The following is a 43,582-nucleotide window of genomic DNA, read 5'->3' on the forward strand; positions in this document are numbered from 1 at the left end:
TCTTGGGTTTGAAGCGCGAAGTTTGCTAGGGCGTGTACATGTGTCTGGTACACCAACAGGTCGTAGTCATCAAATCACGTTAGTGACGTTAGAGGAACAAACATGGATTGTCGATGTGGGTTTTGGCTCCAATACCCCTCGAGCGCCATTGCCATTTATCCTTGACCAAGTGATTCAGACGGATTTACAAACCTTCCGTTTTGTCAAAGATGCTCAGTTTGGTTATTTCCTCCAAGTGCTTTCAACCGATGGAACGGACACGTGGAACAATCTATACAGCTTTGACCTAGAGTTTGTGTTTGCTGGTGACATTGCATGTAGCAACTTCTTTACCTCGACTTCGCCTAATTCGCGTTTTACTAGCGCAAGAGTCGCTGCTAGAGCGACAGAAAGTGGGTTGGTGACGCTGCTTAACTACACACTCAGATGCGCCAATCATGAAGCGCTAACAGAAATAGAGCTAGAGCCAGGTCAAACCTACCTGGATGCGTTGAAAGAATATTTTGGCATTGAGCTTGATGCGCAATACGACGAACTTCGTCCGTTACCTGACGCGTAAAGTTTTCCCGTTTTCAAAGCGTAGCGCGACGAGAACAATGTAATCACTATTTGTCTAGAAGAGGTCGACAGGAATACAGCATGGCGAATTGGGAAGGAGTCAGCGAGTTTGTTGCCGTAGCGGAAACTAACAGCTTTACAGCTGCCGCGGCTAAACTGAAAACGTCAGTGGCACAAATCAGTCGCCGCGTATCGGCACTTGAAGAGCGCCTTGCGGTTAAGTTACTGCATCGCACGACGCGAAAAGTTTCTCTGTCTGAAGCTGGACAGCTTTATTATCAGCAGTGCAAACACTTGGTCGAAGGGCTAGAACTGGCTGAGCTTGCTGTAACGCAAATGCAAACCGAACCGCGAGGTTTGCTGCGTGTGACAGCGCCTGTGACCTATGGGGAAATGAACCTCGCACCGCTCTTGCATCAGTTTTTGGAGAAGTACCCGCGTGTGGATCTCGATTTAGTTCTGACCAATCAAAAACTGGATTTGATAGAGCAAGGGGTAGACGTGGCGATTCGTCTTGGCCGCCTGCAAGATTCCAGCATGATCGCAAAGCGTCTTTCGTCGCGTCAAAATTACGTGTGTGCTAGCCCTATGTATTTGGAGCGATTTGGCGAGCCTCACACATTATCCGAACTGGCTCGACATCAGTGCTTGGTTGGTTCGGTCGATTATTGGCATTTTAAGGAAAATAAACGCGATAAGTCTTTGCGCGTGTCGGGGAGGATTAAATGCAATAGTGGTTTTGCGCTAATGGGCGCCGCCAAACGTGGTTTGGGTTTAGTGCAGTTGCCGGACTATTACGTTCAAGAAGCCCTAGATAACGGTGAGCTAGTCGAGGTGCTGACCGATTACCGAGACGACCGTGAAGGCATTTGGGCACTGTATCCACAAAGCCGAAATTTATCGCCCAAAGTGAGGTTGTTGATCGACTTTTTAGCGCAGGAACTAGCGGATTAGAGTTTTCATGAACTTTAATACAACTGAAGTTGCTAAAACGCCCGGTGATGCCGGGCGTTTTTATTAGGATGAGAGCTGGAATCGAAAAGACATGAATCACTATTGGTTGGATTCCGCGTCTTCACGTTTAATCACTTTGTGCCCATCTTCAGATACGCCTTGCTTCCAATAGCTGCTGATGTAGATATTCTCGCGATCGACTTCTTTTTCGTTGCGGAAATATTGGCGCAGCGCACGCATTGAATCGAACTCACACGCACACCATACCGAAGCGTTACCATCTAACCATTCCAGTTCGCGAACGCTATCAGCCAAGGTTTGCTGTTCAGTTAGCCAAATCAACTCCATGCCTGCTGGCGCGTGTAGGGGTTGGATGTCGTCTGGAGACATCACGCTGATCACAGCGTAGCCTTTGGCCTCTTCTGGCAGCGTACGAATTTTCGCAGAAAGCGCTGGAAGTGCCGTCATATCGGCAGCCATGAAGAACCAATCCGCCTCCGTATTTAAGTTGGAGATGCTACCTGGCCCAACAATGCTGATCGTGTCGCCTTTTTGTGCGGCCATTGCCCAACGCGCTGCAAATCCGCATTGCAGATCTTGCGTTACGTGTCGGACGAAATCCACTTCGATTGAACTGGTTTCTGGATGAAAGCGTCGAATAGTGTAGGTGCGCATGATTGGTCGGTCGTCTTCTGACAGGATGCTCAGATCCGCGCCGCCCATATCGTTAAACAGTAATTTGATGTAACTGCCTTCGCAGTCACGAGGAAAGTGGCTCAGCGCCTCACCTTGCAAGGTAATGCGCTGCATGTTTGGAGTGATGGTTTCTGTGTCTGTGACAACAAGCGTTTTAGGTTGAGGCTTCTTTTTCATTGTTACTTTACTCGATAATTATTCTCTTTCTCATTTAAAGATTATCAAGTTCCCTAACAAGAGGGTAGCGTCTTTAAACAAATTTACACTGTGAATTAACGCCAAAGCCTCAAGAAAAATATTACCTCTATCCTTTCTCTAACCACGTAAAGTGAGTCGTTTTTTAACCATAAATGGACTTATATCATTGGAATCGTAGACAAAAGCAACAGCGCAGCCATACTGTAGTTGAACCCCTTAACGCGTTTATCGGTGGTCAACCAACGCTGCAATTGCATACCTGCCGCCGTCCAAAATGTCACCGATGGCAAGTTAGCTAAACAGAAGATACCGGCGATAAAAGTCAGTTCGAGCCAAGAACCGCCACTGGTGTATACCGTAATGGCCGTCAACGCCATCGACCAACCTTTTGGGTTCACCCATTGGAATGCGACAGCCCCTAAAAAAGACATCGGGCGAAAATCGTGTTTTGCTTCTGTTTTGTCGCTGGTGGCGATTTTGTACGTCAAGTACAGCAAATAACTCAAGCTCAATACTTTTAAAATCGAGTGGGTTAGCGGGTAGGCATGGAACAGGCTCATCAAGCCAATACCCACCAAAATTAGCATGGCACCAAAGCCGAAGGTAATGCCCAACATGTGTGGGATAGTGCGTTTAAAGCCGACATTGGCCCCTGAGGTCATCAACATAATGTTATTGGGACCCGGCGTAAAAGTGGAGACAAAAGCGAACAACGCCAAAGCGCCCAGTTGATGATATTCCATAGATTGTTCCTTGAATCAGTTCTCGATAAGTTGAGAACAACTATAAGTAGAACTGAGGTCAATATTGTGCTTTTATTTGATGATTAGAAACTAAATAAGCAATGAAACATCATCATGGATAGATTTGACGAAAGAATATTGCAAGTGCTCAAACGAGACGGAAGAATCTCCAATGTGGAGCTGTCGGAACGCGTTGGTTTATCTCCGTCTGCAACCTTACGCCGAGTGCAAGATTTAGAGCGTAAAGGCGTGATCAAAGGCTACCGAGCGGTACTGGATAATCAGCAACTTGGTGTGGGTTTTGTCGCTTATGTGTCGATTGGTTTGGCCTCGCACTCTAAGCAGGCACAGTTGGGTTTCGAAGAGCATGTGCGTTTTGTAAACGAGGTGGTGGAATGTCACAACATCACTGGTGCGAACGAGTATTTGCTGCGTGTGGAAACGCAAGATCTCGCCGCTTATAAAGCGTTTCACGCTGATGTGTTGGGTGAGTGCGAACACGTCAAGTCGATCACAACCATGGTGGTGATGGACACACCAAAAGACGAGCGCTAGCCAAACGAGAGTGACAGTTTTTGTGGCACACGAATTTGAAGTGACTCGAAAGAGTCAGTCGAGTATGAGAATGGTTCACAACAAATGCTGGAAAGCAGATGGCACTCTTACAATTTCCATATTTATTCTCACCTTCTAAATAATCCCATCCTGCTAGTTTTGCTTAAACCGCTTGTGTTTCAGAGCGGCGAGTCAGCAAAATTAAGGATGAACGATGAAATCACATGTAACACTTCCTCTTTTGAGCTTAAGCGCTGTTGCCGCATTGAGCTCATTTAACGTCAACGCCCATGGCTGGGTAGAGTTTCCAAGTGCTCGTCAAAATACGTGTTATTTAGACGGTGGCTTTTGGACCAACGAGATCCCTAACCAAGCGTGTAAAGCGGCTTTTGAAGAATCTGGCGCGTATCCGTTTGTGCAACGCAGCGAAATCGCGGCGAACGTACCAAATTACCGAGATATGGAGCATGTGAAAGCCGTGGTTCGCGACGGTGAACTGTGTTCTGCCGGCGATGCGGCTAAGAAAGGCTTGAACATTCCTTCTCCAAACTGGCAGCGCACCAATGTTACGCCAGATGCAAACAACCAGATTGAATTGGTGTTTTACGGCAAAGCGCCGCACAACCCATCGTACTGGGAATTCTATCTCACCAAGCCAACTTATGATGATTCAAAGCCTCTTACTTGGAGTGATTTAGAGCTGATCGACACCGCAGGTGATGTGTATGTTGATGCGGAAAAACGCTACCGTATTCAGGTGACTTTCCCTGCTGATCGTTCGGGCGATGCGGTACTTTACACTCGTTGGCAGCGTATTGATGTCGCTGGGGAAGGTTTCTACAACTGTAGTGACATTACGTTAAACGGAACAGGCACGACGCCACCGACTGACCCTGTTGATCCAACCGAACCGGGCAATAATCTGACATCTCTAGGCTACTTTGTTCAGCAAGGTTTCGGACCAGTAGAAGCGGGTGACACCATCCGTTTCCGTACGTTTAATGCGACAGGCAATGAAATTGTCGATATTTCACTGCCAATCAGCGCAAACAATACGACGACTTGGGCGGCAGAAATTGCGGATCAATTTAACGCGCAGCAAACGGGCGATTGGTACGTGGGCATTTGGCATCAAGAGATGAACCACTACATGTTCGATAGTAACAACGTGAATGCGAACCAAGTATTAGCGCCAAGCGCAGACTTCAGTTATGCGTTGTCACTGATCAAAGCGGATGTAACGCCACCAGTTGAACCAACCAACTTGTGGGACAAGACGGCCGTATACAACCAAGGTGATGTGGTGACGCACAACGGCAAAGAATGGACTGCCCAGTGGTGGACGTCTGGTGAGGAACCAGGCACAACGGGTCAATGGGGGGTATGGCGTTAAGCCAGTTATTCGGGCCCTGATCAATAAAACCCTTCTCATGTGAGAAGGGTTTGTTTTTTTAGCCTAAAACGATCACTTTGGTCGAGTGGTTGTCTTGAAAATCAGAGCACATATCGTTATTCGCTTGCTCTCCACTCGCTCCAGTTGAGCATCGCGTAGTCTGCCAGTTTGAGCATCGGAATGTCTTCGTGTGTATCACCGTAGGCATAAACAGACGCAAACTCGTCGAGCGAAAACGCCGCCTTCACGCGCGAGACTTTTCTTTCTAAACTGCAATCACCTTGCTGGTAAAAGCCACTCAGTTTTGGCTGCTCTGAGATCAGTTCACTGCACAGCAAGTGGTAACCGTTCGCTTCACACCAAGGCTTGAGATACGCATTGAGTGATGCCGACACCACCACAATGGTATCGCCTCTGTGTTGATGCCACGCCAACCTTTCCATCGCTTCTGGCCGTAAGTACAGCGGGATCACTTCATGGGCAAACTGAGCGCCAATCGCTTCAATTTTCTGCGTTTCTTTCCCTGAAAATGCAATAAAACTGCTGAGAGGGCGCATAACACGAGCGGGTAACACTCCGAGTTTGTACAGCGCATAAAATGGCATGATAGCGACCTTTCCTATTCGTTTGCGCAGGCCATAAGCAGAATAGTGGAGGAAAAGGCTAAACATATCCTCTCGGGTGATGGTGCCATCAAAATCAAACAGTGCCAGTGACGGCTTAGTAGTATCGAGCAAATTCAGCGCCTATTTTTTGGTTTAAGATCGTTTTGTGTTTATTGATAAAACACCGCCAACCAGATGGTTTCTTGCGTTGGGTCAGTCCAGCTCACTTTGTGTTTGGTATGAGCTGGAATCGTAACGTGATCGCCTGCCTCAAGTCGTTGCACTACATCTGATTCAAAAGTCAGCTCTCCAGCTCCTTTAAGAACCAAGACCCATTCATGTTCTTCTTGATCGTACCAGTCACTTTCGGGCGAGGTTTGCCCCGTTGAGACAATGCGTTCTATACGCAGGTTTTTGTGGGTCAGCAGGTCTTCGAACACTTCCTCGTCGAGGTTATTCGGTAAGTCTTTAAACAGGTTCATGGCCTTTCCTTAGAGAATGATCAGTCCAAAAGGCGCAAGCAATTGCTCTTGTTGCCAATCACAAATTTTAACACCAAACAGAGAAACGCGGCGAACATCCAGCCCGTCTAGTTCGACATGAGTCAGATCACATTGCTCAACGTTAAAGGTTCCCCATTGTTCTGGCGAGAATTCGCAGCGAGATAAATCCGAGCCTTTGAGAGTTGCCCCTGCGAGGTTCGCACCGTTCCAACGGTTTTCAAAGAGGTCACATTTTTCTAGTAACACTCGCTCGAAGTTACAGTAGGTGAGGTTGCAGCCAGTAATAAAAGCAGAACAGAAAAACATGGTGTTACTGACGCGATTAGCAAAGTTCGCACCTTGGAAGTTTGCCCCTTTGAGATCGCACTTACGTAGCTCCAAGCCCATACAATTTGCGCCGTTAAACAGGCTCATCGCCAACATGCAGTTCGTAAAGCTAGCGTCTTTTAAGTTCGCGAAGCGAAAACTACACCCTTCTAGCGCTTTGGATTCGATAAAGCGACAGTCGATGAACTTAGCATCGCGCAGATCGGCATGGTCGAAACAGCACATATAAAAGTGGCAGTTTTTAAAGGTAGCATTCTGAAAATCGTGATGAGAAAAGTTTTCTCGTTCAAAAATGAGATCGGTTTTTAACATGTCTTCTCCTTAGCTGCGAGCAGACTAGCACTCCAAGTGACTGATTTTCCAGAAAAATAACTTCTTGTATTTCAGTGCTTTACAAACCCCTCAAATCGCGATTTTAAGGGGGCAAACGAGCGTTTTAAGTGGGTTGTTTTTTGAAAATAGAAGACGTAGAGGACGAAAAAAGTTTTTGCTGGCTACGAGCCTTAACGAGAGGATTCGCATTTATGGGTATGCATGGCAACTCACACGCACAGTTTGCATTACAGAATTGTATCCTATTTGCATAATTTGTTGATCAATATGGCGTTTCTCCATACAAAAAACCTATATTTTTCACAAATTGATTTCCATCAAAATAGTAGGGTTTCTATGTGCTAGATTGCGCACAGCTCAAAAAGATATAGATACCCGTGTGCTTCAAGGCGCTGAGTTTACTTGAAATCTCAGATCAGTTAGCAGGCACCCCTTTGGGTACGACATAACGAAGCCCTACGAAAGGAAATAAAAATGAAAAAAACAATCTGCAGTCTAGCAGTGGTTGCTGCACTCGTGTCACCAAGTGTTTTCGCTCATAAACAAGGTGACTTCGTTCTTCGTGTTGGTGCGGCGTCTGTCGTTCCAAACGACAGCAGCGATAAGATTCTTGGTTCTCAAGAAGAATTGAAAGTGGATTCAAATACGCAGCTTGGTTTGACGTTTGGCTACATGTTTACAGACAACATCAGTTTAGAGCTTCTAGCAGCAACACCATTCAGCCACGATATTTCAACAGACTTGTTAGGTCTTGGTGATATCGCGGACACCAAACACCTTCCACCAACGCTTATGGTGCAGTACTACTTTGGCGAGCCACAAAGTAAGTTCCGTCCATACGTGGGTGCAGGTCTCAACTACACCATGTTCTTTGATGAGGGCTTCAATAGCACGGGTAAAGGCGCTGGTCTTTCAGATCTTAAGTTGGATGACTCATTCGGTCTAGCAGCGAATATTGGTGTGGACTACATGATCAACGATCAATGGTTCCTCAACGCTGCTGCGTGGTACGCAAACATTGAAACAGAAGCAACTTACAAAGCAGGTGGAGAGAAGCAAAAAACCGACGTCAAAATTAACCCTTGGGTATTTATGATCAGCGGCGGTTACAAGTTCTAAGAAAAACCAGTAGTTACACGCACATTACTATTATTGGCATGACTTTGGGGGCGGTTACGGGGACTGCCCCTCTTTTTTATCCTCGTTTTGATTGCACATCATTTACTCCACTTAGCAACATGCAAAATTGGATCTTTACCTTGCAGATCATTTTATTGTCGGAAGATCGAAAAGTCCTACACTGATCACATAATTGAACAAGTGGACAATATAAATGAGCGACGACATCGCAAAGCATTCCTCCTCCAGATCTAAGCTGGTAAAAACTCTTTTCTTTACTCTCTGTGTTATCGCATTTGGTGCGATGTATTGGTCTTGGCAGTATTCAGACAGTCACCCAAGCACGGAAGATGCCTACGTTAGGGCAAAAATTTTGTCGGTAGCGCCTCAGGTAAAAGGCCAAGTGGTTTCCGCGGATGTCAAAGACTTCCAATCTGTTAACAAAGGTGACCTACTGCTGAAGATAGATTCACGCCCATATTTGTTGGCAGTGAAGCAAGCAAAAGCGGCATACCAATTGGCGGTCCAGCAACATGATGTTGCCGATAAGCAGGTAACTGAAGCTGTTGCGGGCTTAGATGCGGCGCGCTCTAACCTGATAGAAGCGCAAGTGGAGTACAAACGTACGGATTCCTTGGTGAAACGCAAACTGGCGTCGAACCAAGATTTAGATACGGCAAAAAACAAACTAGCCAATGCCCAAGCGAGCCTGGAGCAAGCGCGCGCGACGGTAGAAAAAGCCATTGCGAACCGTGGTGAAGAAGGCGCAGAGGCTGCGGTTGTTCAACAAGCGGGAGCACAGTTAGCGCAAGCAGAGCTGAACTTGAGCTACACCGACATTACGTCACCAGTGGATGGCATTGCCGGTGAGATCAATACGCACGTAGGCTCGGTCGTTAGCGTGGGTCAAACGTTGTTCCCTGTGATTTTAAAAGACAGCTATTGGGTACGCGCGAACTTTAAAGAAACCGATCTTACTCATATTAAACCTGGCATGCATGCGGATGTGGTGATTGATATGTACCCAGACGTGGTGTGGAAAGCAACGGTAGAACAACTATCGCCTGCGAGTGGTACATCGTTCTCCTTGATGCCACCAGAAAACGCAACGGGTAACTGGGTTAAAATCAAACAGCGTTTCCCTGTACGTTTGGCATTAGAAGTACCGGCCGATGCGCCGCAACTTCGCGTGGGTGCGAGCTCAGAAGTCACCATTGATTTGCAAAGTAGCGTGCAATGAGCCATCAAATTACGGCAGACAAACGGGGGATTGCCACCGTCGCCGTGATGCTTTCTGCCATCATGGTGTTAATCGATATGACCGTTGCGAACGTGTCGCTATCGCACATGATGGGCGCGTTGGGCGCAACGGCAGACCAAATTACGTGGGTGTTGACGGGTTACAGCATGGCGGAAGCGATCTTCATTCCGATGACCAGTTTCTGGGTGTCGCGTTTTGGTGAACGCAAAGTCATGTTGGTTGCTGTGATCGGTTTTGTGATTGCCAGTGCGCTTTGTGGGCAAGCACAGTCTCTTGAAGAGATGGTGCTATTTCGCATTATCCAAGGCGCTTTCGGCGCGTCGGTGATTCCATTGGCGCAGTCGACGTTAGTGCAGATTTATCCGTATGAGCAAAAAGGCAAAGCGATGGCGATTTTCTCCATCGGCATTTTGCTTGGTCCTATTTTGGGCCCAGTTGTGGGTGGTGTGATCACCGACAACATTAACTGGCGCTGGATTTTTTACATCAACTTGCCATTCGGTTTGATCTGTACCTCTTTGATTTATCGCTATATCCATATCGACAACAAATCCAAACCTAACTTTGACTGGTGGATCATCGGTTACATGGCGTTAGGTGTGGGCGCGTTGCAGTTTGTGTTGGATAAAGGGAATGAAGACGACTGGCTCGACTCACGTATGATTCAGACGGCGATATTGCTCGCAGTCATGGGATTGGTGATGTGGATCTATCGCAGTTGGAAAACCAAAAGTCCAATAGCGCCATTGTGGCTGCTGAAAGACCGAAACCTTATGGTCTCGTCATTGATGATTGCCGTGGTGTCGATGGCGATGTTTGGCCTGACGACTCAACAACCAATGCTGTTGGAAAGCTTGCTGGATTATCCGGTCTCAACCACTGGTTTATTAATGGCACCGCGTGGGTTGGCGTCAGCGGCGATGTTGATTTTGGTGATTAAGCTCAATCCGCAATTCGATCCCAGAATCAAAATAGTCTTTGGTTTAAGCTGCATCGGGATTGGTAGCTATTTGATGACGCAGTACTCACTGCAGATCGATACATTTTGGATTGTGATGCCGAGTATGATTCAGGGGATGGGGCTTGGTTTAACCTTCTCGACGCTATCCACCTTGGCGTATTTAACGATTCCGAAAGAGCAATCTGTTGCGGCGGCGAGTATTTACAATCTGTTCCGTACCATTGGTAGCTCGTTTGGTATTTCTATCGCCACCACGTTCCAATATCGTGATAGTCAGCAGCAATGGCATGCGCTGGGAGAGGGTATTAATCCTTATAATCCTAACTTGCATGACTGGGCGGCCAATCAGGGGCTTTCTATTACCGACCCGGTTGCGTTAGACCAATACCAACAGATGTTGCAGCAGCAATCGCAAATGGTCGCGTTTGTGCACACCTTCCAGCTTGTGGGAGTGATGTTCGTGATCATGATGCCGATGCTGGTTTTCATTCGGTCGCGTGAATAACATGAAGTTCCGGTGAATAGTGTAAGAGAACGCCTCTCAAGTTGTGTCAGCTTGAGAGGCGTTTTTTATTGGACAGTGCCAGTGAAAGAAGGACGTTTACTCAAATGTCACTTCGTCAAAATGCGGATTGGTTTTGAGCGCGCGCATTGCGACTAATTGTTCAGTCGGGAAGGCGGTGTGCTCACCATCCATATCTAAAAACAAGCACTCTTGTCGCTGCATGTCGTAGCCTGTGTCGAACGCGTTGCCCTGATGAGTTTCACCATTTTTTAGTGTGATCTCGATAGGGAGCTTAAACATACAGGCGATTTCAATAAAATCGTATTGGCTGCAAGTCACCATAGCTTTCTCCTTTCAAACCGACGCAGTATTCAGAAGGTTTGAGAACCGCTTCCTTAATATAGAAAACGTTTGATTGAAACTGAATCTTCATCTTACACCTCATTTTGGTCACGAAATAGACATACACGCACGTTTTAATAAACCTACTGTTGAGCGTTCGCAAGCGAGACAAAACTACGATATGTCTGAAACGATACTTAAGCGCACATACCTAACGAGTGAACAAAAGACACAAAAGACACAAAAGCCAAGTTCACTGATTTCCCCTCAAACCTACCATGCGCAGTTGGCGCACCGTGTTCACCACTCGCCTCAATTTGAAAACGGCCGCGTTAAAAACGAGATGCCAAATATCCCTAGCCCGCAATCATTCTGGCAGGTGTGTTGGAGCTATCTTGGTGGTAGAACGCCATTGAGTCCTAACGAACATCTGCCACATTTCCCAATTCAACCTACGCAGTTTGCGCAGAGAAGTGAATCGATGCGCGTTACTTGGCTGGGCCATTCCACCATGCTGGTGGAGGTCGATGGCATTCGAATTCTGACTGATCCGGTATTTGATTACGCTTCTCCGTTCATCGCAAAAGCGTGGTTTGAACGCAATATTCCCAATACCCATGCCAGAGATTGTTTGCCGATTCCTGAAATTATCGTGATTTCGCACGATCATTACGACCATTTAGAAGCATCGACCATACGTTTCTACGCCGATAAACCCGTGACGTTTTATGTACCCTTAGGGGTTGGCAAGCATCTGATAAAGTGGGGCGTTTGCGCAGACAACATCGTGGAATTAGATTGGTGGGATAGCGTGCACTATGCCGGAATCGAACTGATTTGTACGCCTGCTAACCATAATTCGGGTCGTACTTATTTCGATAAAAACTCGACCCTGTGGGCTTCTTGGGTCATCAAAGGCAAAGAAGAGACGCTCTATTTTAGTGGCGATTCAGCTTACGATTCGCACTTTTCCGAGATCGCACTGCGATGTGGACCAATCGACATTGCCTGTTTGGAAGTGGCTGCTGATGTGAAAGGCCAAGGTTATCCGGTCGAAAACTGGGGGCACATGCAGGCTCATCATACCGTGCAAGCGTTTCACGATTTAAATGCGAAAAAACTGTTGCCAGTACATTGGGCTACATACGAGCTATTTACTCACCGCTGGGACGAACCGATTTTAGATTTGCTTGCCCATTGTCAAAAAGAACACATAACGCTGCTGACGCCAATGCCGGGGGAGAGTTTTTACGTTCATCAAGAACATATAAATAAACAGTGGTGGCGAGAAAAAGAAATATGTGAGCCAGCTAGAATTTTGACTTAATAATATGATCTTACTTCAATAATTATTTTAGAAATTAACCTTGTTATTTTCAGAATATAACAAGGTTTTTTACTCGCTTACTCATCAATCACTTGAGGTTTTAACTCGACGACATTTCCTTCCGGATCATGTATATAGAGTGATCTACCGAACCCTTGTGCGCCATACCGCTTCGCAAACTCTTCGGTTTCAATGCCGCGCGCACGCAGATATTCCAGTAATTCATCCTCGGAAAAAGGCGCCAATTGCAGGCAAAAATGGTCAATATTACGACCATTTTGAACTGGTGGCTTACCGCCGAGTTGGCCCAATTCGCTGTCTACCGTCACTACATCAATCAATGCGTTACCTGCCCTAAGTTGAGTTAAACCAAGTTCCGTTACTTCGCGTTCGACAGGGCAGCCCAAAATGTCTCGATAGAAATGCAACATAGCATCGAGGTTACAGGTCCTTAAAACAACATGATCAAGCGCTTTGATGGCGATTGGATTTTTGGTGGGCATGCTTCACTCCTTTTTGCATTGTGTTGAGGTAAGTATAAAGTGACCTTAAAAGTGGTGAGAGAAATGATCAAATTCCAGATGTTTTTTTGCTAGAGCGAGTGCAGAAACACTGCAACTCAAAGCAAACAAAAAAGGCTAGCGTATTGCTAGCCTTTTGGAATATGGATGGGGCTATTACTCGTAATCAGAAGCGTAAGTTTCTTCGTAAGTGTGTGAGTAAAGCTCGAATAGGTTGCCGAATGGGTCTTCTAGGTAAACCATTTTCGCAGGCTTATTATCGTCTTCTGGGTGGTAACGCATGATGTCCATGCGAACTTTGCCACCTAGTGCTTCGGTGCGTTTGATAGCACCTTCAAAATCGTCTGTCTGCAAACAGAAATGGAAGATACCGATGCGAGAAAAATCCACTTCATGGCGCTCTTGACGCTCTTTCATTTCGAATAATTCAAGGCCGATGCCATCACTTGTCACAAGGTGCGCAATGTTGAAGCCTTTAAAGCCTTCCCCAAAGACCGCAATACACATTCTGCCAATTGCCGTTTCGCGTTCTTCAATCACTTTCGTGTTGCCCATAACGACTTTTAGACCTAGCGCTTGCGTGTAAAACTCAACCGCTTTGTCCATATCTCCGACCATAATACCGACATGATTCATTTTCATTTGTTTGCTCCCAACATGTGTGTTTGAACGTTGTCTTGTTTCGATGTGGGAGAGTATATGGCGTGACATTGATTACATTAAATTATCATAAATTATAAAAATGATAATTTTATTTAATGACGTGCGTATTGGGATTGATTTAGTGAGCTAAGGCCTCAACAGCTTGCCTCACCGAGGTGAAATGAATCTTGATAATGCACCGTTGCGCGAGGCTGAATTCATGCGATTGGATTAATGACGTAACTTCTTCTACGGACAGCGTTCGTTCTTTTGGATGTAAAAGAGTGGTGTTCGAACCATTGTTTTTCAATTCAAACGTGTTGCCATTTGAGTCGATAACGTAATCATCTTGCCCAAAAATGAGGGCTTCGCATTCAGAGTCTAAGTCGGACTGGGAATGCGTGTAGATCAGCTCATCGTCGCCGTCTAGTTTTAGCAAGCATGGCCAGCATACTGCGTGGTCTCTCATGGTTAACTCATTATTCATTGTTATTTAGAAACTTGACCCAGGTTGTTGCAAAAACGCTAACTCTTCGGGAGTGCTCTCTCTTCCCAGTATTGCATTGCGATGAGGATAGCGCCCAAACTGGTCGATGATGGCTTTGTGTTTTAGCTCAAAATCGTAGTTATTTTCAAGCCCTGATGTGCGGAACAATTTTTCAGCTTCGACATGAATGAGGCGAGATTCGCTGTGCATAAACGGCATGTACAAAAAACTTAGCTGCTCAGGCGCTAATTCTTTGTCGTGACCTAACCGAATTGCCTCTTGAGCCAATGCTAATGCGAGTGGGTCTTGTGCAAACGCTTTTGGGGTGTTGCGATACACATTACGTGAAAACTGGTCGAGGACGATGATTTCGGCCAATCGTCCTTGTGTGCTGTCACGCCAATTAAACAGTTCACAACGAGCCGCTTGTTCTAATACCGAGGCAAATCGCGATGTAATACGCTTGTCCAGTTCTGGGTTGTTTTCAAACCAATTTTGGGGCGATAGCTCCTCGAACCAAAATTTGATGACTTCTTGGTACATGGATCTTCCTTCCTATTGCATTAGCTAAAGAATAAAAAGCCAGAAGGCGAGCTCCTGGCTTTCTGCGTGTTATCGACCGTAAGTCTCTACGATGTAATGTTCAAAATCGTCACACATTTGTTCGTCAGAGATGGAGTTGCTTGCCAGCTCTTTACTGCCGTCGACGACTTTAATCGCGGCGTTCAGTGAAGCGACTGATGCTCGCTCTCGCGTCGCAAGTGAGTCGATTTTCTTCTGCTGCACTTCCCATGCCTGTTCTGGCGACAGGTTACACACGTCTGCAAGGTATTTGGCATTGAAGCCTTCGCCAGTCAGGCTGACAATGGTTTCGTTGTGCGACAAGTGATTGCCTGCGTGCCAGTAGTGTTTTGCCAGCAGTGGGCCAATTTCTGGGTTATCCGTCAGGTAACCAAACTTCTCAAGGAAGTATGCACGGGTCTGATACACCGCCATGTGCGCGAGTAGATAACCTTGATACGCACAAGCTGCTTCGTCGGATAGCAAATGTGGAATCGCCATCAGTGGGCGAGGGCTGCATTCCAAACCAAGGATCTGTTTTTCACAATCGCGAGCCAGCTTAGTGATGCGCTCTGGCGTTAACTCGTCATCGCTCAGTTGATACAACGCGCGCTCAAAATATGGCACAACCAAGATGCTACGTTCTTCATAAGCTTTGAATGGCTGACGACTGTTGATCATCGCTTGAATGATTTCATCAGGAACCGGATTCCCTTCATCATCCAGTGCGTATTGTTTTAGCCAATCGGCATCGGTTAACAGGCTGTCACAGAACATCGACTGAGTTTCTGCATAAGCCATTGACGTCGGCGCAAACTCCTGCGAGAAACAAGGCGCGTTCATTTTTACGTTCGCAAAGTGTGCTGCGTGGCCGCCTTCGTGGAACAGCGTGTTAATGCCATCGTAGCCGCTGCCCACTTGGTCTGGTTTGGCATTACTGGTGAAGTTCACCTGCGCTGCGACCCATTCGCCTTGATTATAGAAAGAAGGGATAGGGCCGTGGCAGAACCCATTCGGGTACTTACCTTTGCGATCTAGTAAATCCAGCGTTAGCGTCGCGCCAGAGTAATCAATATTTAGGCGACCAAATGATTCTACCCAGCGTCTCAGAGATTTTGAGAACGGCACGTATGGGTCAAGGTCACGCATAACGTTACCCGCGAATGAGTAAACAAAGTTGTAGCCTGCTAGTGCGCTTGCGCCTTTCTCTTTCGCCAAGTTTTCTAAGCTGTTTAGGTGCGCATCTCGCGTGCGTTGTTCGAAATCTTCCAAAATCTCGAATAGCTGCTCAGTGCTCATCTTTTCCGTTTTTTGCACGGAGTAATCAAAGAAAGTCGCATAACCCAGTGAGCGAGCGAACTGGTTGCGCAGTTTGATCAGTTCAATAAAGCCGTTTTGCAGTAGCCATTGTTCAAGGTTCAGCAACGCTTGATGAGCCGATTGGCGAACTTCTTCATGATTGCTGGTGCGAATGGTTGAGTTTAATACTGGAAGTGAACCTTCTACTTGCTCGCCGTTCTCATCGGTAAATGTTTGTACGTGGTTCTGTTTTTTCTCGAAGAGCTCAGCTTCAAAGGCAATGAGCTGATTTTTCAACGCTTGTGCTTTTTCGCCCTCGATAGCGTGAGATTCAAACATCGCCAGCCAACCAGATAGACCCGTAATGGTTTGTTGTTTCTCTTGTGGGTCGGTAATTGAGTCCGCGGCTTCAAGCTGTTGTTTGATGGCAGTAATTTGCTCGGCGTTGCTTAAAAAGCTTGTCCATGCCGTTTGTGCTTGCGTCGAGCCATCATGGTCATCGCTGATCCCCATGTAAGTTTCCCAAAAGAAATCTTCTTTGGTGCGGTGAATCGCAAGGTAACGTTGATTGAGGTCGTTGAGATAATCCGTTGCGGTCATTTTGATCCTTCAAATGGTTTCGTTATGTAGACAGTTGATTATTGCACGCTTGGTCGCGAGAAAGGAACGCTAATCTCATTTGTCGATTTTGCATCGCGTAAAGGTGATTTTACTATTTGTTTACATTTGGGTGAGTTAATAGGAGTTATGAGCTTGCAGTGTTAAGACTGGTATGGAGTTTACAGTTTATTAAGTAATTAATCTGCGGTGCGCTATCGATGATCCTTATCAGGTGTAATAAGATTTCCATATCGTGGCGATACAGTTGGAAACGATATGATAAATAAGACAAAAGTTACGTTATTGGCGGTAGGTACGATTTTAGTTGGATGTTCCACAGTCGCGCCACCAAGAAATGATGCGGTTGAAAGCATTCAACAAAAGTGTTCTGTGATTTTAAGCAATGATGTTGCGGGCGATCAGCGCTGGCAGACGTACAACGGCTTGCTTGTAGAATATGCCGTGCATGGCGTTAAGAGTCAGGCGCAACTGGAACGTTTTGAAGCGTTTGTGCAGAGCGTGCAAGATGATGAGTCTGGACAGTTAGTTACAGAGTTGATTGAGGTCACCGACTGGGGATGCTCAAACGGCAACTATCTTGAAGAGATGAGCTTGTTTATTCAAGAAGTTCAGAAGTAAAAAACCGAGCGTTAAGTCGCTCGGCTTTTCTGTTTGTGGAACGCTTTTGTACGCTGGTTAGTCAGGACGTTTACTCCTCTGGATACTCGCCCATACCTTGCGTTTTACCTTCCGCTTTCCAATGCTCTCCAGGGGCAAATGCTTCATCGCATAAATCTACGGTGTAGCCCATTTCTGTGATTTCCTTCAAAGTGAGGTTATCAGCAATATTTGCAACTTCCCCCGATTTATTCCGTAACTCCATGTTGATCTCTCCTCTGTAGGTAGACGAGTGGCATCAATGCACAGTGAAGAATGCATTGGTAACCTTTGTTCTAAGTATATAACCCGCTGCTAAAAATGAAGGTTTAATCCACTTTTTAAATATGGGTAATTGGATAATGCTTTGAGCTGCTTCCGTTATTTAGAACCGCAGCATCGCGATAGTTTGCCATTTGTGATTTATTGAGTGATTAAACGGTCAATTTGGAAACTCGAAATGGTGATTCTCGACCACGCTTTAGCACAACAAATTGTTGATCGAACCATGTCCATCATTGGTCACAATGTGAATGTGATGAACTCGGCAGGCATCATCATTGGCAGTGGCGACCCTAAACGTGTTGGGCAAGTGCATGATGGCGCGGTACTGGCGCTGAATCATGGCGATTCGCTAGAGCTTAATGAGCAGCAATGTTTGACGTTGCAGGGTGTCAAACCCGGTATCAATATGTTGTTGAAATTACATGGTGACGTGGTCGGTATTGTTGGTGTCACAGGCGAGCCGGAGAAAATCCGAGATTTTGCCAAACTGGTTAAAATGACCGCTGAATTGACAATCGAGCAAGCCGCGCTGGTGGAAAAATTTCAGTGGGACAGACGTCATCGCGAAGAGTTTATTCTGGCTTGGATCAATGGGAAATTGACCGATGAAGAGCTGAAAGATTGGGCGATGCGTCTTTCTATCGATGTTACTCAACCACGGGTGGCAACGGTGATTGAAGTCTCGACGCCGTCGGCCTCAAAAAGCATGAAGAGTGTGCGCAATATTGTTGAACTGCTTGAATACCCAGAGCGTAACAACCTAGTTGCGATTGTCTCGGTGAATGAAATTGTGGTGTTGAAACCGTGTCATTCCGCCAAGCAGTGGGATAGCCAAGTTGAAAGTGAGCGCATTGATAAGTTGATGTCGCGTTTAAGCGATCACGATTCGCATACGTTTCACATTGCGCTAGGGCAGCTGTTTAATGAGCCTAAAGATGTCGCGTTGTCATACCAAAGCGCGAAGCAGGTATTAGCCATTGGCAAGCAGTTCTACCCAGAGAAACGTAAGTACCTGTTCGATGAACTTCGTTTGCCTGTTTTGTTAGCGCCGTTGGCGGATATTTGGCAAGGTGAACAAATTATTGATGGTGTGAAACGGTTGAAAGAGAAAGACAAATCTGGGCAATTATTGAAAACCCTAGATGCACTGTTTGAATGCAATGGCAATGTAACAGAATGCTCTAAAATGCTGTTTATTCACCGGAACACTCTGCGCTATCGGTTAGAGAAAATCACCGAGATAACAGGGCTACCAACAACCAATTTTGTGGGGTTAGCGGAGCTTTATATTGCGACTCGGCTCTCAAAAATGTCGTGATGTTGTGCATTTGCACAATACGCGTTATTTTTTGACCACATCATTTGTCACTCCGCCTAAAGGAATTCGAAAGCAAACGATTAATAATTCATGCGTCCCTACATGTTGAGTGAGCCAACACGGACTCGCTCAGCAAAATAAGAATAAATGGAGTTATCATGAACCTTATATTAATCCTGCTTGGGGTGATCGCATTTATTGTGCTCACGACCACCAAATTCAAATTACATCCCTTTTTAGCGCTGATCATCGCGGCGTTCCTTGCGGCATTTGCTTACGGCTTACCGGCAGATAGCATTGCCAAAACCATTGCTTCTGGCTTTGGCGGTATCCTTGGTTACATTGGTTTGGTTATCGTTTTAGGTACCATCATTGGTGTTATTTTGGAAAAAAGTGGTGCGGCGATCACCATGGCCGATACGGTCATCAAAGTGTTGGGTGAGCGTTTCCCAACATTGACCATGAGTATCATCGGTTACATCGTTTCTGTTCCAGTATTTTGTGATTCAGGCTTTGTCATTCTGAACTCGCTCAAAGAATCACTCGCGAAGCGTTTAAAAACCTCAAGCGTTGCGATGAGTGTGGCGTTGGCAACTGGCCTATACGCAACGCACACGTTTGTGCCGCCAACTCCTGGACCGATTGCCGCTGCGGGTAACTTAGGCCTGGAATCTAACCTTGGTTTAGTGATTGGTGTGGGTGTGTTTGTTGCAGCGGTTGCGGCGCTAGCGGGGATGTTGTGGGCGAACCGATTCCAACATGTTGAACCAGATGGCATTGAAGCCGCAGAAGAAATTCAGCAAGACTGGCAAGCACTCAAAGCGTCTTACGGCAAATTGCCAACGGCGAGCCAAGCATTCGCTCCTATTTTTGTTCCTATCTTATTGATCTGTTTTGGCTCTATCGCGAAATTCCCAAGCCTACCGCTGGGCGAAGGTTTTGTGTTTGATGTTCTGACTTTCTTAGGGCAGCCACTAACGGCATTGGTGATTGGCCTGTTCCTTTCTGTTCGCCTACTCAAATCAGACAACAAGATTGAAGAATTTGGCGAGCGAATCAGCCAAGGTATTACGGCTGCTGCGCCTATTCTTTTGATTACTGGTGCTGGTGGCGCATTTGGCGCCGTATTAAAAGCCACGCCGCTAGGTGAATACTTAGGTACGACGCTATCGGCGCTGGGCGTGGGTATTTTCATGCCATTTATCGTTGCGGCTGCGCTAAAGTCGGCGCAAGGTTCATCAACGGTTGCATTGGTGACCACATCGGCTTTGGTTGCGCCTATGCTTACGCAATTGGGGCTCGATTCAGAAATGGGCCGCGTATTAACGGTGATGGCGATCGGCGCTGGTGCGATGACGGTTTCTCATGCAAACGACAGTTTCTTCTGGGTAGTTTCGCAGTTTAGCCGCATGTCGGTGGGCTTAGCGTACCGCGCGCAAACCATGGCTACGCTCGTTCAAGGTGTCACGGCAATGGCATTGGTGTACATTTTGAGCCTCGTTCTCTTATAAGTCTCTGGAAATACGTATGAAAGTGGTAATTGCACCTGATTCATTTAAAGAAAGCTTAACCGCCAAACAAGTGAGCGAGGCGATCAAAACGGGTCTTGTTCGCGTATGGCATGATGCTGAGTTTGTTACGGTTCCGGTCGCAGACGGTGGCGAAGGCACGGTTCAATCTTTGATAGATGCAACTCAAGGCGAACAAGTCTTCACAACGGTGACCGCGCCATTAGGGAATGATGTTGAAGCGTTTTATGGCATCCTCGGCGACGGCGAAACCGCGGTTATTGAAATGGCGGAGGCCAGTGGGCTACACCTTGTGCCGAGTGACGCTCGCGACCCAAAACTGACCAGTAGCATTGGTACCGGACAGCTGATCAAACACGCGCTAGACAGAGGCATTCAACGTTTAATCATTGGTTTGGGCGGCAGCGCTACCAATGATGGTGGCGTGGGCATGTTGACCGCGTTGGGGGTGGCGTTTCTTGATGAATCTGGTCATGCAATTACCCCAAATGGAGGCGGGTTAGCGGCGCTTGCGTCCATCGATATTTCTGGTCTTGACCCTCGTTTAGCAACTTGCGAAGTGTTGGTAGCGTGCGATGTTGATAACCCACTCTGTGGTGACAAAGGCGCGTCGGCTATCTTTGGCCCGCAAAAGGGAGCGACCGTATCAGACGTTACTCTGCTCGATAACGCATTGCGCAAGTTTGGCGAGTTGACGGAACAAGCGACGGGTAAGCATGTACTGACTCGTGAAGGGGCGGGTGCTGCTGGTGGTATGGGCGCGGCCTTGCTCGGGTACACGCCAGCACGTTTGCAACCGGGAATTGAGATTGTGCTTGAAACGGTCAAACTTGCTCAGCATGTTGCGGATGCGGATATCGTATTTACAGGCGAGGGTCGAATCGATCATCAAACCGCACATGGCAAAACGCCGATGGGCGTTGCTCAGGTCGCCAAGCAGTGTAATTTACCAGTCATTGCATTAGCAGGCTGTGTGGGCGACAACTATCAGGCGGTTTATGAGTGCGGCATTGATGCGGTGTTTGCTTGTGTACCAAGGGCGATGAGCTTACCTGAGGCCATGAAAGAGGCCGACGTCAACGTTGCTAACTTAGCCGAAAACGTCGCGAGAATGTGGCAAATTAAGTCGCACTGAAGGCGATGACGATATGAAAAACTCCACCTTTGCGTGGAGTTTTTTGTTGTTACGTGTTTGCGTGTGTAGGCATAAGTTCATTTAGCAAGAGCGAGTTAACAGGCATGCTTTGCTATCAATTTTGCCAGTGTTTGCATCGCTTGACTCCAATCGGTTTCATGACCAAAGTTTGCCACGCTGAGGCGTACGCAATGCCGATATTGCCCTTGAGTGCCAAATACGGTGCCGGGAAGTAGGCTGATTCTGTGCTTATTGCATGCTTGATACAACGCATAGCTGTCCGTGTCTTCGGGCAGTCGCAACCAAAGTAAGAACGAGCCTTGTACGGCGTTGATCTGGTATCGATTTTTTAGAGGTTCGTATTCATCCAAGTATTGATGAAGCATCTGGATAAATCGTCGCATGTTGTTTTGATAAACCCGACCCATTCGCGCAGTATGTGTTCGATACTTGCCTGACGTTAGAAACGTTGCCACGGCGGATTGCATCAGGTTCAAACTGCCCATGTTCTCACACAGTAGATATTGTTCAATTTGGTCTCGATATCGCCCCGCCAACATCCAACCAATTCTCAAACGCGAATCGAGCGTTTTGGATAACGAATTCACGTAAATTACGCGTTGCTTGTCATCGAGCAATCTCAAGCTTGGCAACGGCTTATAATAACTTAACCCGCCAAACACATCGTCTTCGATAATAGGAATATTGCCGGACGCCAATAGTAATTGTTGACGCTTTTCTAGCGGCATCATGGCACCAGTTGGATTGGTGAAGTTTGGCGTTACGATGATCGCTTTTATGTCCCATGTCGCCATTGCTTTTGCTAAGGCTTCGGGGCACATACCGTCGCGTGGGCAACTCGGAATTTCCACCACTTTGAGGCCGAGTGATTCTAGCATCAATAAGTTGCCAAAATAGCAAGGGGACTCCACCGCGACGATATCGCCTTTTTGTGTCGTTGCGCGCAGCGCTAGGCTAATGGCTTGTTGCGCGCCGTGCGTCACCATGATCTCATCCAACTTGGCTGGCGTGCCCAAATCTTGTGTGATTTTCGCCAGTTGTTTGATTAAGAGGTGATCACCGGGTGGTAATTGGTAATGGCTCGGTACATGCGTTTGCTGGCGGCTGTGGCGGCCGATCTCGGCGTACAAGCTTTTGATCGCGGGGGAGTCAATGTTTGGGTGGGCAGAACCGGTAGGCAAACGCTCTTGGTATTCAGGATAAGTAAGGATTTCTTTGCAGATCGAGAGCAAATCCACGCGAGTCGGATCCGGAATCGAGCGAGAGGTCGGCAAAGCGACTTTAACTCGATAACCCGATTTGGGAACCGAGTACACCAAGTTTTGTGCTTCCAGCTCTTGATACGCACGAATCACGGTATTTTTACTGACGTTTAATTCTTGGCTCAACGAGCGAATGGAGGGCAGTCGATCATCCGCCTGATAAACGCCACCACTGATGGCTTGTTTGAGGTGTTTTTCCACCACGAGGTACTTATTCCCTTCACCGCTTCCCAATAAATCTGTACCCATAAAAACACTTCCATCTGTCACTTTTTGAAAACACTGTACCTAATTACATTAGCAGTATCTTAAAACATAAAACAAGCGTGAGTGAGGCGATCATGTTAATCCGAGCCATCCCTTTTGTATTTGTCATCCTTTGGGCTTCTGGATTCGTTGGTGCGCGTTTTGGTTTGCAATATGCCGAGCCAGCGACACTACTTTCTATCCGTATGGCATTCAATGTCTTATTGTTTTTGGTTCTTGTGGCGGTATTGCGTAGAAGGTTGCCGACAGGAAAAGATTTTTGGCACAGCTGTGTGGTTGGTGCGTTGATCCACGGTTTCTATCTGGGCGGTACTTATTTCGCTATCGCCTTGGGTATGCCTGCGGGGTTGAGTTCGTTGCTGGTGGGTATTCAACCGATTTTAACCGCGGCTTTGCTGGTGGCGTTTGTTCGTGAGGAGTTTAAGCCCTCGCAATGGCTGGGTTTGGCTCTTGGTTTTGTCGGTATCGCTATGGTGTTGATGGGCAAAATGGAGTGGCAATCCGAGCAGCATAAAGTGTTGGCCATTGGTTTGTGTTTGTTGGCTTTGGTTGGTATCACGCTAGGGACACTTTATCAGAAAAAACATTGCCAAAAAGTGGATATGGTGGGTGGTGCGACGGTGCAATATTTGGCCGCGCTCGTCATGTTTCTGCCCGTTGCGATGCAGTTTGAAACCATGCAAGTGCAGTGGGAACTGGAGTTTATTTTGACCGTGTTGTGGTTGGTCGTCGTGCTCTCTTGTGTAGCTATTCTACTGCTGCTGTACATGGTTAAGAACGGTGCTGCATCGAGCGTAGCTTCTGTATTCTACCTGGTGCCGCCAACGACGGCGATTCAGGCTTGGCTCGCGTTTGGAGAGTCATTTGATTGGATGGGGATTTCTGGTTTCGTACTGGCAGCTACGGCGGTGTATTTGGTGGTTAAAAAGCCGGATCTGACGATAAAGAAATCGATTCAAACAGAATATACCTAAATTGGGTAGGGACATTTGCGTATCAGTGGGTACAATCTGCTTCATCTTAATCCGTGGAGCAGAATGATGAAGGTAAAGCCAGATCGAATGACCGCCATGCGTAGCATCATCGAGCAAGTAAAAGCGGAACTACCAATTTATGAACCAGAAACGTTTGTATGTGGACCAGAAGGGCAGTGCATTGGCTGTCCGAAGAAATTGTTGGAAATGGTCGATTCAGAAGTCACTTATTGGGAGTCAGCCATGGAGCGCGGCATTGTTCCGCAGTTCGATGAGATTCGTCGTTTTGGCAAAATGTGCACGAATGTTCGTCGTGGTCTGGTGCGAAATAATGTGCCTTTACTCAGTAACTAGAGAGTAAAAACCGTCTAATATCTGACACATAGCGTCGTTTTGTTACACTGCTCTTTGGCTGCTGTTCTCAAGTTTGAGTGGTGTTTGTCTCTTCTTACCCCTTAAGCCTTTAATCGTAAGAAATTGGCGATATATTGGCTCGGTCTCACATGGATGTGGGGCTATTGTCTTGGGCTAGTTGAGATAAGAAACGTGAAATCAAAGGGATTTACGCTGATGGAAATCACCATAGTGCTTACCACTTTGGCTTTCATCGCATTAGCTGCTTTACCAGTATTACTCGATATTCATCGCCAAGCATACGCTGCGATGCTGCACAGTTCTCAGTCTTCTTTGGGTACGGCTCTCAAATTCTTTCATGCTCAATCAGTGATTGATAACGCTTACGGCCAAGAGCACGTTCACTACATTGACCGACATGTCAAAACACGCAAAGGCATGCCAGAAGCGAGTGCCGATAGTATTCGAGCTTTGTTAGAAATCGATCTACCAGCCAGAGGTTATTCGAAAATTGACGTGCCGTGCAAAGGCAGTGATTTTTGCATCATCGGTCAGCAGCACCCAAACAGTGCTCATTTTGTCGCTATTCCTGATTATCAGTTCTTAGATAAATCGGGTGTTGATCGCGTGGTGTACATTTGGCCGCAAGGTTACACACTGGCAGAAGAGGCATGCTATTTCTACTACGTGAATCAAGCCTCTAACGATTCAATTGTTCGAGGGCATGTGACGCAAGGGTGTTAACCCCGAATAAGTGTTGCGAACAACGGTTATCGTGAGTCTACAAATCTGGGCTTTTCGAACGGCTTTGCGCTTTATACAATATCATTTTTTGACTCATCAAGACTTTACCATTTGGCAAGGTCACTTCCCCAAGTTCCCCCTGATGTTCAAATCCAAACCGTTCATACAAAGCAATCGCTGGTGTGTTGGTTGTGTATACGTAGAGTGCGATTTGGTCGTAACCAAATTCCCAACCACGTGCGATCGCGACAGCCAACAGTTTTCGCCCCAATCCTTTGCCTCGGTAGTTTTTGTCGATGTGAATACCAAGAATACCGACGCGAAGGCGTTGCTCTCTTTCGTAACCGCACATCTCAGCTGGGTAGATTTCAACACTACCGATAAGTTTTTGGCGGTCAAACGCGACAAACTGAGGGATGGACTCGTTTTCCACACGTTGCAGGATTCTGCGAAGCGTTGCGTTATCGGGTGCTGGAGAAATCAAAAATTCCCCTTCGGAGTACACTCGATTCCACAGCGCGGTGAAGCGCGCGATATCGCTCACCTTGATGGATCTGATTTGCATTCATCTTCCTTGATTAGTGCAGGTTAGTAACGGTTAGGGGATAAGCTCAGATAAACAACGAATTTGGTTAGGAATGGCTTCGGCTGGTGCATCAGCGCCCGTTGGGTTAAACCAAATTGTGTTTACGCCCGCTTTCATCGCAGGGTAAATATCTTTGTGAGGTAAATCGCCAACCATGGTTATTCCACTTACGTTAACCCCTAACTGTTTTGCGATGGCGAGATAAAACTCAGGTTGGTTTTTAGCGATACCGAGGTTGGCAAAACAAAAATAGCCATTTAAGTATTGGTCTAAGTCGACGCGAACAAATGCACGCTGAATCTCTTCCATGTTGGAATCAGATGCACTGGTCGCAATGTAGATGGGATGATTTTGGGAAAGTATTGCCAGTGTTTCTCTGGCTTGAGGAACTGCTTCTACGTGTTCCCAATCGCACATTTTTCCTTGTGCGTGAGGGAAATCTACCATCAAGGTGTTCCCCCAATCGAAAAGATAAATCATGTTCGAATCTCCTTATCCGCACATCATATCGTCTTTTTCTAAAATCAGGGGGTAAATTGCATCGATAAATGCGATTTAGGTGGGTTTAGTCGTGAAAAGCGCTTAATTGTCGTTATCGTTACAAATGTTTCAGCATAATGCGTGAGTTAGTTTTAAAACCTTGATTATCGTAAAAGCGCTGTGCTGGCTGATTGAATTCCATCACTTCCAATCGAACTTGTGTGGCATTGGCATCGCGCGCCCATTGCTCACAGGCTTGGAGCAGTTGGCGGCCGATTCCTTGCTGCTTTTGCGCTTCATCGACAACAATTGTTCCCACGCGACAAATTGGGTCTTTGATCAGAAAACTGATGGTGTCGTTTTGGGTGATCATCGCGGTTAAGAAGCCGAGAATTTGCTGTTCGCGTTCGGCAATCAAAAAGAGTCGCTCTTTGTTCTCTAGTGCTTGTGCAAGAAATTCACGGTCAGCTTCTGAAGGCGCAACAAAGGCTTCTGGCGCATTCGCAAAATGCAGTGAATTAATTTGAAAATTAAGCTGAAAAATTCCGTCTAAATCATCGGGAATCGCTTGTCGGATATGGACTTGCATTCTATCTGCCCCCTGCAATATCGATAAATGATCCTGTGACATAAGAGGCTTCGTCACTTAATAGCCAAGCGATCGCATTTGCCACTTCTTCTACCGTGCCACCGCGTTTAAGAGGAATTTGAGGGCTGAGTCTATCTACTCGGTTTGGTTCTCCGCCGTCGGCATGCATATCAGTGTAAATGAAACCAGGTCGAACGCCATTGACGCGAATATTGCGCTCTGCCAACTCTAGCGAGAGCCCTTTAGTTAAGGTATCCATCGCGCCTTTTGATGTGGCGTAATCGACATACTCAAATGGCGCGCCTGAGCGCGACGCTCCAGAGGAGACATTCACAATTGCACCGCCTGCACTGAATCGCTTCGCCGCTTCTCGACAGCAGAGAAAACAGCTATTCACATTGGTGTTCATTACTTTCTGAAAGCGTTCCAAGCTGATTTCTGACAAAGGCGATTGAGTAAATAGGATGCCAACGTTGTTGACCAAGTGCGTCACTGCACCAAATTCACGTTCTGTTTCATCAAACAAGGAGAGCACTTGCTTCTCATCGGCTACGTCTGCGGCGATGGCAATCGCTTTGCCACCGTTTGCTTGTATTTCTGCCACAACTTGGTCGGCGGCCTCTTGCTGAGTGCGGTAATTAACGCAAACGCGATAGCCTTGCTCGGCCAGCTTTTTCGCCGCTGCGGCTCCAATGCCTCGGCTTGCGCCGGTAATGATGACTACTTTATTCAAAATACGTCCTTATTTTTGTAGTGAGTAGATTTTATCGGCGTAGGGTTTGCCACCAATTTGGTATGCGTCTGGAATGACCTCAATGAGTTCGAAACCACATTTTATCAGGACACGCTCTGACGCAATATTGCCTTCAGTGACCGTCGCGGAAAAGTGGTTGATGTTATGTGTCGAGGTTGCCCAGTATAGAAGCGCTTGAAGAGTTTCTGTTCCAAACTGTTGGCCATGAAATTCCGGCAAAAGTAAGTAACCTACCTCTGCCTTACCGTTTTCAATAGCAAAGCCAGTGATGCCGATGGGTTGTTCTGATTGCTTATTGAGTATTACAAGGCAAAGCCAATGCTGGCTATTTGGGGTCCATGGTAATAATCGCGAAGCAAATTTTTCTCTTATTTCTGTTTCGCTGGGACGATCGAAACAGAGCGCAATAACCTCTTGTTCGGAAAGTAATCGTTGAAAGAGTTCCCAGTCACTGGCTTTGATGGGTCTTAATTGGCTTCTGTGCGTCTCGATATAAACTGACATGCGTGTCCTTACTGCATCAATGTGGAGATTCAGTCTCTCATCCTCTTATCTGTTTAATCAAATAGTTGCATTCATAAAAGTGATTTATGTGGTGAATAGTTGGCTAGGCAATGGATTATTGCCATATATTCATCTTTGATATGTAAATAACAAAATTTCATACTTGAGGAATACAGAGCAACACGGAAATGATGTGGATCAAGAGAGGACTACCCATAAAGTAGTAATTTGCGACCTATAATTACATTTTATTTGGAAGTGTTGCTAATTATGTCAATAAAAAAACGATATGTTGCACTGCTGGTTGCTGCCGGCATTGGTGTGGGCTGGTTAACTTTGGGGGGGAGTGCGGCAGTAATGCATTACACCTCAGATACTGAATTTTGTCTCTCGTGCCACTCTATGGAAACCCCTTACAAAGAGTACCAAGGCTCAGTGCACTTCAGTAATGCGAAAGGCATTCGCGCGGAATGTTCTGACTGTCATATTCCTCAAGAACCAATGGATTACCTGATCACCAAAATTCGCGCGTCGAAAGACATCTACCATGAATTTGTGACAGGTAAGATCGACACGCCAGAGAAATATGAAGCACATCGTAAAGATATGGCTGAAACGGTATGGGCTCAGTTCCGTGAAAATGATTCAGCGACGTGTCGTTCGTGTCATGATTTCGATGCAATGGAAGAGTTTGAGCAATCACGTGATGCGGCGAAGATGCACGAGTACGCAAAAGCGAACGATCAAACGTGTATCGATTGTCACAAAGGTGTGGCGCACTTTGCACCAGAAGCAGAGCTAGACAGCAAGGCATTTGAAACGTTGATGAGCTTCACCACAAAAACATCACCTAATGCCAAGGTTGTTTACCCTGTGACTGAAATCGCAATGGGTGAGATGGGTAAAATTAACCCAACGACGAAGTTGGAAGTAATCAGCTCTGAAGGCGACAACCGCACTGTTAAGTTGAACGCATTCCAAATGAAAGGCGCAGAGCAAGTGCTTTACATGGGAGAAGGTCAACGTGCCATCGTAGCAACGCTAACCGAGCAAGGCCAACAAGCGCTTGAAACTGGTGAATTTGAGGCAGATGTTTACGGCAACGAATGGCGCGCGGTTTCTCTAACAGGTGCTATTGATTCTCCAGTTGTTGACACGCTTGAACCAGTATGGTCATACGCAGAAGAGTTGGACAACGTTTACTGTGCAACTTGTCACGCGAAAATTCCTTCAAATCACTTCACAGTGAATGCATGGGGACCGGTAGCGAAAAGTATGGGTGATCGAACTGATATTTCAGTCGAGAACCTAGAAATTCTAACCAAGTTCTTCCAGCACCACGCGAAAGATGTGGTTGGTCACTAACGATAAATAGAAGGATAAGATTATGACTAATATGACCCGTCGCGGATTTCTAAAAGGCACTGGTATGGCGGCTGGTGCAATGGCATTCACTTCATTTGCACCTATGTCTGTTGCGTCTTCTAATGCTCGCGGCAAAGGCATTCTAACGGCGGGCCGCATGGGCCCAATGTTGTGTGAAGTACAAGATGGTAAGTTGGTTTCGACCACCAATGCTCTGCCTCAAACTGTACCAAATAGCCTACAAAGCACCGGTCCTGACCAAGTGCACACTAAAGCGCGTGTTAAGTACCCAATGGTTCGTAAAGGTTACTTGGCAAACCCATCAGCTCCCGAAGGTGTTCGCGGCAGCGATGAATTTGTACGCGTGTCTTGGGATGAAGCTTACAAGCTGATCCACGAACAGCACATGCGCATTCGTAAAGAATATGGCCCGGCTTCTGTGTTTGCTGGTTCTTACGGCTGGCGTTCAAGTGGCGTGCTGCACAAAGCACAAACCTTGCTGCAACGTTACATGAGCATGGCAGGCGGCTACTCAGGCCACTTGGGTGACTACTCAACGGGTGCTGCGCAGATCATCATGCCGCACGTTGTGGGCTCTATCGAAGTGTACGAGCAACAAACCACGTACCCAGTGGTGCTAGAGCACAGTGATGTGGTTGTGCTTTGGGGCTTAAACCCAATCAACACCTTAAAAATCGCGTGGAGCTCAACAGACTGTGCTGGTCTTGAATTCTTCCATCAATTGAAAAAATCAGGCAAGACGATCATTGCGATTGACCCAATTCGTTCTGAAACCATCGAGTTCTTTGGCGAGAATGCGGAGTGGATTGCTCCTCACCCAATGACCGACGTGGCAATGATGATGGGTATCGCACACACCTTAGTGAAACAAGGTAAGCACGATAAAGCCTTCCTCGATAAATACACCGCAGGTTACGACAAGTTTGAAGCGTACCTGATGGGCGAAGAAGACGGCGTAGAAAAATCAGCAGAATGGGCATCACAAATCTGTGGCGTACCTGCGAAGCAACTTGAGCTACTGGCTGATATCTTCAGTAAAAACCGCACCATGCTGATGGCTGGTTGGGGCATGCAGCGCCAACAATACGGTGAGCAGCGTCACTGGATGCTGGTTACACTGGCAACAATGTTGGGTCAAATCGGTTTACCGGGCGGTGGTTTTGGTTTCTCTTACCACTACTCAAACGGTGGTAACCCTGCTCGTGATGCTGGCGTACTTCCTGCGATTTCGGCATCGCTGGGTGGCGGCTCTTCTGCGGGGAACGACTGGGCGGTGTCTGGCGCGGTGCAAAGCTTCCCTGTGGCGCGTATTGTCGAGGCGTTGGAAAACCCAGGTCAATCCTACCATCATAACGGTCATGAACTGACGTTCCCGGACATCAAGATGATTTGGTGGGCAGGTGGTGCGAACTTTACTCACCACCAAGACACCAACCGTCTGATCAAAGCGTGGCAAAAGCCTGAGCTGATCGTGATTTCAGAGCCTTACTGGACGGCGGCTGCGAAGCACGCGGACATTGTTCTGCCAATTACCACATCGTTCGAGCGTAACGACTTAACGATGACGGGTGACTACAGTAACCAACACTTGGTGCCAATGAAGCAAGTGGTTGAGCCGCAAGGTGAAGCGCGTAATGACTTCGATGTATTCGCGGACATGGCCGAGATGCTAGCTCCGGGTGGCCGTGACGTATACACCGAAGGCAAAACTGAAATGGAATGGCTGTACGGCTTCTACAAGGCGGCGCAACACGGTGGCCGTGGCTCTCGCGTAGCAATGCCGAACTTCAGCAAGTTCTGGGAAGATAACCAACTGATCGAGATGAAGTGGAACGAGAAGAACGCACAGTTTGTTCGTTACGCAGATTTCCGTGAAGACCCGATCATGAATCCACTCGGTACACCAAGTGGTAAGATCGAAATCTTCTCGAAAACCATTGAAGGTTATCAGTTGGAAGACTGTCCTCCACACCCAACGTGGATGGCACCAACCGAGTACACTGGCAATGCAAAAGACGGCGAGTTGCAGCTAATGACCGCGCACGCAGCGCATCGTCTACACAGCCAGTTTAACTACGCGAAGATTCGCGAAGAGTACGCAATTGCAAACCGTGAACCTATTTGGATTCACCCTGAAGATGCGAAAGCGCGTGGTATTAAAACGGGCGATTTAGTTCGTGCGTTTAACAACCGTGGCCAAGTATTGGTTGGTGCAGAAGTGACTGACCGAATCAAGCAAGGTTCAGTGTGTATTCATGAAGGCGGCTGGCCGGATCTGGATCCGAAAACCGGCATTTGTAAGAACGGCGGTTGTAACGTGTTAACGTTGGATATTCCGACCTCTCGACTTGCAAACGGCTGTGCGGCGAACTCGGCACTGGCTCGTATTGAAAAATACACTGGCCCAGAATTAGAACTAACAGCGTTTGAACCACCAAGAAATGGTTAGAAAAAAGTAGCGTTTTAAAGCAAGAAGCCAGCGAATCGCTGGCTTCTTTTTTATCTAGTAATCGTTCACATTAGCGCGAAGCGAGAGAAACAAATGGCATCTGTTTCTTAATTTGAAATGTCGGGAGTAAAGTAAATACAATCGCGACAAACAAGACTGAGCCTATTAAATCTTCAGGGCGATGCATCCCCAGCCATAAGCGGCTATATGCGACGCTCATTCCCCACATCCATAATGACAGTGCAGAGATATAGCACTTGTTCTGTAAGAACAACCCGCCAAAGAAAGCCAAACAAATCGAAACGAAAATCGTATGGCCGGATGGGAAAGAATAGTCTTTCTCGCCTTGCCAATGGCGCGTTCGCCAATCACTGACGTGTTCAGAAATCTGGTTAATTACGTTGGCTTGCTGCTTTGTATCCAACTGATAAAACGCGTCTGGGTGCTCAATCAATTGTTCTGCTGCGAGCAATTCCGTGTAGGGACGCGGGCTTTCTGTCATTAGTTTTAGCCCCGTTTTGCTGGCAAAGCCAATCACAAGTAACAGCCCTAACATTGAGAGTTTTTGCATCCACTCAGTGCGATTTGGTTTGAAGTGAAATAAAGAAAGCAGTAGCAGTGTTAACGTAATTAAAAAGCCTTTGCTGCCAGCAGAATCTGTGAGCAAAGTAAAAGTAATACCCAGACTTTCAGGCACCTGTGAAGTGAGATTGTGATAAGAGCCAAACAGCGACATTGAGATGATGCCAAGAACAGACAAGGCGAGCATCATCAATCCATATTTTTTGGTTTTCATTGAGAGCGTTTTGTTTTTATTGAGGGTTATTCAACCACGTGAAAATAAGGGGCTTATCTTACGTTATCTGGCGTGAAAAACTTATCAACGCTTTGTCAATTTGACGAGAGAATGAAGGTTGAGTGATGAATTGATGATATTTATCCGGAAGGTAAAGGCGCTCATCCTTAAGCGCTGGGGTCTTAATCCATCAGAGAAAGTAAGTATTCTGCTGCTTTGGTTGGGTTTTCTGCATGACAAATGGCAGAAACCAAAGCCAAACCATGTACACCTGTCGCACTCAGGGCAGGAATGTTGGTTTCGTTAATGCCGCCAATGGCAACAATCGGCAGTGAAGTCGTCTCTAACGCCATCTTCAAACCATCAATACCCCAGTGTTTTTTGGTGTTGGTTTTGGTCGGCGTAGCGAAGATGGCACTCAAGCCGATGTAATCAATGGGCAGAGAATCCGCCTCTGCCAGCTGATCTTCAGTCTCAATCGATAAGCCGAGGATCTTGTTTGGGCCAATCAATTGACGAGCGATCTCTGCTGGCATGTCTGACTGCCCGAGGTGAACACCATCGGCATCGACGGCAAGGGCAACATCAACACGATCATTGATGATTAGCGGGACGCCAGTACCTTCAAGGATAGTCTTTACGGCTTGAGCTCGTTCGATAAACGCACGCACATCGCCGTGTTTTTCGCGGACTTGTACCATGGTCACGCCACCTTCCACGGCTTTTTTCACAACACGCTTTAGTGTGGCTAAATCTTGTTGGTCATCGGTGACCAAATATAAACGATAGGCGTTCATTGGGTTTCCTTTAAGCCTCTCATTGAAAGAGGATTGAGAGGCTAGTGTTAAAAGAGATAAAAGCTTATTGCACGTGCAGTTTGAGGCGCTTCGCCAATGTTTCTTCATCCAACTGGTAAAGCTCATCCAACAGGTTCATTTGCAGGCTACCTGGACCACGAGCTTGTTCCGCTGCAATCTCGCCAACAACACCCAGTACCGCTGCTGCTGCGAGACCAGTGTCATCACCAACGGCAGCAAAAGCGCCCGTTAGTGCCGTGAGCGTACAGCCCATTCCGGTTACGTATGGCATCATCTCGTGACCATTGTTCAGTTGCACGGTTTGCCCTTTCGTGACGATGTAATCGGTCTCGCCAGAAATCACCACGCTTGCATCATACTCTGTGACTAAGAAGTTGGCTGCACCAAGTGCTGCGTCGCTGCTGTCTAACGCATCGACGCCTTTGCTTTGTGCTTGTTCGCCAGCGAGAGCGATGATTTCTGAGGCGTTACCACGAATGATCAACTTGTCGGCAAGGCGTGCGATCTCACGTGATGTCTCGGTACGTAGTGAGCTTGCTCCGCAACCGACAGGGTCGAGTACAACGATTTTACCGTTGGCATTGGCTTGCTCTACGGCATAGCTCATACGTGGTGTCCAAACGCTGTCTAGGGTACCGATGTTGATAACCAATGCGCCAGCGAACGACATTATCTCTGTCATCTCTTGTTTGGAGTGCGCCATGATTGGCGAAGCTCCGATAGCCAACAAAGCGTTCGCCGTGTTGTTCATCACCACGTAGTTGGTAATGTTCACGACTAAAGGCTTTTGCTGGCGTACTGCGGTTAATGCTTGGGTGATTTGTTCAATTAACATGAGACTCTCCGATTAATCTTGCTGAGCGTTCAGACCTTGTTGCCAGAATGCCACTTCCATACGCGTTGCAGTTTTGAATACCTGAATCAGGTTTTGACCGCGTTGGCTATTGATGTCGATTTCCGCCAATAACTGATTAAAGTGTTCTGCACCTTTTGCGACACCAGATTGGAATTCCTCACCACCGTAGAGGTTGATCCAACTTGCGTATGGGTTGCCTTCGATTACCGTGTTCTCATCTTCAATCAGCATTTTACCGATTACGGCATAACCGATAGAGCATGGTGCTAGTGCCGCGTATAGATCAACAAGATCGCCCGTCATGCCAGCATCCAATACGTAGCGCGTGTAAGCCACAGTGCCGAAATCTTCTGGCTCGTTTTCTAAGTCGGATTCTGTCAGTCCCCATTGCTCACAGTAAGTCACGTGGTGGGCGATTTCAGAATCGAGCAATGCATGTACGCTTGGGAGAGCGCGGCGCATGTCATCCAAAGTACGCGCTTTGTAGATCGCTAATGCGTAAGCTCGTGCGTACTGCTTTAGGAAAAGAAAATCCTGCTTTAGGTAATGCAGAAAACAAGGCTGAGTCAGAGTGCCTTTTGCCAATTGCTGTACGAAAGCATGCTCAGTGTATTCTTGCCAATCTTGGCGGCAAGCGTCGATCAAATCTTGGTATTTCATTATGGGTATCTCGTTATCAAAAGACCCTAGGCTGAGATCCTAAGGTCAGTAGAATTAGTCAAAGCTCGGTACGTAATCTTTCGCTTTTGGCAGTGTTTCGATGATTTTTTGTGAATACATGAATTGCGCATAATCATCGTAGCGTTTCAGATCTACTGCGGATGGACGAAGAGCAAAACGAGTTAGCGTGTCGTTCCAAGCGCGTTGGTTAAGCTCGTTGTTGAGCGTGTCTGGTGAATAAGCCACGAACTCTTTCCACGACTCTTTTGGATGGTTAACGATGTAAGTGGTTGCTTGCTCTAGCGCTTTGTTGAATGCCTTGATGGCTTCTTTGTCGTAGGTTTTTGCATTGGCTACGAAGACTAACTCGTCATACGCTGGTACGCCGTGTTCTTCAGGGAAGAAGGCCTTAGCTTTATAACCTTCTAGTGCAAGTTGGTTGGTTTCGAAGTTACGTAGACCGCCCCAAATCGCATCCACTTTGCCAGACGCAAGAGACGAAGACAGTGCCCAACCTACGTTGATGATTTGTACGTCAGAAAACTTCACGTTCTCTTCAGCTAGCATGGTGCCGATTGTCGCTTCTTCGTTGCCTGCGATCGCAATACCGATCTTCTTGCCTTTCAAGTCACCAAGGTTTTCATTCTTACCGTTATCCAACACCATCAGCGTGTTGAGTGGCGTAGCAATCAGAGTCGCAGAGCGGATTAGTGGCAAACCAGCTGCGACATCGATAGTTAGGCTTGGTTGGTATGAAATCGCCATGTCGACTTTGCCAGCAGCGACCAACTTAGGAGGTGTACTTGGATCTGCTGGCTCTTGAATGTTGACCTTCAAACCTTGCTCTTTGAAGTAACCACGCTCTTTGGCAATAACGATAGGACCATGGTTTGGATTGACGAACCAATCCAACATCAGTGTCATCTCTTTTTCAGCGGCAAGCACGTTGGTTGATACCACTGAAGCGAGTAGAGCAGCAGCGCTCATAAGTTTGTTTTTATTCACGGGGTTCTTCCTTTTCTTTCCCAATTTTCTTTGGTTATTTTCTGTAATTATTTGCTTTCCCAAGGGATGGCTTTTTTCAATAACTTATCGGTGATGAAGTAGAGTGAGATAGATAGTACGGCGAGGATAAACAGCGCCGCAAACATCTCGTCAATGATCATGCGAGCATTAGCTTGGAGCATCAGATAACCCAAGCCTTCACTTGAACCTACCCACTCACCGACCACTGCTCCAATCGGCGCAATAACGACGGCAACACGAATGCCTGAGGCTAAAGTTGGTAGGGCGGCTGGCAATTGAATATGACGAAGTAACTGCCATTTAGACGCGCCCATGGTCTTGGCAAGGTCGAGGTAACCTGTTGGCGTATTGCGCAAGCCGTCATAGCAACATGTCGTGACGGGGAAAAAGATGATGATCGCCGCCATGACTACTTTTGATGCAATGCCGTAACCCAGCCAAAGCATGAGCACTGGCGCGATGGCGAACACAGGGATCGCTTGGCTAGCAATCAGAATAGGCAATAACCAACGCTTCAGCGGCTCGAACATCAGCATTTGCAATGCGAACAGCAAACCCATCGATAATCCAAGCGCCAAGCCAAATAAGATCTCTTGCGCGGTAACCCAAGTATGTTTGAGCAGGACATCGTAACGAGTGACCAATCTATCCAGCACTTCAATTGGTGAAGGTAAGATGAAGTTTGGCATGTCGAATATCACCACTACCAACTGCCACAATCCCAAGATCACCGCTGTGCTGATAACTAAGTGCAGAGCCGGATGGGTCACGCGTTCTTTTTTACGAATACGTGCCGAAACGGAGTTGTACTGAGTCATATCACTCATAGTCTTTCTCCAATTGATCCAAAATCGCTTGTTGAAGCGCGGCGCACTCTCCATCGAGAACTCGTGGCGGCTTGGAGTCTGAAACGACCAAGTGCTGAGCTTGCGCAGGCGTACCTTGCAACACATAGAGTTGGTGAGCTAATCGCACCGCTTCTTGTGGGTCGTGGGTAATCAGAACAACCGTCTTATCTTTCAGCAATTCGGCAGACAAGGTTTGCAACTTATGACGAGTAACCGCGTCCAGTGCAGAGAAAGGCTCATCCATCAGAACTAGAGGCTTGTCTTGCATCAGAGTGCGAGCAAGGGCAACACGTTGTCTCATGCCGCCAGAGAGCTGAGCTGGCTTAGCATCCGCGTAATCGGCGAGTCCCACTTGGCTTAGTAAAGTCAGTGCACGTTGTCTATTTTGCTCTGGTGCTTGCACTTGAGAAAATCGAGAACTGAGGCAGACGTTGTCTAACACATTCAACCACGGTAGCAATAAATCCTGCTGAGCCATGTAAGCGATACGGTCATGCAGTGCAGCGCCATCCGTTGTGATGAGTTCGCCATGCCAGTCAACTTGGTCATCCAGTAGGCCAGCTAAGTAACGCAATATTGTGGTTTTCCCGCAGCCACTGCGACCAAGTAACACTGTCCATTGATTAGCAGGAATAGTCATACTCAACCCTGCTAGCGTTGGTGTTTGGCTGTCTTTGTATCGCAGACTAGCATCGGAAAGCTGAATGCCAATCGCGTTAGCGAACATAAGTATGACCCGCAAAAAAGTGGTTCACAGGGCCATGGCCTTTACCTACATCCAATTCATCAGCGTGTGCGATAGCTTGGCTGATGTACTGCTTACCCAGGTGCACCGCTTTGTGTAGGTTGTTGCCTTGGCCAAGATAAGACGCAATGGCGGAAGAAAGTGTACAGCCTGTGCCATGAGTGTTTTTGGTTGGAAATCGCTTGGCGCTAATTAACTCGGCACTGTCTTGCATGATAAGCAGATCGTTGCTGTTTTCATTTTCTTCAAGGTGACCGCCTTTGAGCAGAATAGCTTTGGCGCCAAGCGCACGAAGGTCGGTAATCATATCGTTCATTTCAGATTCTGATTGAGGCATTGGCTTACCCGTCAATGCTGCGCCTTCGGGTAGGTTAGGGGTAATGATGTCTGCGAGCGGAATCAATTCTTCTTTTAAAGTGCTGATTGCCGACTGTTCCAGTAATAGATCGCCGCTGGTGGCCACCATCACAGGGTCAATCACGAGGTGTTTTGGCTGGTATTGTTTAATTTTGTCTGCAACGACTTTGATGATGTTGGAATCTGCCAGCATGCCCACTTTGACTGCAACGATGTTGAGGTCGGTAAATACTGCATCAAGTTGGCTCTCTACATGGTCGAGAGGAATGGGGAAAATCGCAGAAACGCCTTGGGTATTTTGCGAAGTAATCGCCGTGATTACCGAGCAAGCAAAACTGCCGGTTGCGGACATCGCTTTGATGTCGGCTTGAATACCTGCACCGCCACCACTGTCTGAGCCCGCGATGGTCAATACGATAGGGGTAGGCAAGGCTGGCGTGTGATGTGAATGAGGTTGTGATTGCTGCGTCATGGTCGCTCCTACTACAAGACGTATAGGAACTGACTTTGACCGTTGCAGATAGATCGATTTTTCGATCGCTATCGCTTACCTAAGAGGGGCGACGAAAGGCAAAGTGTGCATAGTTCCCTACGCCAGTGCTAACTGAATCAGGTTCAACGGGTCTCGAATTTCGATCTCAGCCAACACTTGTCGTGTGGCCCCCCGACTATTTCGTTCGGATGATAGCAGGACCATTGCGGAAGGGATACGTTTTTTGAGCGTAATTATAATGAGTATTCAATTATGCGAGGTGAGTGATAAAGTAAGCACCTAAATGGTTTGCTGGGTGGAATTTACTAGTGCAACGCTCTGGTGAATGAGCAGAACCTGGAATATTTAATAAATAATCGTGGTCTCGTTAAGCAAGGATTAGCACAAAACAAGGTTAAAAAACTGTTAAAATTTAACGTGTTGCCAATTTAACTTTGTTGAACTTTTTCACAGTTAATTAGGAAGGCTAAGACGATCATCGAGCAAGGAGACTTCATGCTTAATTCTGTAACAGCGAAGTCAGTGATCGATCATGCGCTCTTTTTGGGGGCTGATTTCGCTGAACTATTCGTTGAACATCACCAAACCAACACTGTCCAGATCGCATCTGGTGAAGTGGATAAGGTTAACTCGGGTATCGATTTTGGTATCGGTATTCGTCTTTTTTTCGGTCATAAGGTGCTTTACGGTTACACCAACAGCACAGATGAAGCCGAACTAAAGCGCGTAACCTCGCTGCTTGCTGCAAAAGACAAGCGTGAGCAAATCGCGTCAGCGGGTTCTTTGAATTTGAACCGCTACCCAATCCAACATGGTTGCCGCATGCCGCTAGGTAAGGATGCTAACCTAGATTCAAAAATCGCGTTTCTATTGAAAGTTGACCAAGCCGCACGTGCTGAGAGTGAACATATCAGCCAGTTTATTGGCAGCGTTCTTCAGCGCGAGCAACAAGTGTCTATCTTCAACTCAGAAGGTCTACACGTTGACGATACTCGCCACTACATTCGTGTTGCTGGTAACACTGTCGCGCAAAAAGGTAATGAGCAGTCTTCTGGTATGGAAGGTCCTGGCGCTCTTGCTGGTTGGGAATTCAGTGAACAGCTTGATGCCAAAGAGCTAGGTCAAACTATCGCGCAGCAAGCGTTAGTAAAACTTGGCGCGGATGCTTGTCCATCGGGTGAAATGCCAGTGGTAATTGGTAACGGCTTTGGCGGCGTTATCTTCCATGAAGCGTGTGGTCACTTGCTAGAAACCACTTCGGTTGCGAAGAAAGCTTCAGTATTCCACGACAAGATGGGCGAAATGGTTGCTCACACCGCGGTGAATGCAGTCGATGATGGCACCATGACCAACGAATGGGGCTCGATTCATGTTGATGACGAAGGCATGAAGACTCAGCGCACCCAATTGATCAAAGACGGTAAGCTAACCAGCTTTATGGTCGATAAAATGGGTGGCATGAAGACAGGTTACGAACCTACGGGTTCTGGTCGTCGTCAAAACTACAAGTTCGCACCAACCTCGCGTATGCGTAATACCTTTATCGAAGAAGGCGAGCATTCACTTGATGACATGCTGGCAGGCATCGAGCGTGGTATCTATGCGAAGAAGATGGGCGGTGGCTCGGTTCAACCGGGTACGGGTGAGTTTAACTTTGCTGTTCGTGAAGCTTATCTCATTGAAAATGGCAAAATCACCAAGCCTCTGAAAACAGCAACGCTGATCAGCACGGGTCCAAAAGTGTTGAAAGAAATCAGCATGGTCGGCAAAGACATGGCACTTGCGCCGGGCATGTGTGGTTCCGTAAGTGGTTCAGTACCAACAACAGTCGGTCAGCCAACACTGAAAGTCGATAACATTCTGGTAGGAGGCGGTAACTAATGAGCCAAGAACAACAACTTCTTAATGCGGTTGATTACGTCCTATCAGAAGCAAAACGCCAAGGTGCAGAAGCGGACGTCATTGTAAACCGCAACAGCAGCTTTTCTCTGAAAGCGAACCAAGGAAAGCTGGATGAGTACAAAGTAAGCTCAAGCCAAGTGCTGGGTGTTCGTGTTGTGAAAGATGCGCGTGTTGCAACGAGCTATTCTGAGTCGTTAGAACAACCAAGCTTAGATTTGATGCTGACTAATGCACTGCAAAGCGCTCGTTTTTCCAAGCAAGATGAACATCAGACCATTAGTTGTGTGAACAGCCAAATCACGACTGACGTGGCTGAGATTGCTCAAGAAGACACAACTTCGATTGATGAAAAAATTGAACTGTCTCTCGCACTTGAGCAAGGCGTAGTGGCTCTGCCTCACGCTTCTAGCGCACCATACAATGGTTACAGTGATGGTGAAACTCAGCTCATCATCGCGAATACTCAAGGTACGTTATGTCAACATTTCGAGCGATCGTTCACTTGTTACGCGTATACCTTGTTTGAAAAAGACGGCAAACAGTCGATGGCGGGAAGAATGTCGCTAGGTCGCCGTTTTGATGAGTTGGCTCCAGCTTATTGTATAGAAGGCGGTTACAAGCTTGCTCGTGATCTTCTTGAAGGTGTACCGGTTGCGACGGGTAACTACCCCGCTATTTTCCACATCAATGCGCTGGCAAGTTTATTCGGTGCTTTCGGCAGTGCTTTCTCTGGCGTAAGCGCGATGAAAGGCATTACGCCACTGGGTGATAAGCTTGGTCAACGTGTTGCGAGTGATTTAATTACCTTTACTGATACGGCTTACATGCCAAATGGTATGGCAATCGCAAGTTTTGATAGTGAAGGCTTTGCTACTCAAGACAATGTGATGATTGCTAATGGCCAACTGAATACGCTATTGCACAATAGCCAAACAGCGAATTATTTGGGTGCAGTGTCGACGGCAAGTGCCGCTCGCGGTGCAAAATCGAGCTTAGACGTATCAGCGAATCACAAAGTGATTGCGACAGGCAACAGCAGTGCATCAGAAGTAAAAGCGGGAGAGTACCTAGAGTTAGTCGAGCTTCAAGGTGTCCATTCTGGTGCGGATGCAGTGAGTGGTGATTTCTCATTTGGTGCGAGTGGCTTCTTGTGCCGTGATGGAGAGCGCGTTCAGCCAGTTCGTGGGATCACGGTAGCGGGTAACTTCTACAAGATGCTGCAAGAAGTTGAGGCAGTGGGTGATACTCAGTTAATTAACGATAGCCGAACTTTCTTCTCGCCAGACATTCGTTTTGCTCGTTTGAGAATTGGTGGTAAGTAAACTTAGCATCCCTATAGAAACAAAAAAGAGGACTCAATGGAGTCCTCTTTCATTGTCTAGCAACGTGTGCGTGAATAACTAGAATTCGCGTATGTCCAACTCATTGTGGATCAATACCACACACTGAGAAGCGAAAAGCATCTTAGGACCTAAGCTGATCTTCTCTGTGCCAAGGCGCTTTAAGCTGTTAAAAGACTTTTTCGGCATCGGTATATGGTCAGTTAGCAAGAAACATGGGTTTTCACCAATTTCTGCATCACGAACAAATTCGCCTTTCTTATCCAGCATATATAGTTGGTGATCTTCTGCCAGCTCTTGTACTAGGCGTTCAAAGCTCACTGTACGAACGGTAATACCAGGTTCGACTTCACGAAGTTGCTCTTTACCCATACCAACCGAAGCATCCAAAGCGCGAGCCACTGCTGCAATCAAGGTTGACTCATGGAAGCCGCCAATGTTGGTGATGTCGTTGGAGCGAATAGTAATGGTGCGTGAGAAGTCTTTTGTGCTTTCCAAAACCAAGTGAACAACCACATCTTCACGGTGTGATTGAGCAACGAACATAGTGTTCATCATGGTATGAGCAAGAATCTCTGTATGCGCTTCATTACCAACACCTTCTAACAGTGCTTTGCTGGTGGTTGGCGCCGCGCGAGCTCGTAAAACAAAAGAGCGCATGAATTTAGCCTCTATATAGGAAGAGTGAATGCGCGGAAGTATATACCCAAGCAGGGAAGGGATGCGAGTTTAATAGCAAATGTGAACTTACTTACAAAGCTTCGATTGTCGTGCGGAGTGCGCTGGTTAAAATAGAGGTAACCTGTTAGGAGCGGTATATGGAAATCAAACAGATAAATAAAGACATTTATAAAAAGAAAGTAAGCCTTGTGATTGGCGGTTTTGTTGCGTTGCTCGCCATCTCTTCTCTTGCCTTTAGTACCTTGCTGATTGTTTTGTTTGGCAACACTGAAGTCGTACCAGAACAATCAACGGGCAATTTCCATTGGAATTTGATTGGTGTCGTTCTCGCAGTTGCAACTTCCCTCTCTTTATTGAATCAAATTAAAACTCGACCATACATGGAAGAAGTGCTGTACGTTTGGAAAGTCAAGCAACTGCACAACAAAATCTTTCGTAAACTAAAAAACATTAAAGCAGCCGCGAGCAATGACAATGTAAAAGCGCTCACTACGCTTAAGTTCTATTACACCACGCAACGCCAAGTGTTTGAGTTAGACAACAACACACTGACGATGAGCAGTGTAAATAAAGAATTGGAGGCTATCGAGCAAATCGAAGCGGCGCAATCACTGGATCTTGATATCACCAGCTTTAAAGAGAGCTGGGTAGACACATACTGATTGCCTATTTGCTACTTGAAGTTAACAACTGAGTGCTAAAATTAAGCGTTTGAGTGAGTTTTAATCACTCGATGCTTTTTTTTAAGTTTTTTTCTAAAAAGGGGTTGCCAAGAAAAATCATCTCCCTATAATGCGCCTCCGTTGTCAGGGCAAAGCGGAAACGCAAAAGCAATTGGCAATAAGGCGAAAGAAAGCTTCTAAAAATTAATTTTAAAAAGTGTTTGACACTGAAAGTTAATTCCTTAGAATACGCCTCCGCTTCGATAGCAAAGCTTACGAAGCAAGCTCTTTAACAATATAGACCTATCAATCTGTGTGGGCACTCGTTGATGATAATCCAATTAGATATTTCTTTCTTAACGGAAAGCGGTATCAAATTAGGTTTCAATGAAACGAAGTGACCAATCAAGTCTTCGGACTTGGCACAGTCAATTCATTATCGTTCTGTTGGAACGATAATAGCTTTAAAATTACATTAGTAGTTTTGAAGTCAGTATTCATTGAGCCTCGCCCTATTTATTTAGGGAATCAAAAACTTTAAATTGAAGAGTTTGATCATGGCTCAGATTGAACGCTGGCGGCAGGCCTAACACATGCAAGTCGAGCGGAAACGA

Annotated in this window: 47 protein-coding genes, 1 rRNA gene and 1 riboswitch (1 of these 49 cut by a window edge); of the genes, 21 read left to right on the forward strand and 27 right to left on the reverse strand. The window is 46.8% G+C overall.

Annotation, left to right across the window (positions count from 1 at the left end):
• A protein-coding gene (locus R7M92_RS01760; RefSeq protein ID WP_213870800.1) for an arylamine N-acetyltransferase family protein crosses the window boundary here: on the forward strand, positions 1-559 show its 3' portion. It extends 248 nt beyond the left edge of the window; only the last 559 of its 807 coding nucleotides appear in the window; the start codon falls outside the window, past its left edge; it ends in the stop codon at positions 557-559.
• 80 nt (positions 560-639) lie between these two features.
• On the forward strand, positions 640-1,512 hold the full coding sequence (locus R7M92_RS01765) for a LysR family transcriptional regulator (RefSeq protein WP_017633836.1): 873 nt from the start codon (positions 640-642) through the stop codon (positions 1,510-1,512).
• 99 nt (positions 1,513-1,611) lie between these two features.
• Here the strand turns inward: R7M92_RS01765 and R7M92_RS01770 are convergent, their stop codons facing one another.
• Positions 1,612-2,385: a siderophore-interacting protein gene (locus R7M92_RS01770; RefSeq protein ID WP_213969204.1), complete on the reverse strand. Its 774-nt coding sequence runs from the start codon at positions 2,383-2,385 to the stop codon at positions 1,612-1,614.
• A 179-nt stretch (positions 2,386-2,564) separates the two neighbouring features.
• The gene (locus R7M92_RS01775) at positions 2,565-3,149 is read right to left on the reverse strand and encodes a LysE family translocator (RefSeq protein ID WP_005482872.1); all 585 of its coding nucleotides are present in this window, start codon (positions 3,147-3,149) and stop codon (positions 2,565-2,567) included.
• Between the two features lie 114 nt (positions 3,150-3,263).
• Here R7M92_RS01775 and R7M92_RS01780 point away from each other — a divergent pair, with 114 nt between their 5' ends.
• Both R7M92_RS01780 and R7M92_RS01785 read left to right on the forward strand, forming a co-directional pair.
• Entirely contained in the window at positions 3,264-3,704 is a 441-nt protein-coding gene (locus R7M92_RS01780) for an Lrp/AsnC family transcriptional regulator (protein WP_005482841.1), read from the forward strand.
• Positions 3,705-3,918: 214 nt separating this feature from the next.
• Entirely contained in the window at positions 3,919-5,097 is a 1,179-nt protein-coding gene (locus R7M92_RS01785; protein ID WP_130545289.1) for a lytic polysaccharide monooxygenase, read from the forward strand.
• Positions 5,098-5,213: 116 nt separating this feature from the next.
• On the opposite strand, the gene R7M92_RS01790 is transcribed toward R7M92_RS01785, so the two are convergent.
• Genes R7M92_RS01790 through R7M92_RS01800 form a run of 3 tightly spaced genes read right to left on the reverse strand, consistent with a single transcriptional unit; the run spans position 5,214 to position 6,844 of the window.
• On the reverse strand, positions 5,214-5,834 hold the full coding sequence (locus R7M92_RS01790) for an HAD-IB family hydrolase (protein WP_206949207.1): 621 nt from the start codon (positions 5,832-5,834) through the stop codon (positions 5,214-5,216).
• Between the two features lie 38 nt (positions 5,835-5,872).
• Entirely contained in the window at positions 5,873-6,184 is a 312-nt protein-coding gene (locus R7M92_RS01795) for a cupin domain-containing protein (RefSeq protein WP_213886357.1), read from the reverse strand.
• Positions 6,185-6,193: 9 nt separating this feature from the next.
• Positions 6,194-6,844: a Qnr family pentapeptide repeat protein gene (locus R7M92_RS01800; RefSeq protein ID WP_005374358.1), complete on the reverse strand. Its 651-nt coding sequence runs from the start codon at positions 6,842-6,844 to the stop codon at positions 6,194-6,196.
• 495 nt (positions 6,845-7,339) lie between these two features.
• Between R7M92_RS01800 and ompW the strand changes: the two genes are divergently transcribed.
• The 3 genes from ompW to R7M92_RS01815 all read left to right on the forward strand — a co-directional run bounded on the left by ompW (position 7,340) and on the right by R7M92_RS01815 (position 10,711).
• Positions 7,340-7,984 carry an outer membrane protein OmpW gene (gene ompW / locus R7M92_RS01805; protein ID WP_064354457.1) on the forward strand — a complete coding sequence of 215 codons (645 nt, stop codon included), beginning with the start codon at positions 7,340-7,342 and terminating at the stop codon, positions 7,982-7,984.
• Positions 7,985-8,198: 214 nt separating this feature from the next.
• Entirely contained in the window at positions 8,199-9,224 is a 1,026-nt protein-coding gene (locus R7M92_RS01810) for an HlyD family secretion protein (RefSeq protein ID WP_064354458.1), read from the forward strand.
• Positions 9,221-10,711, forward strand: a complete 1,491-nt coding sequence (locus R7M92_RS01815) for an MDR family MFS transporter (RefSeq protein ID WP_005383288.1) — start codon at positions 9,221-9,223, stop codon at positions 10,709-10,711. The genes R7M92_RS01810 and R7M92_RS01815 overlap by 4 nt, the downstream gene beginning before the upstream one ends.
• 96 nt (positions 10,712-10,807) lie before the next feature.
• On the opposite strand, the gene R7M92_RS01820 is transcribed toward R7M92_RS01815, so the two are convergent.
• A complete protein-coding gene (locus R7M92_RS01820) occupies positions 10,808-11,053 on the reverse strand; it encodes a Rho-binding antiterminator (protein ID WP_005374351.1) in 246 nt (81 codons plus the stop codon).
• Positions 11,054-11,234: 181 nt separating this feature from the next.
• On the opposite strand from R7M92_RS01820, the gene R7M92_RS01825 reads away from it, so the two are divergent.
• Positions 11,235-12,380: an MBL fold metallo-hydrolase gene (locus R7M92_RS01825; protein ID WP_318132573.1), complete on the forward strand. Its 1,146-nt coding sequence runs from the start codon at positions 11,235-11,237 to the stop codon at positions 12,378-12,380.
• 77 nt (positions 12,381-12,457) lie between these two features.
• On the opposite strand, the gene R7M92_RS01830 is transcribed toward R7M92_RS01825, so the two are convergent.
• The 5 genes from R7M92_RS01830 to R7M92_RS01850 all read right to left on the reverse strand — a co-directional run bounded on the left by R7M92_RS01830 (position 12,458) and on the right by R7M92_RS01850 (position 16,490).
• Positions 12,458-12,883, reverse strand: coding sequence for a VOC family protein (locus R7M92_RS01830; protein WP_017634369.1), 426 nt, complete (start codon positions 12,881-12,883; stop codon positions 12,458-12,460).
• Between the two features lie 174 nt (positions 12,884-13,057).
• Positions 13,058-13,543, reverse strand: a complete 486-nt coding sequence (locus R7M92_RS01835) for a VOC family protein (protein ID WP_005374344.1) — start codon at positions 13,541-13,543, stop codon at positions 13,058-13,060.
• Positions 13,544-13,682: 139 nt separating this feature from the next.
• Positions 13,683-14,012 (reverse strand): DUF4144 domain-containing protein, encoded by a 330-nt coding sequence (locus tag R7M92_RS01840; RefSeq protein WP_033907198.1) that lies wholly within the window; start codon positions 14,010-14,012, stop codon positions 13,683-13,685.
• 24 nt (positions 14,013-14,036) lie between these two features.
• A complete protein-coding gene (locus R7M92_RS01845; RefSeq protein WP_318132555.1) occupies positions 14,037-14,573 on the reverse strand; it encodes a DUF924 family protein in 537 nt (178 codons plus the stop codon).
• 69 nt (positions 14,574-14,642) lie between these two features.
• Positions 14,643-16,490, reverse strand: coding sequence for a M3 family metallopeptidase (locus R7M92_RS01850; protein WP_318132556.1), 1,848 nt, complete (start codon positions 16,488-16,490; stop codon positions 14,643-14,645).
• 276 nt (positions 16,491-16,766) lie between these two features.
• Here R7M92_RS01850 and R7M92_RS01855 point away from each other — a divergent pair, with 276 nt between their 5' ends.
• Positions 16,767-17,129 carry a hypothetical protein gene (locus R7M92_RS01855; RefSeq protein ID WP_318132557.1) on the forward strand — a complete coding sequence of 121 codons (363 nt, stop codon included), beginning with the start codon at positions 16,767-16,769 and terminating at the stop codon, positions 17,127-17,129.
• Between the two features lie 70 nt (positions 17,130-17,199).
• On the opposite strand, the gene R7M92_RS01860 is transcribed toward R7M92_RS01855, so the two are convergent.
• Positions 17,200-17,373: a hypothetical protein gene (locus tag R7M92_RS01860; protein ID WP_005374332.1), complete on the reverse strand. Its 174-nt coding sequence runs from the start codon at positions 17,371-17,373 to the stop codon at positions 17,200-17,202.
• A gap of 234 nt (positions 17,374-17,607) precedes the next feature.
• Here R7M92_RS01860 and R7M92_RS01865 point away from each other — a divergent pair, with 234 nt between their 5' ends.
• From R7M92_RS01865 to R7M92_RS01875, 3 genes are all read left to right on the forward strand, one after another.
• Complete coding sequence (locus tag R7M92_RS01865) at positions 17,608-18,750, forward strand: sugar diacid recognition domain-containing protein (protein WP_005374330.1); 1,143 nt, start codon at positions 17,608-17,610, stop codon at positions 18,748-18,750.
• 158 nt (positions 18,751-18,908) lie between these two features.
• Positions 18,909-20,261, forward strand: coding sequence for a GntP family permease (locus R7M92_RS01870; RefSeq protein ID WP_017634362.1), 1,353 nt, complete (start codon positions 18,909-18,911; stop codon positions 20,259-20,261).
• A 16-nt stretch (positions 20,262-20,277) separates the two neighbouring features.
• The gene (locus tag R7M92_RS01875) at positions 20,278-21,414 is read left to right on the forward strand and encodes a glycerate kinase (protein WP_258473835.1); all 1,137 of its coding nucleotides are present in this window, start codon (positions 20,278-20,280) and stop codon (positions 21,412-21,414) included.
• A gap of 95 nt (positions 21,415-21,509) precedes the next feature.
• Here R7M92_RS01875 and R7M92_RS01880 read toward each other — a convergent pair whose 3' ends face one another.
• Entirely contained in the window at positions 21,510-22,946 is a 1,437-nt protein-coding gene (locus R7M92_RS01880; RefSeq protein ID WP_318132558.1) for a PLP-dependent aminotransferase family protein, read from the reverse strand.
• Between the two features lie 92 nt (positions 22,947-23,038).
• Here R7M92_RS01880 and R7M92_RS01885 point away from each other — a divergent pair, with 92 nt between their 5' ends.
• The 3 genes from R7M92_RS01885 to R7M92_RS01895 all read left to right on the forward strand — a co-directional run bounded on the left by R7M92_RS01885 (position 23,039) and on the right by R7M92_RS01895 (position 25,036).
• Complete coding sequence (locus tag R7M92_RS01885) at positions 23,039-23,938, forward strand: DMT family transporter (RefSeq protein ID WP_138939344.1); 900 nt, start codon at positions 23,039-23,041, stop codon at positions 23,936-23,938.
• Between the two features lie 66 nt (positions 23,939-24,004).
• Positions 24,005-24,292: a hypothetical protein gene (locus tag R7M92_RS01890; protein ID WP_005374318.1), complete on the forward strand. Its 288-nt coding sequence runs from the start codon at positions 24,005-24,007 to the stop codon at positions 24,290-24,292.
• Positions 24,293-24,445: 153 nt separating this feature from the next.
• On the forward strand, positions 24,446-25,036 hold the full coding sequence (locus R7M92_RS01895) for a type II secretion system protein (RefSeq protein WP_225455765.1): 591 nt from the start codon (positions 24,446-24,448) through the stop codon (positions 25,034-25,036).
• Positions 25,037-25,073: 37 nt separating this feature from the next.
• On the opposite strand, the gene R7M92_RS01900 is transcribed toward R7M92_RS01895, so the two are convergent.
• The 5 genes from R7M92_RS01900 to R7M92_RS01920 all read right to left on the reverse strand — a co-directional run bounded on the left by R7M92_RS01900 (position 25,074) and on the right by R7M92_RS01920 (position 27,949).
• The gene (locus R7M92_RS01900) at positions 25,074-25,601 is read right to left on the reverse strand and encodes a GNAT family N-acetyltransferase (RefSeq protein ID WP_064369517.1); all 528 of its coding nucleotides are present in this window, start codon (positions 25,599-25,601) and stop codon (positions 25,074-25,076) included.
• Between the two features lie 33 nt (positions 25,602-25,634).
• Entirely contained in the window at positions 25,635-26,102 is a 468-nt protein-coding gene (locus R7M92_RS01905; RefSeq protein WP_047102511.1) for an HAD family hydrolase, read from the reverse strand.
• Positions 26,103-26,220: 118 nt separating this feature from the next.
• On the reverse strand, positions 26,221-26,691 hold the full coding sequence (locus R7M92_RS01910) for a GNAT family N-acetyltransferase (protein ID WP_047102512.1): 471 nt from the start codon (positions 26,689-26,691) through the stop codon (positions 26,221-26,223).
• A gap of 1 nt (position 26,692) precedes the next feature.
• Positions 26,693-27,424, reverse strand: a complete 732-nt coding sequence (locus tag R7M92_RS01915) for a glucose 1-dehydrogenase (protein WP_005383319.1) — start codon at positions 27,422-27,424, stop codon at positions 26,693-26,695.
• 9 nt (positions 27,425-27,433) lie between these two features.
• Entirely contained in the window at positions 27,434-27,949 is a 516-nt protein-coding gene (locus R7M92_RS01920; RefSeq protein WP_047102513.1) for a GNAT family N-acetyltransferase, read from the reverse strand.
• Between the two features lie 270 nt (positions 27,950-28,219).
• On the opposite strand from R7M92_RS01920, the gene R7M92_RS01925 reads away from it, so the two are divergent.
• Entirely contained in the window at positions 28,220-29,314 is a 1,095-nt protein-coding gene (locus R7M92_RS01925; protein ID WP_318132559.1) for a NapC/NirT family cytochrome c, read from the forward strand.
• 22 nt (positions 29,315-29,336) lie between these two features.
• Entirely contained in the window at positions 29,337-31,784 is a 2,448-nt protein-coding gene (locus R7M92_RS01930) for a molybdopterin guanine dinucleotide-containing S/N-oxide reductase (protein WP_318132561.1), read from the forward strand.
• 70 nt (positions 31,785-31,854) lie between these two features.
• Here the strand turns inward: R7M92_RS01930 and R7M92_RS01935 are convergent, their stop codons facing one another.
• The 8 genes from R7M92_RS01935 to thiD all read right to left on the reverse strand — a co-directional run bounded on the left by R7M92_RS01935 (position 31,855) and on the right by thiD (position 38,362).
• The gene (locus tag R7M92_RS01935; RefSeq protein WP_318132563.1) at positions 31,855-32,580 is read right to left on the reverse strand and encodes a phosphatase PAP2 family protein; all 726 of its coding nucleotides are present in this window, start codon (positions 32,578-32,580) and stop codon (positions 31,855-31,857) included.
• 182 nt (positions 32,581-32,762) lie between these two features.
• Positions 32,763-33,377: a thiamine phosphate synthase gene (gene thiE / locus R7M92_RS01940; RefSeq protein ID WP_238970620.1), complete on the reverse strand. Its 615-nt coding sequence runs from the start codon at positions 33,375-33,377 to the stop codon at positions 32,763-32,765.
• Between the two features lie 64 nt (positions 33,378-33,441).
• The gene (gene thiM / locus R7M92_RS01945) at positions 33,442-34,233 is read right to left on the reverse strand and encodes a hydroxyethylthiazole kinase (protein WP_318132564.1); all 792 of its coding nucleotides are present in this window, start codon (positions 34,231-34,233) and stop codon (positions 33,442-33,444) included.
• A gap of 12 nt (positions 34,234-34,245) precedes the next feature.
• On the reverse strand, positions 34,246-34,914 hold the full coding sequence (gene tenA / locus R7M92_RS01950) for a thiaminase II (protein WP_206949222.1): 669 nt from the start codon (positions 34,912-34,914) through the stop codon (positions 34,246-34,248).
• Between the two features lie 54 nt (positions 34,915-34,968).
• On the reverse strand, positions 34,969-35,919 hold the full coding sequence (locus tag R7M92_RS01955) for an ABC transporter substrate-binding protein (RefSeq protein ID WP_206949223.1): 951 nt from the start codon (positions 35,917-35,919) through the stop codon (positions 34,969-34,971).
• A gap of 47 nt (positions 35,920-35,966) precedes the next feature.
• On the reverse strand, positions 35,967-36,767 hold the full coding sequence (locus tag R7M92_RS01960) for an ABC transporter permease (RefSeq protein WP_170893878.1): 801 nt from the start codon (positions 36,765-36,767) through the stop codon (positions 35,967-35,969).
• The gene (locus R7M92_RS01965) at positions 36,760-37,515 is read right to left on the reverse strand and encodes an ABC transporter ATP-binding protein (RefSeq protein WP_318132566.1); all 756 of its coding nucleotides are present in this window, start codon (positions 37,513-37,515) and stop codon (positions 36,760-36,762) included. The genes R7M92_RS01960 and R7M92_RS01965 overlap by 8 nt, the downstream gene beginning before the upstream one ends.
• Complete coding sequence (thiD, locus tag R7M92_RS01970; protein WP_005383329.1) at positions 37,505-38,362, reverse strand: bifunctional hydroxymethylpyrimidine kinase/phosphomethylpyrimidine kinase; 858 nt, start codon at positions 38,360-38,362, stop codon at positions 37,505-37,507. The genes R7M92_RS01965 and thiD overlap by 11 nt, the downstream gene beginning before the upstream one ends.
• Positions 38,363-38,459: 97 nt before the next feature.
• Positions 38,460-38,567: riboswitch (TPP riboswitch) on the reverse strand.
• Between the two features lie 311 nt (positions 38,568-38,878).
• On the opposite strand from thiD, the gene R7M92_RS01975 reads away from it, so the two are divergent.
• Both R7M92_RS01975 and R7M92_RS01980 read left to right on the forward strand, forming a co-directional pair.
• A complete protein-coding gene (locus tag R7M92_RS01975; RefSeq protein ID WP_115386907.1) occupies positions 38,879-40,264 on the forward strand; it encodes a TldD/PmbA family protein in 1,386 nt (461 codons plus the stop codon).
• On the forward strand, positions 40,264-41,607 hold the full coding sequence (locus R7M92_RS01980) for a TldD/PmbA family protein (RefSeq protein WP_318132567.1): 1,344 nt from the start codon (positions 40,264-40,266) through the stop codon (positions 41,605-41,607). Before R7M92_RS01975 ends, R7M92_RS01980 begins: the two co-directional genes overlap by 1 nt.
• A gap of 78 nt (positions 41,608-41,685) precedes the next feature.
• Here R7M92_RS01980 and trmY read toward each other — a convergent pair whose 3' ends face one another.
• Positions 41,686-42,285 (reverse strand): tRNA (pseudouridine(54)-N(1))-methyltransferase TrmY, encoded by a 600-nt coding sequence (trmY, locus tag R7M92_RS01985; RefSeq protein ID WP_017634347.1) that lies wholly within the window; start codon positions 42,283-42,285, stop codon positions 41,686-41,688.
• 158 nt (positions 42,286-42,443) lie between these two features.
• Here trmY and R7M92_RS01990 point away from each other — a divergent pair, with 158 nt between their 5' ends.
• Together R7M92_RS01990 and R7M92_RS01995 are read left to right on the forward strand one after the other, a co-directional pair.
• On the forward strand, positions 42,444-42,968 hold the full coding sequence (locus R7M92_RS01990; protein ID WP_213973001.1) for a DUF3087 domain-containing protein: 525 nt from the start codon (positions 42,444-42,446) through the stop codon (positions 42,966-42,968).
• Positions 42,969-43,507: 539 nt separating this feature from the next.
• Positions 43,508-43,582: ribosomal RNA gene (locus tag R7M92_RS01995) — 16S ribosomal RNA — on the forward strand; the annotation flags it as partial.

It is taken from the genome of Vibrio sp. Vb2880 (assembly GCF_033337975.1).
Classification (GTDB): Bacteria; Pseudomonadota; Gammaproteobacteria; order Enterobacterales; family Vibrionaceae; genus Vibrio; species Vibrio alginolyticus.

Excerpts from the sequence above, each read along its gene's own strand:
- R7M92_RS01765 (WP_017633836.1), top strand. The coding sequence starts at position 640 with ATGGCGAATTGGGAAGGAGTCAGCGAGTTTGTTGCCGTAGCGGAAACT.
- R7M92_RS01770 (WP_213969204.1), bottom strand. The coding sequence starts at position 2,385 with ATGAAAAAGAAGCCTCAACCTAAAACGCTTGTTGTCACAGACACAGAA.
- R7M92_RS01775 (WP_005482872.1), bottom strand. The coding sequence starts at position 3,149 with ATGGAATATCATCAACTGGGCGCTTTGGCGTTGTTCGCTTTTGTCTCC.
- R7M92_RS01780 (WP_005482841.1), top strand. The coding sequence starts at position 3,264 with ATGGATAGATTTGACGAAAGAATATTGCAAGTGCTCAAACGAGACGGA.
- R7M92_RS01785 (WP_130545289.1), top strand. The coding sequence starts at position 3,919 with ATGAAATCACATGTAACACTTCCTCTTTTGAGCTTAAGCGCTGTTGCC.
- R7M92_RS01795 (WP_213886357.1), bottom strand. The coding sequence starts at position 6,184 with ATGAACCTGTTTAAAGACTTACCGAATAACCTCGACGAGGAAGTGTTC.
- R7M92_RS01800 (WP_005374358.1), bottom strand. The coding sequence starts at position 6,844 with ATGTTAAAAACCGATCTCATTTTTGAACGAGAAAACTTTTCTCATCAC.
- ompW (WP_064354457.1), top strand. The coding sequence starts at position 7,340 with ATGAAAAAAACAATCTGCAGTCTAGCAGTGGTTGCTGCACTCGTGTCA.
- R7M92_RS01810 (WP_064354458.1), top strand. The coding sequence starts at position 8,199 with ATGAGCGACGACATCGCAAAGCATTCCTCCTCCAGATCTAAGCTGGTA.
- R7M92_RS01815 (WP_005383288.1), top strand. The coding sequence starts at position 9,221 with ATGAGCCATCAAATTACGGCAGACAAACGGGGGATTGCCACCGTCGCC.
- R7M92_RS01820 (WP_005374351.1), bottom strand. The coding sequence starts at position 11,053 with ATGGTGACTTGCAGCCAATACGATTTTATTGAAATCGCCTGTATGTTT.
- R7M92_RS01825 (WP_318132573.1), top strand. The coding sequence starts at position 11,235 with ATGTCTGAAACGATACTTAAGCGCACATACCTAACGAGTGAACAAAAG.
- R7M92_RS01830 (WP_017634369.1), bottom strand. The coding sequence starts at position 12,883 with ATGCCCACCAAAAATCCAATCGCCATCAAAGCGCTTGATCATGTTGTT.
- R7M92_RS01835 (WP_005374344.1), bottom strand. The coding sequence starts at position 13,543 with ATGAAAATGAATCATGTCGGTATTATGGTCGGAGATATGGACAAAGCG.
- R7M92_RS01840 (WP_033907198.1), bottom strand. The coding sequence starts at position 14,012 with ATGAGAGACCACGCAGTATGCTGGCCATGCTTGCTAAAACTAGACGGC.
- R7M92_RS01845 (WP_318132555.1), bottom strand. The coding sequence starts at position 14,573 with ATGTACCAAGAAGTCATCAAATTTTGGTTCGAGGAGCTATCGCCCCAA.
- R7M92_RS01850 (WP_318132556.1), bottom strand. The coding sequence starts at position 16,490 with ATGACCGCAACGGATTATCTCAACGACCTCAATCAACGTTACCTTGCG.
- R7M92_RS01855 (WP_318132557.1), top strand. The coding sequence starts at position 16,767 with ATGATAAATAAGACAAAAGTTACGTTATTGGCGGTAGGTACGATTTTA.
- R7M92_RS01860 (WP_005374332.1), bottom strand. The coding sequence starts at position 17,373 with ATGGAGTTACGGAATAAATCGGGGGAAGTTGCAAATATTGCTGATAAC.
- R7M92_RS01865 (WP_005374330.1), top strand. The coding sequence starts at position 17,608 with ATGGTGATTCTCGACCACGCTTTAGCACAACAAATTGTTGATCGAACC.
- R7M92_RS01870 (WP_017634362.1), top strand. The coding sequence starts at position 18,909 with ATGAACCTTATATTAATCCTGCTTGGGGTGATCGCATTTATTGTGCTC.
- R7M92_RS01875 (WP_258473835.1), top strand. The coding sequence starts at position 20,278 with ATGAAAGTGGTAATTGCACCTGATTCATTTAAAGAAAGCTTAACCGCC.
- R7M92_RS01880 (WP_318132558.1), bottom strand. The coding sequence starts at position 22,946 with ATGGGTACAGATTTATTGGGAAGCGGTGAAGGGAATAAGTACCTCGTG.
- R7M92_RS01885 (WP_138939344.1), top strand. The coding sequence starts at position 23,039 with ATGTTAATCCGAGCCATCCCTTTTGTATTTGTCATCCTTTGGGCTTCT.
- R7M92_RS01890 (WP_005374318.1), top strand. The coding sequence starts at position 24,005 with ATGAAGGTAAAGCCAGATCGAATGACCGCCATGCGTAGCATCATCGAG.
- R7M92_RS01895 (WP_225455765.1), top strand. The coding sequence starts at position 24,446 with ATGTGGGGCTATTGTCTTGGGCTAGTTGAGATAAGAAACGTGAAATCA.
- R7M92_RS01900 (WP_064369517.1), bottom strand. The coding sequence starts at position 25,601 with ATGCAAATCAGATCCATCAAGGTGAGCGATATCGCGCGCTTCACCGCG.
- R7M92_RS01905 (WP_047102511.1), bottom strand. The coding sequence starts at position 26,102 with ATGATTTATCTTTTCGATTGGGGGAACACCTTGATGGTAGATTTCCCT.
- R7M92_RS01910 (WP_047102512.1), bottom strand. The coding sequence starts at position 26,691 with ATGCAAGTCCATATCCGACAAGCGATTCCCGATGATTTAGACGGAATT.
- R7M92_RS01920 (WP_047102513.1), bottom strand. The coding sequence starts at position 27,949 with ATGTCAGTTTATATCGAGACGCACAGAAGCCAATTAAGACCCATCAAA.
- R7M92_RS01925 (WP_318132559.1), top strand. The coding sequence starts at position 28,220 with ATGTCAATAAAAAAACGATATGTTGCACTGCTGGTTGCTGCCGGCATT.
- R7M92_RS01930 (WP_318132561.1), top strand. The coding sequence starts at position 29,337 with ATGACTAATATGACCCGTCGCGGATTTCTAAAAGGCACTGGTATGGCG.
- R7M92_RS01935 (WP_318132563.1), bottom strand. The coding sequence starts at position 32,580 with ATGAAAACCAAAAAATATGGATTGATGATGCTCGCCTTGTCTGTTCTT.
- thiE (WP_238970620.1), bottom strand. The coding sequence starts at position 33,377 with ATGAACGCCTATCGTTTATATTTGGTCACCGATGACCAACAAGATTTA.
- thiM (WP_318132564.1), bottom strand. The coding sequence starts at position 34,233 with ATGTTAATTGAACAAATCACCCAAGCATTAACCGCAGTACGCCAGCAA.
- tenA (WP_206949222.1), bottom strand. The coding sequence starts at position 34,914 with ATGAAATACCAAGATTTGATCGACGCTTGCCGCCAAGATTGGCAAGAA.
- R7M92_RS01960 (WP_170893878.1), bottom strand. The coding sequence starts at position 36,767 with ATGAGTGATATGACTCAGTACAACTCCGTTTCGGCACGTATTCGTAAA.
- R7M92_RS01965 (WP_318132566.1), bottom strand. The coding sequence starts at position 37,515 with ATGTTCGCTAACGCGATTGGCATTCAGCTTTCCGATGCTAGTCTGCGA.
- thiD (WP_005383329.1), bottom strand. The coding sequence starts at position 38,362 with ATGACGCAGCAATCACAACCTCATTCACATCACACGCCAGCCTTGCCT.
- R7M92_RS01975 (WP_115386907.1), top strand. The coding sequence starts at position 38,879 with ATGCTTAATTCTGTAACAGCGAAGTCAGTGATCGATCATGCGCTCTTT.
- R7M92_RS01980 (WP_318132567.1), top strand. The coding sequence starts at position 40,264 with ATGAGCCAAGAACAACAACTTCTTAATGCGGTTGATTACGTCCTATCA.
- trmY (WP_017634347.1), bottom strand. The coding sequence starts at position 42,285 with ATGCGCTCTTTTGTTTTACGAGCTCGCGCGGCGCCAACCACCAGCAAA.
- R7M92_RS01990 (WP_213973001.1), top strand. The coding sequence starts at position 42,444 with ATGGAAATCAAACAGATAAATAAAGACATTTATAAAAAGAAAGTAAGC.